This window comes from Pseudonocardia sp. ZF1 (genome assembly GCF_056835605.1).
Genome location: NZ_JAJNBY010000001.1, coordinates 5,448,609 through 5,505,055 on the forward strand (window position 1 = coordinate 5,448,609; position 56,447 = coordinate 5,505,055).

Here is a 56,447-nt window from a genome sequence, read left to right on the forward strand (position 1 = left end):
ACGACATGGGCGCAGCCCGCGAGCACGGGATCATCGACGCCCTGGCCGAGCATGAGATCCCCGCCGCGGCCGACACCGCCTACCAAGGCGCCGGTCCTACGGTCGCCGTGCCGCAGCGGCGTCGACGTAAGGACCCCGACACCGGCCGATTCCGGAAGCTGTCACGACACCAGAAGGACGTGAACACCGCCCACGCCCACCGTCGCGGACCGGGCGAGCGGGTCAACGCCGAGCTGAAGAACTGGCGAGTCCTGCGCAAGATCCGGTCCAGCCCGAACACCGCCGACAGGCTCATCGCCGCAGTTCAGACCCTCATGATCGCCAGCGCGTGATCAGGTTGGCAAAGGCTCAGTGGGTGACGCGGCCCGCACCGCGACGGCGACGCCCGCGTGAGACCCGGCGGTGCGCGCCGGTGCACGGCCGTCCGGGCGCCGCGGCCCCGCTCCGGCCGAGGCTCGGTCCCGTCAGCACGACCGGCGAGAACGGAGACGACCATGGAATTCGACGGCAGGACGGTCCTCATCACCGGAGCCGCGGGCGGGATCGGCGCGGCGGCCGCCGCGGCGTTCGCGGCGGAGGGCGCCTCCCTCGCGCTCGTCGACCTCGACCGCTCCGCGCTGGAGAAGGTCGCGGCCGGGCTCGGCGTCGACGACGCCCGGGTGCTGCTGCACGTCGCGGACGTCCGTGACGAGCAGCAGGTCGAGGGCTACGTCGCCGCCACCCGCGACCGTTTCGGCGCGATCGACGTGTTCTTCAACAACGCCGGCGTCGAGGGCGCCACCGGCCCGCTGGTGGACACCGACCTGGAGACGGTCGACACCATCCTGTCGGTCAACGTGCGCGGCTCCTTCCTCGGGCTCAAGCACGTGCTGCGGGTGATGACCGCACAGGGCCACGGGTCGGTGGTGAACACCTCCTCGATGGCCGGGGTCATCGCGTTCGCCGGGCTGGGCGGCATGTACACGGCGTCCAAGCACGCCGTCGTGGGCCTCACCCGCGTCGCCGCCGTCGAGGCGGCGCCGGCCGGCGTCCGGGTCAACGCGGTGTGCCCCGGGCCGGTCGACACCAGGATGATGCGCTCGATCGAGAACGGGATGTCCCCCGACGACATCCCGGGCGTCCAGGAGCAGTTCGCCGGGCTCACCGCGCTCAAGCGCTACGCGGACCCGGCCGAGATCGCCTCGGTCGTGCTGTTCCTGGCCTCGGACCGGGCCAGCTACGTCAGCGGCAGCATCTACACCGTCGACGCCGGGATGACCGGGATCTGATCCGGGGCCGCCGGCCGGTGTCGGCGTCGGGCCGCCCGGTGGCGACGAGCGCACCGAGCACCAGCCGCGGCCGCACCGGACGCTGCTCCCCCGACCCGCTCCTCGGGCCTCGTCCGGGACCGGCCGGCGCGCCCGGGGTCCGCCGGCCGCGCCCGGCGTCCGACGGCACCCGGCATCATCCGGGCCGCAGCAGTGCCACGAGCTCGTCCGGCCGGTCGAGGGACACGATGTGCCCGCAGTCGTCGAACAGATGCCCGTCGAGGACGTCGGCGACCCCGCGCAGCTGGTTCTCCAGCGCGCGGCCGACCGGCGCGGCTCCGACCGCGGTCGTGGGCACCGTCAACCGGGCACCGGCCACCGCCGTGGAGATCTGGCGTCCGGTCTCGGGCAGCGACCGGTAGAGGGCGAACGCACAGCGGAGGGCGTCCGGGCGCGCGAACGTCCCGGCCATCGCGGATCGCAGATCCGGACGGATTCCGCGCCCGCGAGTGCCCTGGTCGAGGAACCACCCGGCGTACGCCGCCTCGTTCCCGCGCAGCACGCCGGCTTCGCCGACAAGGTCACCACAGAACTGTCACTCGGTGGGTGGGGCTGGCACCACGAGGCAGGCATCCACGCGCTGCGCCTCATCCTCGCCGGGATCTTCGACGAGCTACCCGATCTGCAGATCATCAGCGGGCACTGGGGCGAGATGGTCCCGTTCTACCTCCCACGCCTCGAAAGCGTGTGAGGGGCAAGCCTCCGTGGGTTCAAATCCCACCGCCACCGCCAGCCTGACCAGGCAGAACGCCGGACCTCCCAACAGGGAGCGTCCGGCGTTCTTGGTCGTAGTCTCAGTTCTAGTCTCATTCCCCGCCGGTGGTCCGGTCAGCAGAACCGCGGGAACGAGTGGCACAACCGGTTCTGCACCCGGCTGGCGACCCGCTCAGCGAACGCGCGTCTCGGCCCCGCGGGGATCTGGGTGATGCGCTCGTTCACCTGAGCGAACGCTCGACCGATCGGGCTGTTCGGGTTGGTCGGCGGGGGCGGGGGTGCGTTCGGATCTTGCGGAATGCAGCCGACGCCACATGTCGGCGGTGGTGGCTCGCTGTTGCCGTCGTCCTGAGCGAGAGCGACCGACGAACCCAACAGCAGGAACGCGACGACCAGCGATAGCACGGCCGGCAGCGAGCGACGCACGATCTCCCCCTCATCACACCCGTCCGCCCGGATCATCCGGACAGTCCTCATCGTTTGATTCGTCCGCCGTGTCATCAGCGTTAGCCCCGCCCGACATCCCGCCTTCACCGGAAGGCTTGACGCTGAACTGCCAGATCAGCCCGTCGACGCGGCTCGCGATGTCGCGCTGGATGGCCGAGGTGACGTGCTGGTGGCGCGCGGCCATCGCGGTGTGCGACCAGCCCATGATGCCCATGACGGCGCGCTCCGGGACGCCGAGCAGGAGCAACACTGTCGCGGCGGTGTGGCGGGCGTCGTGCAGCCGGCCGTCTCGCACGCCGGCCCGGGCGAGGAGCTTCTTCCAGTCGTCCCAGTCCGTGCGCGGGTTGAGCGGACCCCCCGTCGGGGTGGCGAACAACCAGTCACCGTCGGTCCAGAGCTGCGCCGCCAGGTCGCGTTCCCGATCCTGCTCGACGCGATGCGCGCGCAGCAGCTCGACGAGCTCCGCCGGGAGCCCGATACCCCGACGGCCGGCCCGGGACTTGGTCTCGGCGGTCTCGGGCCGAAGGGGTACACGGTCCGGGCAGTGGCCGGCGTACTTCCGGCCGCAGGTGTCGCCGCACCCGTGCTGCCACCGTGGACGCAGCCGGCCCCGGCGCACGAACATCGAACCGGCGTCGAGGTCGACGTCAGCCCACTTCAGGCCGAGCGCTTCCCCTTGGCGCAGCCCGAGCGCGAGTGCGACGGCCCAGCGGGCACCGTTCCGGCCGTCGAGCGCCGACTTCAGCAGCATCCGGATCTCGTCGACGGAGTACGGCTCGATCTCCGTCTCGATGAGGCGGGGCGCCTTGGCCAGGGTCGCGGGGTTGCGCCCGATATGCCCGCGTCGCACGGCCTCGTTGAGCGCTGTCCGGACGGTGCGGTGCGCCTGGTGTGCCGTGGCGGCCGCCTTGCCCTCGCGCATCATCCGCACGTAGAGCTTCTCCAGGTGCTCCGGCTCCAACCGGTCGAGCCGGTGCTTGCCGATCCCCGGGATGAGGTGCACGTTCACCGCGACCCGGTACCCGGAGATCGTGTTGTCCTTCACGAACGGCGCCGCGATGTTCTCGACCCAGTGCGTGAGCCACTTCTCGACCGTCCACGAGCGGCCGGGCTTGCGCACCGTCCCGCCGTCCCGCTGCCGTTCCAGAGCCCGCACCTTGCGCGTCACGTCGGCTTGGGTGCCCATCACGTGCCGCCGGTCGGGCCGGCCGTCATCCTTGACGCCCACGGTCACACGGCCGTGCCAGTAGCCGTCCTTCCCGAGGTAGATGCTCGACGCCCCGTTCGGTGTCCGAGCCATCACGCCGCCCCCAGCGTGCGCAGCCGTCTGACGACGCAGCGGCTGTGACCGTCCGCCCCCACGGTGGGACGACACCTGCTCGATCGCTACGGAAGGTGCGGAGAACCAGCTGATACGGCCCGGCGTGTCGACCGAGGAGCGGGCCTACGCGTCCGGCTCGTGCCGCGGACGATGGCTCCGACTGCGCACACCGCGAATGGGCTGGACACCGCGTCCCTGTGGTCGGCCGTGGTCGACCTGCCGGCCGGCGCCGGACCGCCACATGGCGGGCAACAGGTCGAGATTCTCGTCGCGCCGTCGGTTACCAACCGATGTGGCGCCGACCACACTCGCGACCGTCGTCGGAAGACGTCCCGCAGGCCTGTGGGCGTCGCGACCAGATCTGAGCCAACGGAGGTTCCGTGTCGAGGAACATTGAAGGATCCCGCATCGACCAGGTGCTGCAGGGGGCAGTGGACGCCGGTGCCGTACCGCACGTGGCCGCGATCGCCGCGGACGCCGACGGCGTGTTCTACGAGGGGGCCGCCGGAGTTCGGCTCGACGACGCCGGTGCGAAGCCTGTGTCGACGTCGACCCATTTCCGCATCATGTCGATGACCAAGATGGTCGCCACCGTGGCCGCGCTGCAGCAGGTGGAGCGCGGTGAACTCGATCTCTCGGCCCCGGTCGAGCGCTACGTTCCCGACTTCGCCGAGCTGCAGGTCCTCGACGGCTTCGACGGTGACACCCCGCGCCTACGCGCACCGAGGTCGAAGGCCACCGTCAAGCAGCTGATCACCCACACCTCGGGACTGACGTACTGGTTCTGGAACGAGGACCTGGTCAAGTACGAGCAGGTCACCGGCATCCCCAACGTGGTGCCAGGAGACATGGCCGCGTTCAAGGCGCCACTGGTCGCCGACCCCGGCACGAAGTTCGAGTACGGCATCAACACCGACTGGCTCGGCCGCGTCGTCGAAGCCGTCGCCGGCTCGACCCTCGACGTGGTGATCAAGGAGAACATCACCGGTCCGCTCGGCATGGACGACACGATGTTCGCCCTCGACGAGGCACGTCAGGCGAACAAGACGCCCGTGCACGTCAAGGGCGAGGACGGCAAGTGGATCTCGGCGGGCAACGTCCTGCCCGACGACCCGCAGTGGTGGGCGGGTGGCCACGGTCTGCACTCGACCCCGCGTGACTACATCCGCTTCGAGCGGGCGTTGCTGCGCGGCGGTGAGCTGGACGGTGTACGGATCCTGAGCCGGGAGACCGTGGACGCGGCGTTCACCGACCAGCTCGACGGCGCTCCGATGCCGACGGAGATCAGGACGGCAGACGCTCCGATCACCGACACGCTGAAGCTCGGTGAAGGGTGGACGTGGGGCTACGGGCTGCTGATCAACACCCAGGACGTCCCCGGCGCCCGGCGGGCCGGGACGGGCGCGTGGGCCGGGCTGTTCAACACCCACTTCTTCATCGACCGCACCACCGGCATCTGTGCGTCGATCTACACGAACTCGCTGCCGTTCATCACCGAGCACGAGGCGTGGAAGCTCTACGGGGACTTCGAGGCCGCCCTCTACGCTTCGCTGTGATCGTCGACCCGCCGCGACGCTGCACCCGCCGGCAGCGTCGCGGCGGTCGTCGTCTCCCTGCCGCCGCACCCTGTCGGAGGAGCCTGTGTCGTCCAGAGCCCGGCCGGAGTTCGACCCGGAGCTGAAGGCCGGCCTCGCCGTGGTCGGTGGTGTGTTCCCGCCGACCATCACCCCGAACCTGATCGCGTTCATGCGGCGGTCTTATGCCTCCCCGCCGATCGACGACACGCTGCGGGGACGCGCGATCACACGCAGCGAGCACACGATCGCCGGCCATCGAGGCGAGCCGATCCAGGTGTCGGTGCTGCGCCCCACCCGAGCCGGCTCCCCCCGGCCCGGCATCGTCTTCGTCCACTCCGGTGGGCTGATGTTCGGCGACCGCTTCAGTGGAGCCGACCTGGTGCTCGACTGGGTCGACAACCTCGGCGCAGTCCTGGTCGCCGTCGAGTACCGGCTCGCGCCGGAGTTCCCGGACCCCTTCCCCCGAGAGGACTGCTACGCCGCGCTGGAATGGGCGGCGGCGACGGCCGGGCAGTTGGGCATCCGCCACGACCGGCTCATGGTGGCCGGGGCCAGTTCCGGTGGTGGGCTCGCGGCCGGGATGGCGCTCGCGGCGCGGGATCGCGACGGCCCAGCCCTGTGCGGCCAGGTCCTCGACTACCCGATGCTCGACGACCGCGGCGTCACCGCCTCCACCGGCCAGTTCGACGGCGTCGGGGTCTGGGACCGCGTCAGCAACGAGACCGGCTGGTCCGCGCTGCTCGGCGAGGCGCGCGGTGGGCCGGACGTCTCCCCGTACGCGGCGCCGGCCCGGGCGACGGACCTGTCCGGGCTCCCGCCCGCCTTCATCGACGTCGGCGCCGCCGAGATCTTCCGCGACGAGGCGATCGCCTACGCCGACGGCCTCTGGGCCGCAGGTGGCGACGCCGAGCTGCACGTCTGGTCCGGCGGGTTCCACGCGTTCGACATCTTCGCCCCGCACACCGTCGTCGCCCGAGGCATGGTCCGGACGCGGAACACCTGGGTCGAGAAGATCCTCGCGGACTGATCCGGTGCCCCACGCCACTAGACTGCACCCACCAGTCGTCGGGAGGCGCCCGTGCAAGAACTCCTCGGTCGGATCTCGGCGCTCGACCCGCAGGCGAGCCTCGGTCTGCGGGTCATCGCCTGCTTCGACGAACTGATCATCGGCAACGTCAACACCCGAGCACTGCTGAGTGCGGCCGCCTCCCTCTCCGGGTGCAACGCCGGCTACCAGAGCGATCTCCCCCCGCGGTCGCTCCGGGTCAGCCCGCGCGGCGAGATCGTGGCCCCCGACGACGGGCCGCCGACGCCAGGGAGCTGCTCGGCCATCACGGCCGAGGGGTTGACCGTGTGGATCGAGCGCGACGGCGAGCCGCATGCGAACGACGCGATCGTCCTCGAACGCCTGGCGCTGGCCGTCCGCATCCGCCTCGGAGGAGGCCGACGAGAGATCGACGGCCGCCGCGATCTCGGCCTGCTGCTCGACCCGACCGTCCCGACCGAGACCCGCCGTCTCGCCGCGGCCCGACTCAATCTCGTGTCCACCGCGCGATACCGCGTCATCGCGGCGCCGTTGTTCGCGGTGTGGGACGAGCACCCGTCCGGCGCCGAGGACGTCGTCGCGACCCCCTACGGATCGATCCACGCCCTGGTCGTACCCCACGACCACGCGCCCGTCCCGGCACGGCCGATCGGAACCGGGCCGGCCACCGACGTCGACCACCTGCACAGGTCGTTCCGCACGGCGGTGGTCGCCCTGCGTCTGTGCGATCCCGAGGTCGCACCGTCGGTCCTCGCCGACGACTACGGCGGCCTGGTCGGCCTACTCGCCGACCTCCCCCTGGACAGCGACCTGCCCGACGTCGACTCCCTGGACGCGATCATGTCCCACCCGTGGGGCTCGGCCACCGTCGACGCACTCGTGCGAACCAGCTCCGTACGCCAGGCGGCGCGGAATGCCGGAGTCCACCACAGCACGTTGCAGACCCGGCTCGACACGATCATCGCCGAACTGGGTTACGACCCCCTCGACAACGGCATCGGACGAACCCGATTCGGACTCGCTTCACTGGTCTGGCGACTCCGCAACTCCCGCGTTCTGGACCTCCCCGCCCCGACCACACCGTCGTCGCCCACCCCACTCCGATAACGAAGCGCCCGACGACGGTGTGGGTGGCTCCGCCGTCCCACCGATGTCGGTGATCACCGCCGACGATCGGAAGCAACGATCAATGTCGGACAGCCGCACCCGCTGTGGACAGAGAACCATGAGCAAGGAGGTGCAACCGACCGACGCACACACGGGTGGAGGCCACGTCGCAGGCAGCTGACCGGCAAGAACCCGCCTGAGAGAGGCCACGAGCCACGAAAAAGGGACAGGCAAGATCCATAAGCGCGATCTGACCTGCGCAAACGAGCCGCCTTGGGGAGTCGAACCCCAGACCTACGCATTACGAGGCAACCGATGTGCGTCGCTCACCGCTCTACCAGCACCGATCGCGCGGCTCACGGCACCTACGGCACTGACGTCGCAGGTCAGACTCCGACCTCATGCCACGAGCCATGCCACGCGGTGCCCGGCAACCTCGCCCACGTCGTCGGTGCAATGGTGCACACTGACGCTCGTGGGTGAGAACAGCGCGGAGCTGCTCGACCGCCCGGTCTACGGCATGAGCCAGGCCGCGCGGCTCCTCGGCCTGCGCACCGACGGCCTGCGCCGCTGGATCGACGGCTACGAACGCGGGAACACGACCTACGCCCCCGTGATCCGAGAGCGCTCCACAGGAGTGGACACCGTCACCTGGGGCGAGTTCATCGAAGCCGGCTACCTGCGGGAGTACCGGGCCAAACGGGTCACCCTGCAGTACCTCCGCCCCGTCATCGGGTTCCTCCGCGACCGCCTCCAGGTGCAGTACCCGCTCGCCACGCTGAAGCCTTACACCTCGGGCCGCGAACTCGCCCTCGAAGCACAGGAGTTCGTCGGCCTCGACCCGGCGTTGAGCATCGTGATCCTCGGCCGCGACGGGACCCTGATGCCGTCCGACCCGGCCGTGGCGTTCCTCGACAAGGTCGAGTTCAACGACGCAGGCGACGTCGCCGAGCGACTGTTCCCCCTCGGACGGGGAAAGCCGATCGTCCTCGACCCCACACGCAGCTTCGGCGAGCCGACCATCCCGAACGTCGGCGTGCGCACCGAGATCGTCGCGGAGCTGGTGAGCGCCGGAGAGGAGCCCGACAGAGTTGCGGAAATCTACTCGATCTCCGTCACCGACGTCGAGCAGGTCGTCGAGTTCGAGCGCCGTCACGGCGAGCTCACCCGAGCCGCCTGACACGTGCCCGCTCGTCTCCAGAGTCCGCGCTGGTTCTTCGACGAGAACAGCATCGGCGTCGCCCAGGCCCTCCACTACGTCCGCGGCGATATCACGTGGCCCGGCGGACCTGGTGACCTCGTACCGGCAGGCGCCAAAGACCAGGAGTGGCTCCCCCTCGTCGGCCAGGCCGGTCTCGTCGTCCTCACTCGGGACAAGCGCATCCGCAGCCGCCCGCTCGAGCGCCAGGCGCTACTGGACCACGGCGTCCGAGCGTGCTTCCAGACCACCGCCGGTCAGTTGACCCTGTTCGAGCAGCTCCGCCTCTGGCTGCGCTGGTGGAACGAGATCGAGAAGCTCGTCGCCGAGTACCCCGGGCCCTGGCTGGCGAGCGTGACGCGGGCAGGCGCAGCGATCTTTGACGGAGACTCGTAACCTCACTCAGTGTGAGGCGAGGGTCGAGTCTCGGGGATGGGGGAAGCCGAGGGAGGTGTATCCCGGTGCGCGCTTGGCCAGCGACGAGGCGAGCACAGGGGTCTGTTCGTCGTGGTAGTCGTGCACCTCGGCCGTCGTCTTGCCGGGGTGCGGCCTGAGCACGCGGCCGACGAACTGCACGAGGCGCCCCTTGAAGGCGATCGGCGCCGCGAGGAACAGGGCGTCGAGAGCAGGACAGTCGAAGCCCTCGCCCACGTAGGGCCCGGTCGCCACGACGAGCAGCGGCGCCGCACCCGGCTCGAGACGAGCCAGAGCGGTCTTGCGTTCCCGGGCACCCATGCCCCCTCGCAACACCACAGGATCTCGTCCCTCTTCCCGGAGCCTCGCCGCCAGCGACTCCACGTGGCCCTTCCACTGCGTAAGGACGAGGCAGTTCCTCCCGCGCCCCAATGCCTCGAGCACGTCACCGACGATCTGGTCCCTCCGCGCCTCGTCAGCGGCCAGGTCACGGTAGATCGCCGCCATCCCGCCCGGCTTCGACGGATCCGCGTCCTTGAGGTACTCGTACGAGGTCGGATGCACAATTAGCTGCCGCTCCGGGGCGTCGGCGGCTCCCAGGGTGCCCACAGGCCGGGGCGTCACCGTGTGACGGATCGGACCGAGCTGGTGGTGGATGAGCTCGTCCAGGCCGTCGCGCCGATACGGGGTCGCCGTCAGGCCGACCCATCGCCGCGCCCGGATCTGCCGGGCGGCGTTCTCGAACGCGGCGGCGGGCAGGTGATGGCACTCGTCGACGAGAACGAGCCCGTAGCCCCCGGTCAGCTCCGCGACGTCCTGACGGCGCGCCAGCGTCTGCAGAGTGACAACGTCGACCACACCCCGCAACGAGGACCGTCCGGCGCCCAGCTGACCGGCCCGAACACCCAGCAGGTCCTTGATCCGGCTTCGCCACTGGTCCGCCAACGTCTTACGGTCCACCAGGACCAGGGTGGACACGCCGTGCTCCGCGATCAGCGCGCATCCCATGACGGTCTTTCCGGCACCCGGCTCCGCGACGAGCACTCCAAGGTCGTGGCCGGCGAGATCCGAGACGGCGGCTGCCTGGTCCTCGCGCAGCGTCACCGCCAGGTCGAAGCTGTGGCTGTCGCCGTCGGTGCGATCGTCGCTGACCTCGACGCGGCTTCCCGCCTCGTCCAGCACCGACACGACGCGCTCGCCGAGGCCGCGGGGCAGGACGAGACGGCCGTCCACGGTCTCGTCGTAGCTGAGCAGGAACCTGGGCACGTTCCACGTCGATAGCCGACGGCGCTGTCGCTCGCCGAACAGCGGGTTGCTCATCGACGCCGCGTGCTTGAGCGTCGCCAATGCGGCCGGCGTCAGGTCCGACACCGACACCTCGCATCCGGCCTCCAGCCGAAGCCCGATCACCGCCGCCGGTCTCGGCCTCGTCCGCGTCGACGTCGCGGGAGCCAGGCGCTCGACAGCGCCACCCACCTTGACCGCCCCGACACGGCCGGCCAGGCGGGCGGCCTCGGCGGGGGACAGACGGTGCACCCCGGAGAGATGCGCCCACTGATCCTCGTGCGGCTCCAGGGTCCCCAGGTCCAGGAACACCGTCGCACCGTCCTTGCGCGTCCGGCCGTGCAGCGGAGCAGCGATCAGGTTCCCGATCCCACCCGAGGACGGCAGCACGTCTTGGGACGGGAAGAGCCTGTCGTAGCTGCATAGATCCATCCGGCCGCGGACGGCTATCGCCTCCCGGAGCAGGCCCATGCCCAGCGCTCTCGCCGTCGCCGCAGGAACCGCGCCGGCGAAGAAGATCCACGCATGGGCGCCGACTCCCGAGCGAGACACCTCCAGAGCCGCGGGAACACCGGCCGCCCTGGCCGCCTTCAGGTAGGCCAATGCGTCCAGCATCGCAGCAGGTCCGTCGAAGTCCGCCGCGAGCCACCGGCACGTGTCGCCCGGCATCAACGGGTAGAGCCCGATGTGGTGGCGGCCCGACAGGTGCGCCGCGACCACGTCGTCACGAAGCCGCAGGTACGGGCGGGTCGTGCCCTTCCGCCACCCGCCGGCCACCGCTGGCACCCAGCCCGACTTCCCCGATCCCTCGTTCTCCCAGCGGATCGCGTAGACGTCCTCGCGGGCCGCGAACAACGCCCGGAAGAAGGCCACCTTCGCCTCCGGCGTCGACGACGCGGTCACCATGCCGGGACGCTCCAAGAACAGCCCCGATTGGGACGCATCCGGAGCGCGGGCCTGCTCCGCCGTCATCCCCAACAGGCGCAGCAGACGGTCGTTCTCTGCTCGCAACCGAGCGAGTTCACGCTCGAGGTCCCCGGTCGCCACGAACCTCACGATGCCACGGCCTAGCCAAAGCCGGCGATCAGCGGGGAGCGACGACGAGCCCGGCCTGGTCGATCCGCTCGACCAGACTCACCTTGCGCTGATGGCGAGCACGCAGCTCAGTGAGCCGAACACCGAACCCGCTCGACTGGTCCGCCCGCTCTGCGACGACCCGCAGGTCCTCCAGCAGCGCGACCGCAGCGTCGTACTCGGCAGGCTTCTTGGTGGCGATCATCGCCTCGACCCGCGCCCAGCCACCCTCCACGTCCGCCGACAGCGCCGCGAGACGCCGCTCCCGAGCCGCCTCGCGCTTGTGTCGCCGCTCCGCTTCCTCAGCGGCATGGGCTGCCTCGGCCCGCCGGTGCTTGTCCTGCCGGACGAGGTGGGTGGCATCCAGAAGCTCAGCGACCGTCCGACGCGGACGCTCGTCGCCTACCGCTGGGTCCGAGGCACTCAACTGCCGACGCAACTCAGACTGTGCGACAAGGCTCTCGCCACGAGCGACCAGGACAAGCAGGCGGTCCTTCTCGCTGCTCGGGAGCCGTGCCACCCAGGAGGCCAGCCGCCTCCCCGTGAGTCGCGCATCCGACGACGGTGCGCTCGCCTTCGCCGCCACCGTCAGCAGGTCCGGATCCAGCCGCAGGAAGTCCGCCAGTGCCCGCTGCGACGCCGTCAGTGTCGACAACCCCGCAGGCACCGCCGGCTCCAGGACCTCCTCGTTGTCGACGTCGAACGCGCCCTCATCGCGGTCCCAGGTCCCCTGTGCCGCCAGCCAGCCCAGATACAGCGGGCGCAGGTCGCCGGACGCCAGCTCGGCCCGCACCCCGACGAGTCCCGCCAACGTGTACAGGTCGTCCGGGCCGAAGAAGTCGGCGTTCTCGTCATCGCTGTGCAAGCCCAGGATCAGGTGCTCAGCGGTGTCCCACACAGACACCAGAGAATCGACCAGGAACGGCTCGACCGCCTCGACGTCGAGCACCCCCAGCGGGAGGCGCAGCATCAGCGTTCGACTGCCCCAGTTCGCGAAGTACAGATGGGCGTCGTAGTAGCGCTCCATCAACCGGAGCGGATCACCACGGAAGTCGCCCCAGTGGTACTCGTTGGTGAAGCTCGTCGCGCTGATCTGCGCCCGCGTCGACAACGCGCGTACCTCGGCCTGCTCCCGCTCGTCGAGCGGCCGGTCCATCGCGAGGAACTCGTAGTACTGGTACTCGCTCACGTCAGCCCACCGGCCGCCCACCGGAGGTAGGCGTAGATCCACTCCACGCCCTCCGGCGGCGGCGTCGGCAACGGCAGCTCACGAAGGTCGATCGACTGCGACTCACGACCCCGTCGACAGACCGCCACCAGACCGCCACTCACGGGCCAGTCGATCTCGACCACCGCCACCTCGACACCCAGCAGCGTCGTCGTGAACGGCACAGCGACGTGCTCCTCCAGCTTCGCGTGGAACCCACCGAGCTGCTCGTCCACGCCGTAGGCGTCAGCCGTCGCCTCTTCGATCAACGCAGCCAACTCGACATCCCCTCCGCCCACGCCGCCGAGCCTACGGCCAGGCCCGCTCACCACAGGTGCAACCCGAGAGCTGAGGATCGCTCCCGCAAGACCAAGCCGCCCAGGGACACCAGCCCCGTGCACACCTCAGTTCGGCCGAGCTACGCACTCACCTGTGGCATGAGTCCCGTCATGCCACGGGCTCGCAGTCGAAGACGATCACCACGACCCCGTTGAGCAGGGCCGGAACAGGTCGACAGCCTGCTGAAACAGTGTTTCTGTGAGTGCGCCGGGTCAACACGACTGAACGCACTGATCGAACATCCGCAGGTCTCTGACCTGCGAAAACAGTGGAGCCGCCTTGGGGAGTCGAACCCCAGACCTACGCATTACGAGTGCGTCGCTCTAACCGACTGAGCTAAGGCGGCGTGGTGCGAGGCAAGTATAGCCACCGCGCTCCCGCCCCCTCACAAGCCCCCACCGGTCATCCGGAGAAGGGGAAACGCGGCCCCGGCTCCCACGGCCCGCCGTCGTAGCGCCAGAGCGCGAGGCCGGGGACGCCGGCGTCCCACGGGGCGAACCCGGCGGCCAGGTCATCGTGCAGCGCCCGGGCCGCGGCCGGGGTGACCTTGTTCTGGACGGTCACGTGCAGGTCGGCCTTCCCCGCGTCCTGCCGGGTGAGGCGCGGCCGCCACCGCTCGGCGACGCCGCGGCGCAGCGCGGTCAGCTCGGGGCAGTCGAGGGTGAACGCGACCCCGCGGCCGAGGAGCCGCAGGCCGGTGACGAGGGCGGTCATCGGGGCCCGGTCGGTCGCGGCGGTCAGGTCGGTGGCGAGCTCGGCGGCGGCGTCGCCGGGCAGGGCGTGGAACAGGGTCAGGTGCGCGGCGAGGTGGTTGCGCCCGGCCGGGAAGTGCCGTTCGCGCAGGTCGTCGAACCGGGCCTGCGTGGCGTCGTCGAGCAGGGCCGTGAGGATCAGCGGCCGGTCATCCACGGTGCAGGGCCGTCATCATGGCCTCGACGGCGATCCGCGGCTTCACGTTCTGCTCCAGCGCGTCGCGGCAGGCGAGCACCGCCTCCAGGCGACGCAGGCTCGACTCCGGGCCCCACTCGGCGGCGGCCACCCGGATCTCGCGGTCGCGGTCCGGGTTGGTCAGCGGCACCGTGGCGCCGGTCGCGGCGACGATCGCGTCGCGGTAGAAGCCGGCGAGGTCGACCAGGGCGCGGTCGAGCGCGTCCCGCTGGGTCCGGGTGGCGCGGCTCTTCTGGCGCTTCTCCAGGTCCCGCTCGGCCGCCTTCGCCGAGCGGGCCGCCGACGCGGCACCCTTGCCCGTGCCGCCGGCACCCATCGCGACGGCCAGCTCCTCGCGCTCGGACTCGTCGCGGGAGGACCGCAGCTCGTCGGCCTCGGCCTCGGCCGCGCGGATCAGCACGTCGGCGTGGAAGAACGCGTCGCCGAGGCGGCGGAGCTTCGTCGGCACGCCGAGGATCTCCTCGCGCCGGGCACGGGCCTGCGGGTCGCGGGCGAGGCGCCGCGCGCGACCGACGTGGCCGCCGCACACCGACGCGGCCCACTGCGCCTGGTCGGGGTCGATCCCGTCGCGGTCGCGCAGCACCCCGGCGACGGCGTCGGGCGCCGGGCTGCGCAGGTGCACCATCCGGCAGCGCGACCGGATCGTGACGGGCACGTCGTCCGGGTGATCCGACGGCGCGCACAGCAGGAACACCGTCTCCGGCGCCGGCTCCTCGACCGCCTTGAGCAGCGCGTTCGACGCGCCCTCGGTGAGCCGGTCGGCGTCGGCGATGATCACGATCTGCCAGGTCCCGGTGGCGGGCTTCCGGGCGGCGAGCTGGACGAGCGAGCGCATCTCGGCGACCGAGATGGACAGTCCTTCCGGGACGATCTCGCGGACGTCGGAGTGGGTGCCCGCCATGACGGTCCGGCAGGCCGCGCACTCGCCGCAGCCGTGGTAGCGGCACTGCAGGGCGGCCGCGAAGGCGCGTGCGGCGTTCGACCGGCCGGATCCGGGCGGGCCGGTGAACAGCCAGGCGTGGGTCATCGCCGTCGGGTCCGACGCCGCCCCGTCCAGCTCGGCGACGGCGGCGGGCTGGCCCACCACGTCGTCCCACACGCTCACGACGCCCCCTCCTCCGTCATCTGCCGGCGTGCGACGACGCCGACCACCGCCGCCAGGATGCCGCCCCCGGCGAGGACGAACCGCGTGCCGTCGACCAGCAGCGCGGTGTCGCCGACGGTCACCGTCCGCGTCGCCACGACACCGACGACGATCGGCACCACCGACATCGCCCCCAGCAGCACCAGCCGCACCAGGGACTGGACGAACGCGTTGACCCGACCACGGATCCCGTCGGCGACCTCGGTGCCGATGACCGTGAGCCCGGTCAGGAACGCGACCCCGGCGAACGCACCCACGCACAGCACCGCGGCGATCGCCATGAACAGGTGCACCGCCACCGCCACGACGACCAACGACCCCCCGGCCCCGATGATCGCGCTGCCGAACAGCCGCCGGTGCGGCACCCGCCGGGCCAGCACCGGACCGACGGCCATCCCCGCGGCGAGACCGGCGAACACCGACGCGAACAGGATCGAGTACGCCGCATCCCCGCCGCCGAGGCTCGACGCGTAGAGCTTGGCCGTCGCGATCACGGCGCCGCCCGCGGTGAACGCGCCGATGATCCCGACGACCAGCCCGCGCACGAGGGGGGTGCGGACGACGAAGGTGTAGCCGTCGCGCAGCAGGAACAGCATCGACGGCGGGGCGTGCCGCCGCTCGGCCTCGGTGGCCCGGCCGGAGATCTCCGGGATCGCGAAGTACACGACCAGCGCCGAGACCAGGAACGCGAACCCGTTGACGCACAGCGCCGCGTAGACGGTGGTCGCCTGGTCCGCGCCGAACAGCGGGCCGACCTTGCTGACCAGCGCGAAGAGCCCCGCACCCCCGACGACGGCGACGCCGTAGGTCACCAGCAGGCTCAGCTGCGCCGCACTCTCCATCTGGGCCGGGCTGCGCAGCAGGTTCGGGACCGCCGCGTCCTTCGCCGGGATCCAGAACATGGTGCACAGCTCGAGGAGCAGGGTCACGACCAGCAGCCACCACAGCTGCCCGACGAACGGGATCGACAGCAGCAGCACGAACTTCGTGAGGTCACAGGTCACCATGACCTTGCGCCGGTCGAAGCGGTCGGCGAGCACCCCGGCGAGCGGCCCGAACAGCAGCGACGGCACCAGTTTGGTGGCGACGACGCCCCCGAGCGCGAAGCTCTGCGCGGTGAACCCGGCGCCCGCGGTGAGGTGGGTGGCCAGCGACGTGAGCGCCAGCAGCGCCAGCCACTCGCCGGTCGCGGTGACCGCGGTGACCGACCAGAGCCTGCGGAAGGCGGGGATCGCGAGGACCGACGTCAGGCGGTGCGACGTCGACGACGGGGTCGTGATCGCGGCTCACCTCCTCCTCACCCGGCACGGCGTGCGGATCTTCAGGCTAGACCGGGCGACCGACAGCGGACGCGCTGCCTCAGACGATGGTGGACAGCGTCTGGACGAGGATCACCAGGTAGATCAGGACGAAGACGATCGTGAACACCCGGGCCCCGACCCGGCCGCGGGTCAGCCGCGAGAAGCCGAGTAGGCCGTTGTCGAGGTCGACCGGGGGCCGGGCGGACACCGCGGGCGGCCGGTAGACCGTGCCGACGGGCTCGTCGCCGTTCGCGCGGGGGCGACGCGGGGCGGGCAGCCGGGGCGCCGGGCCGGTCGGCGACCGCCGGGGCGCGGGCGGGACCGGCGACGACGGGGTGGGCGTCACCGGGCGGCGGGGGCCGGGGACCGGGTCGCCCGCGTCGTCGTCCGGGGTGGGGATGGCGGCGGGGCCGGGCCTGCGGCGCCGGACCGCGGTCAGGGTCCGCTGGGTGGGGCCGTCGATGTCGGGCTCGCGCGCGGTGGGCCGCTCCTCCTCCGCCGACGGGTCGGGGTCGGGGCCCTCCACGGGGGCGACCCGCTCGGGGACGCCGGTGCCGTCCACAGCGGCCGGTCGGGCAGCCGGAGCACCGGGCCCCCGCTCCACGCCGGACACGGGCCGGATCCCGTCGGACGCGGGTCGTGACACGGCGGGACCCGCGGGGCGGTCACCCCGCTCCCGGGCGAGCCGGTCCGCCTCGCGCTCGGCGACCAGCCGCGCCACGCCCCAGCGCCCGTCGTCGGCGGGCGCCGGCGCGGGACGCCTGCTCCTCCACCGCACGGCCATGACGGCATGCTAGGCCGCGACCAGCGGTGATGCCTCGTTCCGACGGGGTATGGCGCGCGGTGCCGCCCGGCCGGGTGACCCGGCCGGACGGAGTGTCACCCGCCGTCGGGCGGCCGGTTCCCGTCGGGACGGTCCGCCGGCGGGCCGCCGTCCTGCCCCGGGGCCGGGCCGGGCGTCGGGGTGCCCGGGGGCGGCGGCGGGGCCGGCACCGACCCACTGCTGACCTGCAAGGTCACCTGCTCACCCGGGAGCGCGGCGCCGCGGGGCTCCTGCCCGACGACCGTCCCCTCCGGAGCGTTGTTGTCGACGGTGCGGGTGGTGACCTGCCAGCCGGCGCCCTCCAGCTCACCGCGGGCGGCGCCGACCGACCGGCCGACGACGTCCGGGATGCGGGACTCGGCGCCGCCGTCGAGGTAGCGGGGGTCGGTCGCGGGCAGCGGCGTCGGCGGGGTGTTCGCCACCAGCGGGGTCACCGCGCCGTACCACGTCCGGGCCGGGGTCTTGCCGCCGAAGATGTTGCCGTTCCCGCAGGCGAAGGGGGCGCCGCCGCCGTCGCAGAGGGGTTGCGGGCGGTTGGAGTTGTCGAACGTGATGACCGCTCCGGCCATCTCCGGGATCGCGCCCATGAACGCGGCCGACTTGTGCTGCTGGGTCGTCCCGGTCTTGCCCGCCATCGGCCGGGTCCAGCCGGCGGCCTTCGCGGCGGCGGCGGAGGTGCCGGCGATGTCGTCCTTGCTCAGGCCGGTGACGAGGGTGTTCGCCAGAGCGGGCTCGACGGCCTGCTGGCAGGGCTCCTCGGTGATCGGGACGGGCTCGCCCTCGGCATCGGTGATCGAGTCGATCGGCGTCGGCGGGCACCACTTGCCCTCGGAGAACAGGGTGGCGCCGACGTTGGCCAGCTCCAGCACCGAGGTCGGGGTGACGCCGAGCGTGAACGACGCGAGCCGCTGGTCCTTGATCACCTCGGCGATCGAGCGGTCGGTGCGCTTGCCGGTGCCCGGGTCGACGAACGGCGTCGTGGCCAGGGACTTCATGCCGAGGCGGACGGCCATGTCGACCACGTCCGGCACCCCGGTGAACTCCTCGAGCTTGATGAACGCGGTGTTCGGCGACTGCGCGAGCGCGTCGGTCAGGCTCATCCGGCCGGGGTAGCTGCCGGCGTTCGCGACCGGGACGGGGCGACCGCTGCCGTCGACGTAGATCGGGGAGGCGTAGCCCGAGGGCGGCACCTGCATCGAGTAGTTGATGCCGAGGCCCTTCTCCAGCGCGGTGGCCGCGGTGAAGATCTTGTACGTGGACCCGGCCCCGAGGTTGACCGGCTGGTACGGCAGGCCGTAGCTGGTCTCCTCGGCGTCGGCGTTCAGGCCGAACGTGCGGCTCGACCCCATCGCGAGCACGCGGTGCTTGTCCTGGCCGGGCTGGACCAGCGACATCACGTTCGCGACGTTGGGGGTGTCCGGCGGCACCTCCTTGTCCAGGGAGCGCTTGACCTCGGTCATCGCGCGGCGGTCCAGGGTGGTGCGGATGGTGTAGCCGCCGCGCTGGATCTGCTCCTCGGTGAAACCGGCCTCGGTGAGGTACTGCGTCACGTACTTGCAGAAGAAGCCCATGTCGCCGGCGCCGATACACCCGTTCGGCACGCGGACCAGCGGGTTCGCGACGCCGAGCGGAGCGGCCATCGCCTGCTTCGCCTGGGCGTCGTCGATCATCTGCTGCTGGCGCATCTGGTCGATGACGACGTTGCGCCGCTGCAGCGCGGTCTGCGGGTTCTGCACCGGGTCGAACTGGGTGGTCGAGCGGACCATCCCGGCCAGCATCGCGGCCTGCGGGACGGTCAGCTTGTCCGGCGTGGTGTTGAAGTAGGTGCGCGCCCCCGCGGCGACGCCGTAGGACCCGTTGCCCAGGAAGACGATGTTGAGGTAGCGGTTGAGGATCTCGTCCTTGGACAGCTGGCGCTCCAGCTGCAGGGCGATCCGCGCCTCCTTGAGCTTGCGGGCCGGGGTCTGCTCGGTGGCCTTGAGCCGCTCGGCCTCGCTCGTCGCGTCGACGTAGAGCATGTAGTTCTTGACGTACTGCTGGGTGATCGTCGAGGCACCCTGGACGACGTCGCCGGACGCCGAGTTCGCGACGACCGCGCGCAGCGTGCCCTGCCAGTCGACGCCGTCGTGCTCGTAGAACCGGCGGTCCTCGATCGCCAGCATCGCGCCCTTCATCGCGGTCGAGATCTGGTCGTTCGTGACCTCGGTGCGGTTCTGGTCGAACAGGTAGGCGATCGGGCGGCCGTCGGAGTCGGTGAGCGTCGTCGTCAGCGGCGGGCGGGTGCCGACCAGGTCCGCCGAGCTCGACGTGACGCTGTCACCCGCCTCGTTGGACAGCACGCCGAGGCCGCCGACCAGCGGGAAGGCCATGCCCGCCGTGACCACACCGAGCAGGATGCACAGGCCGGCGAGGACGCCGAGCGGGCGGAGCAGACGCCGGGGGAACCTCACAGGGACAAGCCTACGGGCCGGGAGGTCAGGACACGGTCAGGCTCGTGTCCCCGGTTGCGTAGTTTTGCGCGCTGACCCGGGCACCCTCCGCGTCCCAGGATCGAGGCATCACGTCGCGGGCCACCGGGCCCGCCCCGGCCCGAGAGGCGACCCGATGCTCGACACCCTGCGTCCCGTCACCGGCAGGCCCCGCCTGCGCCCCGCCGTCGTCGTCCGCGCCTGCACCGCGGTCTGGAACTGGCGTTCGGCCGCACGCTGCCGCACCTCCGACGCCGAGAACCTGTTCGTCACCGGTGCCGACCAGCGCGAGGCCCGCGAATTCTGCCTGTCCTGCCCGGTCCGCACCGAGTGCCTGGCACACGCCCTGGACCACCGGGTCGAGTTCGGCGTGTGGGGCGGGATGACCGAGCGGGAGCGCCGCGCGCTCCTGCGCCGGCGCCCGGACGTGCGCGACTGGGCCGCACTGCTCGGACGTGCGCGCTCCGACCACTACTCCGGACGCAGCAGGACCGCCTGACCCGATAGCGTCAGCCGCGTGCTCGACTTCCTGGCCGGCCTCTACCGGACGCACGCCGACGACCTCGCCACGGTGATCGACGGGCAGCGGGAGCTCCTCGCCGACGGCACGATCACCCCGCAGCTCGACGACGTCGAGGCCGAGCTGACCTACCTGCTGCTGCGTCATCACCGGCCGTCGCAGGTCGTGGAGGTCGGCACCTACTACGGCTGGTCCACCACCTGGATCCTGTCCGCGCTGCGCGACAACGGGTCCGGTCACCTGCAGTCGTTCGACCTGGTCGACCACGTGTGCGGCACCGTGCCCGAGGAGCTGTCGGCCGGGCGCTGGACGTTCCACCGCGGGGACCTGCGCGAGACCGTCGAGAAGGTCCCGGCCGACACGGGCTACCTCTTCGTGGACGCCGACCACGGGCGCCGCTTCGCCCGCTGGTACCTGGAGCACCTGTTCGGGCGGATCGCGACGGGCACCCCGACCAGCGTGCACGACGTGTTCCACCTGCCCCGGGCGCGCCCGTTCACCGAGGGGTCCGAGGTGCTGCGGCACCTGGAACGCAGCGGCACCGGCTGGTTCACCTCCTCGCGCGCGGCGGCGCCGCGGAACCTGCGCGCGCTCGACGCCGTCCGGGCCGAGCTGGGGATCACCGGCGTCCGCGGGACCTCACGCAACCCCATGATCTTCTTCTCGATGCCCTGAGATCAGCGCCCGGATCGCGCAGGCCCTCGACGAGACCGGCGAGGACGGTGGCGCCACGCTCGACCCGGCTGCGGGCGGCGCTCGGCGTGTCCTGAGCCTCAGCCCGCCGTCGCCGCGGCGCCGGTCTCGGTCTCGCCGGCCAGCAGCGCGCCGACCCGGCGCAGCCCGTCGAGGTCGGCGATGTCGCCGGCCAGCGCGGGGACCCGCGTCACCGACACGCCGGGGTGCGCGGCGGAGAACCGGGTGAGCAGGTGCTCCTCCCGTTCGTGCAGGTCGACGCGGTCGGCGTGCAGCCGCAGCACCGCGGCCGCGATCTGCGACCCCGGTCCGCCGACCTGCTCGGCCGCGGCCCGCGCACGCGCCGCGGAGACCGGCGCGAGCACCGGGTGGGTCCGGTTCAGCACGAGCCCGGCCAGCGGCATGTGCTCCGACGACAGCCGCTCGGTGAAGTACGCCGCCTCGCGCAGCGCGTCCGGCTCCGGTGCGGCGACGACGAGGAACGCCGTCCCCTCCGAGCGCAGCAGCGCGTAGGTCTTCTCGGCCCGCTCGGCGAACCCGCCGAACAGGGTGTCGAAGGCCTGCACGAACGCCGACGCGTCCTGCAGCATCTGCCCGCCGATGATCGACCCGACGGCCTTGGCGAACAGCCCGAACCCGGCCTCGACGATCCGGCGCAGCCCGCGGCCACCGGCCCGGGCGGGCGCGGCGAGCAGCCGGATCATGCGGCCGTCGAGGAAGCGGGACATGCGCTGCGGGGCGTCGAGGAAGTCCAGCGCCGAGCGCGACGGCGGCGTGTCGACGACGACGAGGTCCCACGTCCCGGCACCGGCCAGCTGGCCCAGCTTCTCCATAGCCATGTACTCCTGCGTCCCGGAGAACGAGGAGGAGATCGTCTGGTAGAAGGGGTTCTCGATGATCTTCTGCGCCCGCTCGGGCGGGGCGTGCGACTCCACCATCTCGTCGAAGGTGCGACGCATGTCCAGCATCATCGCGGCGAGCTCGCCGTCGACCGTCCCGACCGGGGCGGGGTCGTTGGACAGCTCGCTCACCCCGAGGGCCTGGGCCAGGCGGCGCGCCGGGTCGATGGTGAGCACGACGACCTGACGCCCGCGCTCGGCGGCGCGCACCGCGAGCGCGGCGGAGGTGGTCGTCTTGCCGACGCCGCCCGAGCCGCAGCACACGATCACCCGGGTGCCCGGGTCGTCGATCAGGGCGTCCACGTCCAGCGGGGCGGTCATCGGCGGGCCTCCAGGTGCACACCCTGCGCGGTCATCGACTCGGCCAGCTCGTACAGCGAGCCGAGGTCCACCCCGCCGAGCAGCGCGGGCAGCGTGAGCCGCGGCAGCGGCGGGGTCGGCTCGGTCTCCAGGCGGCGCAGCGCGGCGGTCTCCCCCTCGACGGCGACGGCGTGTTCCACGGTCTCGGCGACCAGCCCGTCGATCTCGGTGGGGGCCAGCTCGATCCCGGCGCTCTGCAGGCCGTTGCGGATCCGGGTCGCGTCGACCCGCCCGCCCGCGGCGGCGGTGACCGAGCGGTCGGGCAGCCACTGCTCGCGCATCCGGTTCACCACGACCGAGCCCAGCGGGATCCCGGCGGCGTCGAGCTCGGCGGCCGCGTCGAGCGTCTCGGTGACCGGCAGGTCCGACAGCAGCGTGACCAGGTGCACCGCGGTGAGCGGGGAGTGGATGAGCGCCTCGACGCCCTTGGCCTGCCCGTGGATGGGCCCGACCTTGGCCAGGTCGGCCATCGCCCTGGTGACGTCGAGGAACGACACGAGACGGCCGGTGGGCGGAGCGTCGAGGACCACCGCGTCGTAGGCGGGGAGACCGTCGGACTCCGTGCGGGTGACGCACTCCTTGGCCTTGCCGGTGAGCAGCACGTCGCGCAGGCCGGGGGCGAGCGTCGTCGCGAACTCGATCGCGCCCATCCGGCGCAGCGTCCGCCCGGCCACGCCCAGCCGGTAGAACATCTCGAAGTACTCCAGCAGGGCGGCCTCGGCGTCGACGGCCAGCGCCCGCACCTCGCCCCCGCCGGGCGCGACCGCGATCCGGCGCTCCTCGTACGGCAGCGGGGCGGTGTCGAAGACCTGGGCGATGCCCTGGCGGCCCTCCACCTCGACGAGCAGCACCCGCTTCCCGCCGCCGGCGAGGGCCAGCGCGAGGGCGGCGGCCACGGTGGTCTTGCCGGTGCCCCCCTTGCCGGACACCACGTGGAACCGCGCGCGGGAGAGCGCGTCGGGCCACGGGTCGGGGCGGGTTCCGGGCTCGGGCCGGACGGTCGTGGTCACGGATCCAGCGTACGAGCGCCCACCGACAGCGGCCCGTCGGCGAGGTGCGTCCCACAACGGACGGGGCCCGTCCCGTGCTCCGGCGGTGGGCGTCCGTCGCAGGGGGACGGCCATCCGTCGCGCCACGGCGGTTCGGTGTCGGGTGCCCGGGTTACAGTCCCGCCCATGAGCTCCCCGGTCGTGAAGTGGGAATACCTGACCGCCCCCCTGCTGATCCACAACACCAAGGCGATCCTGGACAACTTCGGCCAGGACGGCTGGGAACTGGTCACGGTGACGAGCGGCGCGAACGCCGAGCAGCTGGTGGCGTTCTTCAAGCGGCCGGTGCAGCAGTGAGCGCACTCGCCCGGCTGAAGGAGCTGGGGCTGACCCTGCCCGCGGTGGCCGCACCGGCCGGCGCCTACATCCCGGCCCGGCGCAGCGGGAACCTCGTGTTCACGGCCGGGCAGGTCCCGTTCGTGGACGGGAAGGTCGCCGCGACCGGCAAGGTCGGGGCCACGGTCACCGCCGAGCAGGCGTACGACCTGGCCCGGATCTGCACGCTGAACGCGCTCGCCGCGATCGACGGGCTGGTCGGCCTCGACAGCGTCACCGGCGTCGTGAAGGTCGTCGGGTTCGTCGCGTCGGACCCGTCGTTCTCCGGCCAGCCCGGCGTGGTCAACGGCGCGTCGGACCTGCTCGGCGAGGTGTTCGGCGAGGCAGGGGCACACGCCCGGTCGGCCGTCGGCGTCGCGGTGCTGCCGCTGGACGTGCCGGTCGAGGTGGAGCTGACGGTCGAGGTCGGCAGCTGACATGGATCGGCTCGCCGGGGTCCCGGCCGGTCACGAGCTGCTGCTGCGGCTCGCCGGCCGGTTCCCCGACGAGCTGCTCTGGCGGCTGCGCGACTGGCTGGCCGCCGGGGACACCGCTGCGCTGGGCGCGGTCCTGCCGCGCACGCTGCTGCGGCACCGGATCGGGCTGACCGGGCACGAGCGCACGCTGCTCGCCGAGGTCGTCGGGCCGGACGCGCCGTCGCGGCGCCTGGTCGAGGCGGTGCTGCCCGGCACGCCGCCCGCTCCGCCCGCGTTCACGGCGGGCGAGCCGGACCTGGCCGCGTGGTCGGCGCTGTCGGTCGTGCGCGACGAGGCGTCCGCGCTGCTGCTGGCCGTGCGCGACGACGGCGCCCGCGTGCTGCTCGTGCGTGACGCGCAGCGGCCGCACCTGCTCGCCGCCGCGGTCGCGCGGCTGCTGCGCGTCCACGGTGACCGTGTCCCGCGCGTCGAGGCCCTCACCGGCGACGCCCCGACCGAGTACCACGAGGCCGCGTGCACCGCGGCGGCGTCGCTGTGGAGCCGCGAGCCGGTCCCCACCGGCTGACGCGGGACCGCGAAGGAGGCCCCCATGTCCGACCCCACGTACCGCCTGCTGCGGGAACTGGCCGGCCTGGTGGACGACGACCTGCTCGCCACCGGACGCGAGCTCGTCGCCGTCGGCGAGGAGGGGCACGCGCTGGAGCTGCTGGTCGCCGAGCTCGTCGCGGGACGGGCGGTGCTGCCGCACGCGGTGCGCTCCGAGCTGGTCGCCGAGGCCGCAGCCCGCCGGGTGCAGCCCGACGCCGACGCCTGGCTGCCGCCCGCCGCGGACGTCGCCGCCGGTCCGCACCGGTTCGACGGCGAGGGCCCGCCCGGTGCCGCGGAGGCGGTCGCGGCCGCGCTCGCCGGCGTCCCGGTCCCGGAATCGGGCTGGACGCTGGCCTGGCGCACGACGCCCGCCGGTGCCGCCCCCGGCCCGCTGCCGCAGCCGGTGCTGCTGGCCCGCACCGGGTCGCACGGCACACCCGAGGTCCTGACCTACCAGGCCCAGTCGGCGCTGGCCCGGGCCGGACTGGTCGTGTCGGTCGAGGTCGGCGACGACGGTCCGGACCCCGGCTACCACCGCGCCGCCCGGGAGGTCGCGCGTCCGCTCCCCGCCACTCCGGTTTCCGACGCCGCCGCTCCGTCCCGGGAGGACGTGTCGGCGTCCCTCACCGGCGACGCACCGTGGCCCGCCCCCGACACGTCCCGGTCCCCCCTGGTGGAGCCCGGGGACAGGGGCGGGGTTGCGGACGGCGACACGTCCGGCTCGCCGGCCCACCGGGTTCCCGACGACCGGCCCTCCGACCGGGGCGGGCTCCTGTCCTCGGCGACGCCCCCGGCCCCGCGGCCCGACCGGGACGGGTTCCCGGCCGCCCCCGGACCCGACGCCGTCGAGGACGCACCGGGCGGACACCGCACCGACAGCTCCCCCGGCGACTTCTCCGGCGACTTCTCCGTCGGCTCCTCCGTCGACTCCTCCGTCGACACGGACATCCCCGCCTCCGACCCACCGCCCGCGCCGGTGCGCATCGACCGTCCCAAGCCACTCCCCGGGAGCCCCGCCACCGAGACCCCGGACCCGGAGGGCGGGCCCGGCCGGGCCGCCCCGGAGCCGACGACGGAGGGGTTCGCCGCGGCAGCCCCGTCGCCGGGAGCAGCCGGCGGACCCGACGCCGGGCCGGACCGGACCCCGGGCGCAGCCACGTCCGGCGCCGGGCCGGGCCCGGTTCCGGCCGCGGAGGCCTCCGCCACCGGAACCGGCCACGCCCCGGGCGAGGACGCCACCGGGTCCGGCTCCCCGGCGAGCGCGCCCGACGCGACCGGGTCGTACCCCGAGACCGGCATGTCCGACGACGCCGCTCCCGGCCCGGGGACCGGCACCTCCGATCCGACGACTCGCGGTCCGGGGACGGCCGCCTCCGGCCCGGCCACGTCCGGTCCGGGCACCGACACGTCCGACAGGGCCGCTCCGGTCCCGGGGACCGGCACTCCCGACGGGGCCGGTCCCGGCCCCGCCGGGCCACGCGGCTCCGCGGCCCGACGCGTCGCGGCACCCGCCGAAGGGGACGACGCGGCGCATCCGGCGCCGCGGCCGTCGCCGCCGATCCGGGCGCTGCGGCCGTCGCCGCCGATCCGGGCGCTGCGGGAGGCCTCCGCGGGCGACTGGTTCGACTCTCCCCCGGAGGGCGACAGCCCGGACCCGACCCCGCCGAGCGGGGTCGGCGAGGTCCCCCGGCACCGGTTCGTCGCCGGCACCGGCCCCGGCGGCAACGGCCACCTCCCCGACGCGAACGGCGCGCACCCCACGACCGCGGGCCGCGGGCCGGTGGCGGGGCCGCCGGAGCGGCGTCCGGTCGGGCCCGCCGCGACGCCGGCCGGGCGGCCCCGGCCCCTCCGACGAACCGCCCCCACCACCGGTCGCCCCCGCACCTCCCGGGATCCCGGCACATCCGGCCGTCTCGTCACCGCCCGCGGCCGCGGTGGCCCCGGCCGCATCCGTCCCGCCGGTCGTCCCCGCGGACCCGGCTCCGACCGGCCCCCGGGCGGCCCCGCGCGACCTCGGCGTGCCGCTCCGCAGGCGGGCCGGGGAGGGCCGCGCGCCCGCGGGCGGCGGGCCCGGTCCGGTCGTCGGGCGTCCGCCCGTCGGGCCGCCCGCGGCACCGGGACCCGACGAGGCGTCCTGGCTCGCCGACTGGGCCTCCGGTGCCTGGGCCGGGGAGATCCCGCCTCCGGAGACCGCGGCGCGGACCGACCGGAGCGGCAGCGAGGAGACCGTCCCGGGCACGCCGCACGTCGTCCCCGCCGCGACCGCCACCGTGACCGTCGACGACGACCGCCGCGACGGACCGGCGCATCCCGCCCACCGTGTGACCACCGGCGACGACCCGGCCCGCCCCACCCCCCGGGCCGGCACACCCGGGGCCCGGATCCGACCGGACCCACGTCGGCACGTCCCCGCCGTGGCCGAGGCGAACGGAGCGGCACCGGCCACGGAGGACGCCCCGGCGGACCCGGCCCACGCCGGACCGGCTCCGGACGACCGGGCCGGACTCGACCGTCCCGCAGGCACCGGACCGGCCGGAACCGGGACGCCCGGCCCCCGCCCCCGGCCGACGAGGCCGACCCCGTCGACGAGGCCCCCACCCCACCTCCGGGCGTCCCCATCCTGCGCGCCCCGACACCCCCGGCCCCGGCCGACGGGGAGCGTCGCCCCCGGCACCTCCTGCTCACCGACGACGAGCCGGACGAGTGGGACGCCACGGAGCGGGACACCACCGGGCGGGACGGCACCGTGGAGGCCCCCACGGAACCGGCCGACGTCGTCGCCCCCGCGACGGAGCCCCCCGCACGGGCGGCGGAGCACCCCGCACCGGGACCGGCGGCGAAACCCACGACGGGGCCCGCGGACGAGCCCGCGCCGAGGCCGCGGCCGCGACCCCGTCCCGCCGGGGGCCTGGCCGACCGGCTCACCCCGACCGAACAGGACCTGCTGCAGCGCCTCCACGAGGAGCTCGCGGCCCGCGAGAACGGCGGCGAGCCGACCCCGCGCAACGGCACCGCCCGCACCGACCGGGGCTGAGCCCGGCCGGGCCGGCGGCCGGTGCGGGGGATCAGCCGACCGCGCGCACGATCCGGTCGATCACCCGCTGCAGGTGCAGCGCCCGTGCGGCGTCCACCGGGAGGTCGGCGCCGGAGCCGATCGCGGCGGCGAGGTCGTCGAGCAGCGCGCCGAAGCAGGCGACCGCGTCGGCCGGGCGACGGTCGAGCACGTGCCGGCCGCGGCCGTCCTCCCCGAGCCCGCCGACCAGCGCCACCTCGAACTCGGTCGGGTCCACCGGGACACGCAGCGACAGCACCACCGAGCTGCGGGCGCCACCGTCGTGGACGAGGCCGATCCGCCACAGGTCGGGCTCGTCGCGATGGGCGTGGTCGACGTCGACGACCGGTCCCAGCGCCGCGTCGAGCAGGTCCACGACGTGCGGGCCGACGTCGAGCAGCGCCCCGTGCTCGGCCCGCCACGACGACGCAGCGAACGGCCCGCCGAGCAGCGCCCCGGACAGCCAGCGGGCGGTCGCGGTCGTCCCGGGACCGCCGGCGCCGGCCGGGACCGCGTCGAGCCAGGCCCGGATCGCCGGGTCGAACCGCAGGGTCAGCATCGTCACCGACCGGACGCCCGAGGCCGCGACCGCGGCGGCGGCCCGTTCCGCGGCGAGCAGGTCCGCGGCCAGCGGCTTCTCCAGCACGACATGCTTCCCGGCGGCCACCACCCGCTCCAGCAGCTCGGCCTGCACGGCAGGCGGGACGGCGAACGCGACGGCGTCGCACGCGTCGAGCAGGTCCTCGACCGAGGCGTGCACCGGACCCCCGGAGACCGCCGCGATCCCGGCGGCCGCCTCCGGCCGTCGCGCCCACACCCCGGCCGCCGACCAGCGGGGATGCGCCGCGATGGCGGGGGCGTGCACCTGGCGCGCCCACGGTCCGGCGCCGAGCAGTCCGATACGCATGCGGGCATTCTCACCACCGACCGGCCCCGATCATGACCTAGGGTCGGCGGCCATGAGCGATGATCCGGCAGCGCAGCCGGTCGAGCCGAGGGCCGCCGCGACCGTCCTGCTGGTCCGCGACGAGCCGGGCACCGGTGACCTGCAGGTCTTCCTGCAGCGGCGGGTGGCCGGGATGGCGTTCGCCGGCGGCATGACCGTGTTCCCCGGCGGTGGGGTCTCCGCCGGTGACGAGCCGGACCCCGCCCGATGGCGCGGACCGGAGCCGGAACGGTTCGGCGCCCGGCTGGCCCAGCCCGCGGACCTGGCCGCCGCGCTGGTGACGGCCGCCGCCCGCGAGACGTTCGAGGAGTGCGGCGTGCTGCTGGCCGCCCCCGCCGGCACCGAGCCCGGCCCGCTGGACGCCGCCGCGGCCTGGCGGGACGACCTCGTCGCCCGCCGGATCACGCTGCCGGAGCTGCTCGCGGCGCACGACCTGGAGCTGCGCGCGGACCTGCTGGTCCCGTGGTCCCGCTGGATCACCCCGCCGCGCAACCCGAAGCGCTACGACACCGCGTTCCTCGTCGCCCGCGTGCCGGACGGCCAGGTCGCCGACGACGCCACCACCGAGGCCGTCGAGGCGCGCTGGTGGAGCCCGGCCGAGGCCCTGTCCGGCCACGACGACGGCGACCTCCAGCTGATGCCGCCCACCCTGCGGACCCTGCAGGAGCTGCACCGGCACGACAGCGCGGACGAGGTGCTGGCCGCCGCCGCGGCGCGCGACATCGAGCCGATCACCCCCGAGGTGCGGCGCGAGGGAAGGGTCGTCACGATCACCCTGCCCGGCGACCCCGACTGGATCTACGAGGAGACGACCCGGTGAGCCACCCGCTCTACGGCACCCTGCGCGCCGCGCACCCGCTGGCGTCGGTGCTGCTGCAGGACAACCCCGGCCCGATGACCCTGGAGGGCACCAACACCTGGGTCCTCGCGGCGTCGGACGCGCACGACCGGATCGTCGTCGACCCGGGTGAGGACGACGGCACGCACCTGGAGGCGCTGGCCGACGGCCCGCCGGTGACCGCGGTCGTCCTGACGCACCGCCACCACGACCACGCCGGCGGGATCGGCCGGTTCGTCGAGCTGACCGGGGCACCCGTGTTCGCCGCGGACCCGTCGCTGGCGTCGGGGACCACCCCGCTGGTCGACGGCGCCGTCGTCGCCGGTGGCGGGGTCGAGCTGGAGGTGCTGACCACCCCCGGCCACACCTCGGACTCGGTGTCGCTGCTGCTGCGCGGCCCCGGCTCCGACGGCGTCGCGCTGCTCTCCGGCGACACCGTGCTCGGCCGCGGCACCACCGTCATCGCCCACCCCGACGGCACCCTCGGGCCCTACCTGGACTCGCTGCGCCGGATCGCGGAGCTGCCCGCGGGCACCCCGGTCCTCCCCGGGCACGGTCCGGAGCTCGCGGACGCCGCCGAGACCGCGCGACACTATCTCGCCCACCGCGAGCAGCGGCTGGAGCAGGTGCGGGCCGCGCTGGAGCGGCTCGGTCCCGACGCCTCGGCACGCGAGGTCGTCGAGGTCGTCTACGCCGACGTCGACACCTCGCTGTGGGACGCCGCCGAGCTGTCCGTGCGCGCACAGCTGGATCACCTGCGTGGATGAACGGGACCGCACGGAGCGTTGAATCGACACGACCGACCGGCCTAGGGTCCCCGCATCTCGACGGGGCATCGCCATCCGTCGGCCCCGTTCCGCTCGAAGGAGACCCCGTGCGTCGCACGATCCTGGCCCTGGGCCGCCGCGCTGCTGGCCCTCACCACCCTCGTCGGCTGCAGCAGCGGCGGGTCCGACACGCTGCGCATCGGCACCGAGGGGACCTACAGCCCCTTCAGCTTCCAGGGCCCCGACGGGCAGCTGACCGGCTACGACGTCGAGGTCGCCCGTGCGGTCGGCGCCAAGCTGGGCAAGGAGGTCGAGTTCGTCCAGACCCCGTGGGACTCGATCTTCGCCGCGCTCGAGTCGAAGCGGATCGACCTGGTCGCCAACCAGGTCACGGTCAACGACGAGCGGAAGGCCAGGTACGACCTCTCCACGCCCTACACCGTGTCCGAGGGCGTGATCGTCACCCGCGCCGACGACACCGCGATCCGGAGCCTGGCCGACCTGCGGGGCCGCACCACCGCCCAGTCCGCGACCAGCAACTGGGCCGAGGTCGCCCGCGGCGCCGGCGCGAACGTCGAGGCCGTCGAGGGCTTCGTCCAGGCCGTCCAGCTGCTCAAGGACGGCCGGATCGACGCGACCGTCAACGACACCCTCGCCGTCGGCGAGTACGAGAAGTCGACCGGGGACAGGGGCGTCAAGGTCGCCGGCACCACCGGGGACACCAGCGAGCAGGCCTTCGCCGCCCGCAAGGACAGCGGCCTGATGCCCGACGTGGACCGGGCGCTGGCCGAGCTGCGGGCCGACGGCACGCTGAAGCAGCTGTCCGAGAAGTACTTCGGCAGCGACGTCAGCGGGAAGTAGATGGATCCCGCCACCTGGGAGCTGATCGGCCGCAACCTGTGGCCGATGCTGCGGGCGACGGTCACGACGACCATCCCGCTGACGGCGATCAGCTTCGTCATCGGGCTGGTCCTGGCCCTGCTGCTGGCCCTGGCCCGGATCTCCTCGATCAGGCCGCTGTCCTGGCTGGCCCGCGCCTACATCTCGGTGGTGCGCGGCACCCCGCTGCTGGTCCAGCTGTTCATCGTGTTCTACGCGCTCCCGCAGCTCGGGCTGGTGATCGACCCGTTCCCGTCCGCGGTGATCGCGTTCAGCCTCAACGTCGGCGGCTACGCGGCCGAGGTCATCCGGGCGGCGATCCTGTCCATCCCGAAGGGGCAGTGGGAGGCCGCGCAGACCATCGGCATGGGGTACCCGACGACGCTGCGACGCGTGATCCTCCCCCAGGCCGCGCGCACCGCCGTCCCCCCGCTGTCGAACACGCTGATCTCGCTGGTCAAGGACACCTCGCTGGCCTCGACCATCCTGGTGACCGAGCTGCTGCGGGTCGCCCAGCTGGCCGCGGCGCCGACGTTCGACTTCTTCGCCCTCTACGGCGTGGCCGCGGTGTACTACTGGATCGTCTGCCTGATCCTCTCGTCCGTGCAGGTACGGGTGGAGACGCGGCTGGAGAGGTACGTGGCGCGATGAGCGACCTGCTGACCGTCCGGGGCCTGCGGAAGTCCTTCGGGACGCTGGAGGTCCTGCGCGACATCGGGTTCGACGTCCCGGCCGGGACCGTCACCGCGGTGATCGGGCCGTCCGGTTCGGGCAAGACGACGGTGCTGCGTGCCCTGAACGCACTGGACCGGGCCGACGCCGGGGTGATCACCATCGGCGACCTGGCCGTCGACTTCGGCGCCCCCGTCGACCGGTCCACGCTGGCCCGGTTCCGGTCCCGGACCGCGATGGTGTTCCAGTCGCACAACCTGTTCCCGCACCGCACCGTCCTGGAGAACGTCATCGAGGGCCCGGTGATCGTGCAGCGGCGCCCCCGGGCCGACGCGACCGCCGACGCCCGGCGGCTGCTGGACCAGGTGGGGCTGGCCGAGAAGGCCGACCAGTACCCGTACCAGCTCTCCGGCGGCCAGCAGCAGCGTGTCGGGATCGCCCGCGCGCTGGCCCTCGACCCGCAGCTGATGCTGTTCGACGAGCCCACCTCGGCGCTGGACCCCGAGCTCGTCGGCGACGTCCTGCGGGTCATCAAGGACCTGGCGACGGCGGGCCGGACCATGGTCATCGTCACCCACGAGATCCGCTTCGCCCAGCAGGTCGCCGACCAGGTCCTCTTCGTCGACGGCGGGGTGGTGGCCGAGTCCGGTCCGCCGTCGCGGGTGCTGGTCGAGCCGGAACAGCCCCGCACCCGGCAGTTCCTGAAGCGGATCCTCGACCCGATCTAGACCCCGGGCGGGGCGCCGTCGGAGTCGCCGTGGGCGTCGACCCACTCCTCGCGGAACCGGCGCAGGAACTCCTCCAGGGCCGCGTGCCGCCGCTCGCCCATCTCGCGGCCGGCGGCGGTGCGCAGCTCGCCGCGCAGCCGCAGCAGCTTCTCGTGGAAGTGGGCGACGACCGAGCCGGTCGGCCCGGACCGGTAGCCGCCGGTCGCGACGCCCGTGGCCGGGTCCCACAGGGGCTCGCCGATCGCGCCGCCGTAGGCGAACGCGCGGGCGATGCCGGTGGCGCCCATCGCGTCGAGCATGTCGGCGTCGTGCAGGCAGGCCGCGATCCGGTCCGCCGTCGGCGCCGACGCCGCCTCCGAGAACGAGTAGCGGCCGGTGGCCTCGACGGCGTCGAGCACCGGGTCCCACAGCTGCTCGGCGACCCCGCCGCGACGCAGTGCGTCCCGGGCGTCGTCGCGGACCTCCGCGGGGGCGACGACGCGGCCGAGCCGGGCCTCGGCGGCCCGGTGGTGGTCGTGCACATAGGCGGCGACGGCGGCGACGAACCCGTCCAGACCCTCCCGCACCGCGAGCCGGGCCGACAGCCCGGCGACCCGGTCGAGGTGCCCGAGGTCGTGCGCGACGTCCGCGCCGGCCATGTCACCGGCGACGACGTCGCGCAGCCGCCGCAGCTCCCCGGCGCCGCTCACCCCGGGCTCCCGGCCGCGACGACGCGGGGCTCGGTGTCGGCGACCGAGCCGCGGCGCAGCCACAGCATCCCCGCGACCAGCAGCCCCAGGGCGCCGCCCGCCGCGTACCCGCCCGGCCCGACGAGGTCGATCATGACGCCGGACAGGGCCTGCCCGACCGAGACCCCGAGCACCGCGGCCATCACCATCCAGTTGAACGCCTCGGTCGCCGACCCCGCCGGAGCGGTCTGCTCGACGCCGAGGGAGTGCGCGGTGACCTGCGGGGTGATCAGCGCGCCGGCGGCCATCATCACCACGGCCAGCAGCACCAGCGAGCCGAGCGGGGAGACGAGCCCCATCGCCGTCACCAGGACGGCGAAGCCGGCGAGCAGGACCGGCAGCCGCAGATGCAACGGCCGCGGCCAGGGCCGCATCCCGTAGAGCACCCCGGTCAGCACCGAGACCACCGACCACAGCGAGAGCAGGACCCCGCCGGCGGCGGGCGAGCCGGCGAACGCGGTCGCGGCGATCACACCGACCTCGGCGGTCCCCGCCACCAGCCCGAACCCGAGCGACGCCAGCGCCACCGTCCGCAGCCCGGGGCGCCGGAACACCCCGAGCAGCCCGGCCTCGACCGGCAGCGACCCGTCGGCGCGCTCGGCGCGGATGCGGGCCGAGCGGCGTCGTACGGCGGCGGTCAGCGCGAACCAGGTGGTGCCGACGATCTCCGCGGTCGCCGCGACGACGAGCGCGGTGCCCGGCCACGGCGTCGCCACCACCAGCACCGCGGCCAGCGCGGGACCCATGATGAAGAAGATCTCGAGGCTGATCGCCTCGTAGGTGTAGGCGGCCTCGCGGCGCGGCCCGGGCGGGGTCAGGTCCGACCACAGCGCCCGCGACGACCCCTCGAACGCCGGCGTCGCGAGCCCGGTGACGACCGCGACCGCGACGGTGAGCGGCAGCGCCGCCCGGTACTCGATGCCCAGCACCAGCCCGATGACGCACAGCAGGTAGACCGCGACGAGCACCAGCATCGGCCGGGTCGGGCCCAGCCGGTCCAGCACCCGCCCCTGCACGACCGTGCCGACCGCGGTCCCGATCAGCAGCGCCGCCGAGACCGCTCCGGCGACGGCGTAGGAGCCGTGGACCTCACGGACGTAGAGCAGCGTGGCGAGACTGTGCATCGCGATCGGGAACCGACCGAGGACGGAGGCACAGACCGGCGCGGCCGCCCCGGGGGTGCCCAGGGCGGCGCGGTAGTCGGAGAGAGCGGCGGGCACGCCCCAGCATCACATGATCTGGGACGCCCGTACCAGAGAATTCAGCGTGCGCGTCGCGCGAGGCGCTCCGGCTCCAGGATCAGCACGCTCTTGCCCTCCAGCCGCAGCCAGCCACGGTGCGCGAAGTCGGCGAGCGCCTTGTTCACGGTCTCGCGGGAGGCGCCGACGAGCTGGGCGATCTCCTCCTGCGTGAGGTCGTGGGTGACCCGCAGCAGACCCGACTCCTGGGAGCCGAACTGGCGCGCGAGCTGCAGCAGCGACTTCGCCACACGGCCCGGCACGTCGGTGAAGATCAGGTCGGCGAGCATGTTGTTGGTGCGGCGCAGGCGACGGGCCAGCACGCGCAGCAGCTGCTCGGCGATCTCCGGACGCTTGCCGATCCACTCCCGCAGCGCGCTGCGGTCCATGGTGTAGCAGCGCACCTCGGTGACCGCGGTCGCCGAGGAGGTGCGCGGGCCCGGGTCGAAGATCGACAGCTCACCGAACATGTCCGACGGGCCGGCCACCATCAGGAGGTTCTCCCGGCCGTCGGGGGACTTCCGGCCGAGCTTCACCTTCCCGCCCGACACGATGTACAGGCGGTCACCGGGCTCACCTTCGGAGAAGATGAGCTGCCCGCGGGAGAACTCGGCAGTCTCCAGAGCTTCGGCCAGCGCCTCGGCGGCCTGGGGCTCCACACCTTGGAAGATCCCTGCCCGGATCAGAACCTCGTCCACTGCAATGCTCCTCGTTCACCGGCCGTGTCGTCACGGCGGGTCGTCGGCGCGTCAGTGTAGAGGTCTTCGCCACACACGTGCGCACCACTGGCCCGATCGGATTGACATCCGATCGGGTCCGATTCGTCGCGGGGCGCTGTCACGCACCCGTACGCGATCTTGTCAGGCCGACGGGACCTGGCTCCGACGAGCCCCCCGACGGCGCCGGTTGCGGAGCCGGAACAGCTCCAGCGCGCGGCCCGTGCCGGACCGGAACAGGGCACGGACCTCGTCCGGACGCGGCTGTTCGAGCATCTCGTCCAGCTCGTCCTGGCGCACGGTGGACTCACGCATGCGGGACTCGACGCGCTCCATACCGAGCGCGAAGAACATCACGAGCAGCGGGACGAGAACGCTCAACCAGGCAGTCATGGCAACTCCGATCCTCCCGTACGGGTTCGCAGCCCGGCCGGTTGGGGGTGGCCGCGTCGACGTCTTCGTGACGCGACCGTGACCTCCTAGCCCGTTCGGCGCACACCCGGCCGGGTGCGTGCACCGCTCGTCGGACGCGTCGCCACGCCGGCCGGTCGAACACCCCCCGGCGTGGACCGGATCGCGCCCGGCGACGAGCGGTGCACGGCGCGACACCGTGACACGACTGTCGGTGCCCACCCGTACGCTCGGTCACGTGAGCACCTCCGCCGGACGGCCGTCGCGGGCGTCGCGGCCCACCCCCCGCGCCGCCGCCGGTCTGACTGCACGCGTCGCGGCCGGGGAGAGCCCGATCGGGCGAGCGCGCCGGGTCAACCGCATCCTCCGGTCGCTGGCGGAGGCCTATCCGCACGCGCACTGCGAGCTGGACTTCACCACCCCGCTGGACCTCGCCGTCGCGACGATCCTGTCCGCGCAGTGCACCGACGAGCGGGTCAACCAGGTCACCCCCGCGCTGTTCGCCCGGTACCCCACCGCCGCGGACTACGCGGGCGCCGACCGGACCGAGCTCGAGGAGCTGATCCGCTCCACCGGCTTCTACCGGAACAAGGCGACGTCGCTGACCGGGCTGGGCGCCGCCGTCGTCGAGCGGCACGGCGGGGAGCTGCCGTCGACGCTGGACGAGCTGGTGAAGCTGCCCGGCATCGGGCGCAAGACCGCGAACGTCATCCTCGGCAACGCGTTCGGCGTCCCCGGGATCACCGTCGACACCCACTTCGGACGCCTGGTGCGCCGCTGGGGCTGGACGACCGAGGAGGACCCGGTCAAGGTCGAGCACGCGATCGGCGAGCTCGTCCCGCGGCGGGACTGGACGATCGTGTCCCACCACGTGATCTTCCACGGGCGCCGGGTCTGTCACTCGCGCAAGCCGGCCTGCGGCGCCTGCACGCTCGCGGCGGACTGCCCCGCCTTCGGGCTCGGCCCCACCGACCCGGGCGAGGCCGCGGCGCTGGTCAAGGGCCCGGAGCGGGACCACCTGCTCGCACTCGCGGGGATCGCGGGGCCGCCCGGGGACGGCCGGTGACCCGGACAGGCGCCTCCCGCTCCGAGATCGTCTCGACCGTGGTCGTCGTCGTCCTGGTCGCGATCGCGGTCTGGGCGCTGTGGCCCTCGGGCACCGTCTCCGGCGGGAGCAGCGGCGCCGGACCCGCGGCGAGCGCCGCCCCTGCGGACCGGCCCGAGACCGACCTCGCCGCCGCGGACCCGCGGGCGCTGGCCGCCGCGCGGGCCTCGGCCCGGCTGGCACCCTGCCCCGCCCCGTCCGGCAGCACCCCGACCGGCCCGCTCGCCGGGATCACCGTCCCGTGCCTGGGCGCCGACGGCCGTACCGACCTGGGCGCGGCCCTGACCGGGCGTCCGACGCTGGTCAACTTCTGGGCGTCGTGGTGCGTGCCGTGCCGCGACGAGCTGCCCGCGCTGCAGGCCTACGCGCAGCGCCCCGGTGCACTGCCGGTGCTCACCGTCGACGTGCAGGACGACCCGGTGTCCGCGCTGACCCTGTCCGCGCAGCTGGGGGTCACCCTGCCCGCCGTGACCGACCCGCAGCGGGCCGTGCGCCGCGCGCTGGACACCCCGCCGCTGCTCCCGGTCAGCTACGTGACCCGCGCGGACGGCGGCGTCGCGATGGTGGACCCGCCGGTCCCGTTCCGCACCGCCGACGACGTCGCGGCCGCCGTGGAGCGGTTCCGGTGACCGCGCAGGCGGGCGTGCCGCAGGTGCCCGACCCCGACCCCGCGGCGGCGCCGGCGTCGCTGCGCCCGCTCGTCGACGGGGCGCTGGGCCTGGACCCGGCCTGGTTCGGCTGGCGACGGCTGCAGCCCGACACCGGCGAGCCGCGCCGGGCCTCGGTGCTGATGCTGTTCACCGACGGGGAGTCCGGCGGGCCGGACGTGCTGCTCACCGAGCGCGCGGCGACGCTGCGCTCGCACGCCGGGCAGGTCGCCTTCCCCGGTGGGCGGCTCGACCCGACCGACACCGGCCCGGTGCACGCCGCACTGCGGGAGGCCCGGGAGGAGACCGGGCTGGACCCGTCCGGGGTGGTACCGCTGGCCCTCCTGCCGGACCTGTTCATCCCGCCCACCGGGTTCCTGGTGACCCCGGTGCTGGCGCACTGGGCGTCGCCGTCGCCGGTACGGGTGGTCGACACCGCCGAGGTCGCCCGGGTCGTCCGGGTCCCGGTGGAGGTCCTGACCGACCCGGCGAACCGGTTCACCGTGCGCGGCCCCAGTGGCCACACCGGCCCCGCCTTCGACGCCGCGGGCCTGATGGTCTGGGGTTTCACCGCGGGCCTGCTGTCCGCACTGCTGCAGCGTTCCGGCTGGGAGCGTCCCTGGGACGCCGGCCGGGTCCTCGATCTCGACGACGCCTGGGCCCGCGCCCGGCGGAACGAACCGGAAGGAGGCCGGGTGGACGACCACGGCGTGGTGGACCGGTGAGCATCAGCTGGGTCGACGTCGTCGTCGTGATCCTCGCCCTGCTGGCCGCGGCGTCCGGCTGGCGGCACGGGGTCGCGGTGGCGCTGCTGTCGTTCGCCGGCGTACTGACCGGCGCGGTGCTCGGGCTGCGGCTCGCCCCGTTGCTGGCCGGGCAGGTGGAGTCCCAGCAGGGGAAGGTGCTGCTCGGGATCGGCGTGGTGGTGCTGCTCGTCGCGCTCGGTGAGGCGACGGGCGTCTACCTCGGACGGTTCATCCGCGACCGGATCCGCGGCGAGGGCACCCTCAGGGTCGACTCGACGCTGGGTGCCGGCGTGCAGGCGGTCGCGGTGGTGGTGGCGGCCTGGCTGATCGCGCTGCCGCTGTCCTCGACGAGCTTCTCCACCCTGACCAGCGGCCTGCGCGACTCGCGGGTGCTCGCCGGCGTGGACGACGTGATGCCGGACGCCGCGCGCAAGCTCCCGGCCGAGCTGCGCCAGCTCCTCGACGACTCCGGCTTTCCCGACGTCGTCAGCCCGTTCTCGCGGACGCCGGTCGCCGCGGTCGGCCCGCCGGACTCCGCGCTCGCGCAGTCCCCGGTGGTCACCGAGGTCCGCGACCGGGTGCTGAAGGTCCGCGGGCGTGCCCCGTCCTGCCGTCGCGCCCTGGAGGGGACCGGGTTCGTCGTCGCCCCGCAGCGGGTGATGACCAACGCCCACGTCGTCGCCGGGACGTCGAGCACCACCGTCGAGGTGACGACGTCCAGCGGCCGGGCCCGCCAGCTCGACGCCCAGGTCGTCCACTACGACCCCGAGGTCGACGTGGCCGTGCTCGACGTGCCCGACCTCGAGGAGCAGCCGCTGCAGTTCAGCCCGGACCCGGCCCGCGTCGGCGACGACGTGATCATCCTGGGCTACCCGCTGGACGGCCCGTACACGGTCACCCCGGGCAAGATCCGCGAGCGGATCCGGCTGCGCGGCCCGGACATCTACGAGCAGGGCAGCGTGCTGCGCGACGTCTACACCGTCCGCGCGGTGGTGCGCTCTGGCAACTCTGGCGGCCCGATGATCACCCCCGACGGGCGAGTGGTCGGCGTCGTGTTCGGCGCCGCGCTGGACGACACCGAGACCGGTTTCGTGCTGACGGCCGAGCAGGTCGGGCAGGCGCTGAACGTGGCCGCGAGCGGCGCGGCGTCCCCCGCCGACACCGGGAACTGCGCCTCCTGACCCACCGCACTCCGTCCCACGATCCGGGAACGAATGGCCGGATCGTGGGACAGATGCTTAGCGTGGGTACATGACCTCCGTCGACGTGACCCGTACCCGCCGTCGCTGGCTGGTGCTGGCCGTCGGGGTGTTCGCCCAGACCGCGGCCTGCTCGTTCGTCTACGGGCTGCCGTTCGTGGTGCCGCTGCTACGCGACACGGAGGGACTGTCGCTGGCCCAGGTCGGCGCCTACGTCGGCGCACCGACGGTCGGTCTGCTGTGCACGCTGGTGCTGTGGGGCGCCGCCGCCGACCGGTCCGGCGAACGCGGGGTGATGACGGTCGGGCTCGCGCTGTGCGCGACGGCCGTCGCGGGTGCGGCGCTGCTGCCGATCGGGCCCGGACCGCTGCTGCTGGTGCTTCTCGGCCTGGGCGGCGCGGGCGCGGCGTCGGTGTTCGCCGCCAGCGGCCGGATGGTGATGGGCTGGTTCGCCGCGCACGAGCGCGGCACCGCGATGGGGATCCGGCAGACGTCCCAGCCGCTGGGCGTCGCCGTGGCCGGGCTGACGCTGCCGACCCTGGCCGCAGCCGTCGGGCCGTTCCGGGCGCTGGTGCTGCCCGCGGTGCTGTGCGTCGTCGCGTCGGTGCTGGTCGCGACGCTGGCGCCGGACCCGCCCCGGGCGCCGCGGCCCGCGGGGGCCGAGCCGGAGCGCTCCCCCTACGGGACGTCGGTCCTGTGGCGGGTGCACGGCGCGAGTGCACTGCTGGTGGTCTCGCAGTTCGCGGTGGCGTCGTTCGCGACCGAGTACCTGGTCCGCGAGCAGAAGTGGCACGTGGCGGCGGCGGGCGCGTTCGTCGCCGGTGGTCAGATCGCCGGGGCGGTCGGCCGGATCGCGACCGGGGTCTGGTCTGACCGGGTCGGGTCCCGGCTGCGCCCGATGCGCCAGGTCGCGGCCGCCGCGGCCGCGGTGCTGCTGCTGTTCGCGCTCGGCGACGCCGTCGCCGGATGGCTGGCGGTCACGATGCTCGCCGTCGGGGCGGTGGTGACGGTCGCCCCGAACGGGCTGGCGTTCACCAGCACCGCCGAGATCGCCGGACCCGCCTGGTCGGGGCGCGCGCTGGGAGTGCAGAACACCGGCCAGAACGCCGTCGCATCAGTGGTCCCGGCCGCGCTCGGCGCCCTGGTCGGCGCGACCGGCTACGCGGCGGCGTTCGCGATCGCCGCCGCGGCACCGTTGGCCGCGATCCTGGTGACACCGGTCCGCGACGAGCGCCGACGGTCGTCGTGACGCCGCCGGCGCAGCCGGTCAGCGGGTGATCGTCTGGTCCCGCCCGGGGCCGACGCCGATCGCGGACACCGGCGCGCCGGTGAGCTCCTCGATCCGCTGCACGTAGGCCTGCGCGGCGGGGGGCAGGTCCTCCCAGGTGCGGGCACCGGAGAGGTCCTCGACCCAGCCGGGCATCTTCTCGTAGACCGGGACGGCGTGGTGGAAGCCGGTCTGGGTCATCGGCATCTCGTCGACGCGGTGGCCGTCGACCTCGTAGCCGACACAGATCGGCACCGACTCCAGCCCGGACAGCACGTCCAGCTTGGTCAGGAAGACGTCGGTGATGCCGTTGACGCGGACCGCGTACCGGCCGATGACGGCGTCGAACCAGCCGCAGCGCCGCGCACGGCCGGTGTTGACGCCGACCTCACCGCCGGTCTTGCGCAGCCATTCGCCCATCTCGTCGAGGAGCTCGGTCGGGAACGGGCCGGACCCGACGCGGGTCGTGTAGGCCTTCAGGATCCCGATCACGCGGGTGATCTTGTTCGGGCCGATGCCGGAACCGACCGACGCGCCGCCCGCGGTCGGGTTCGAGCTGGTCACGAAGGGGTAGGTGCCGTGGTCGACGTCGAGCAGGGTGCCCTGCGAGCCCTCCAGCAGCAGCGTCTCACCGCGCTCCAGGGCCTGGTTCAGCAGCAGCCGGGTGTCGACGATCTTGTCGGCGAACTCCTTCGACTGCTCCAGGACGGTGTCCACGACCTCGTTGAAGTCCAGCGCGCGCCGGTTGTAGACCTTGACCAGGATCTGGTTCTTCAGCTCGAGGGCAGCCTCCACCTTCTGGTGCAGGATCTTCTCGTCGAGCAGGTCCGCGGCGCGGACGCCGACCCGGGCCACCTTGTCCTGGTAGGCGGGACCGATGCCGCGGCCGGTCGTGCCGATCTTGGCCTTGCCCAGGTAGCGCTCGGTGACCCGGTCGATCGCCACGTGGTACGGCATGATCAGGTGCGAGTCGGCCGAGATCAGCAGGCCGGAGGTGTCGACGCCGCGCCGCTCCAGCCCGGCCTTCTCCTCGATCAGCGCCTCGGGGTTCACGACGACCCCGTTGCCGATGACGTTCTTCACGCCCGGGGACAGGATCCCGGACGGGATGAGCTTCAGCGCGAAGTCGCGGCCGTCCGGCGTGACGACGGTGTGCCCGGCGTTGTTGCCGCCCTGGTAGCGGACGACCCAGCCGAACTGCCCGCCCAGCAGGTCGGTCGCCTTGCCCTTGCCCTCGTCGCCCCACTGGGCGCCGATCAACACGATTGCGGGCATGTAAGAGACTCCAGTTCACACACGCTCGTCACGGTCGCGGGACCGGGCGTGATTTCCGGTTTCCGCGGCGAGGAGGGTACTCGATCAGTGGTTCCGACCGATCCCGAAGCGGTTCTCCTCGACTGCCTGCCGCAGCGTCGTCACCGGCTTCCCTTCCACGGTATCCGGCCCGGCGCGCGACGTGAACGCCCACCGTCGTCGCTGGTGTCCGATCCCGCGGTGCGTTCGGTCACCGTGGGCCCGCGCCCCGGGAAGGCGGAGGTCGACGTCCTGCTCCCGGTGCCGCGGCTGATCGTCCACGGTGACGACGCGGACCTCGCCGCCGTGCTCCTCCGGCTGCTCCGGCGCGACGCGCTCGCGACCGAGGTCGCCTACCTGCCGGTGTCCCGGCGGTCGCGGGCCGCCGCGAACTGGGGCCTCCCGCCCCGGTTCGACGACGCCGTCGCCCTCGCCCGGTCCGGCACCGCACGCGAGATGCCGCTGGTGCGCGACGACAACGGCGGCGTCCTCGCCGGCCGCGGGGAGATCCCCGACCTCTACGGCGAGGCCTACTGCGACGCGACGCGCGTGCTGCACGGCCGCGTGAAGCTGCTCGTCGTCGACGCGGGGCCCGAGGGCGTGCACGTGCGGGCGGGCCGCGGGGGGACCGGCACGACCGGGCGGGCGATCCAGATCGGGACGACGGGTGCGACGCCCGTCCGCGACGGCGTCGCGCACCCGCGGGAGATCAAGCGGTGGGCCTGGTACCGGCACACCGAGCCGTGGCGGCCGGTGCTGCCGGGCTGATCAACGCCCGGGGTCCTCGGGGGCGAGCACCGCGTCGGTCGCGGTGATCCCGACGTCGAACACCTCGTCCGTGGGGACGACGTAGCGGTTGCGGTGGTCCCGGGTCTCGCCGCGACCGCCCGGGACGCCGCCGGCCATCGGGCCGTAGCCGGCCCCGCCGCGAGCCTCCGCCGCCTTGGCGCCGGTCCACGGCTCGGGCGCGCCGGCGCTCCGCGACCCGGGGGTGCGGGGCTCGGTGCCCCACGCCGTCCCGGCCCCGCCACGACCGCCGGGTCCGTGCGGTTCGGTCGCCGCGCCCGGCAGCCGCGCGGTGCCGCGGGACTCGCCGAACGGGGAGCCGACGGCGCCGCGGCCCGCTCCGGAACCGGCTCCGTACGACCCGGTCCCGCTGCCGGGGCGGGTCTGCGGGGGCGGGGCCGGTCTCGGTGCGGGGCGGACGAGCTGCTGCCGACGTGCCTGATCGCCGAAGCGGCGCGCGAGGTCCTCGCGGGTACGGGCGGCGTCCGGCGCCGGGGTCGGGGTCGGGGTCGGGGTCGGGGTCGGGGTCGGGATCCGAACGCGGTCCGGAACGGGCGGGATGCGGGAGCCCGGCACCCCGGCACCGCCTCCACCGGCGCCCGAGGACGCCGGTCCGCTCGGCAGCGGGACGACGGGCGAGGGCCCGCCACCGCCTCCGGCACCGGCGCCACCACCGGGGCCGCCGCCCGCACCGACGCCGCCCGACGGGCTGGGAGGCGCCGACACCGGCTGCGATGCCGACCCGACCGGGGGAAGCCCGACGCCGGCCGGGCCCGGTGTAGGGCCGGGAAGTCCGCCCCCACCCGGAGCGACGGAGACGCCGGGCTGCGGTCCCGGCGGACCGCCGGGACCCGGCGTCACGCCCGGAGACGTCGCGGACGGGGGCGCGGCGGCCGCCTCGGTGGTGAAGCGGTCGTCGATCGCGGAGGTCTCGGACTCGTACCTCTGGAGCGCGCGGTTCGCGACCTCGTCGTTGATCTGGTTGTGCTCGGCGATGGTGACGTGGTCGGCGCCCCTGCCCCGGAGGGACTGCCAGGCCTCGCTGATGTTGTCGCCCGCGCGCTGGATCCAGGAGAACTCGGCCGGGTCCATGAAGCGGACCTGACCGCGCATGCGCTCGAACGCGCTGCCGTGGTCGAGCATGCGGTCGGCGCCGTTCCGGGCGACGTTCGCGGTGCCGTCGACGCCGGTGGCGGTGCGGTCCAGGGACTCCTGGGCGGCCCGGGCGGCGGGGCCCTGCCACGAGATGCCGAGATCGGCCATGCCGCGGTCGAGGGTCTGCTTGGTGGTCGCCATGTCGTCGACGAGCTTGCGGAGACCGTCGGAGGTCTGCCGGGTGGCCTCGGCGCCGGGTTTGCCGAGGATCCAAGCAGCCTTGGTCGCGATGTCGAACGCTTCGTAGTTGTAGCAGCGGGGGAGGGGCATGCTCGGATCCCTAACGTTCGAGCAGCGGGCCGTTGTACGGCGGAGTCGTGGGTTTGAGGGTTACCGCGTTCTCGTCTTCGATGAGCCCGTACTCCTGCGCCGCCTCTTTCAATCGGTCTCGCGCGGCTCGCACCTCGTTCAAATAGTGCACATGCGTATCGACTAGACTGTTGATCTTTGGCTGAAAGACGACCACGGCGTCACGAGATACTGGGTCGTCGGCGCATGGGGGGAGGTTCCGAAGATGTGTCGTAACTCCACGGCCGGCCTGCAACTGCCGAACATGGTCATCCATCTTCTGGTAAAGAACCATGATGTTGTCGACGTTGACCTGGAGCATGAGGGAGTCGCTGACAGACCCTCGAGGTGTGTGCGCCGACGTCGACATGCGGTGGAGACTAGCCGGGGATCTTCGCGAACGGCTCAGATCAGTAGTACTCGTTCACATTCGCAAATCTGCTAATTCTGGCGAGCGGTCGTCAAGAACGCACGCGCAAGCGTCTCGGCCCGGCCGCAGACGGCTTCCGCAGAGCTGCCGGGTCGCGTCGTCTCACCGATGTCATCAACCTGCACACGGACACTCGCGGAGTCAGCAACGTCCAAGTAGAGCTCGCATAAGGCGGAGCCACTCCCCAGCTCGACCATGCGCACGGCACCGAATCCGTCGACAGCGGTGATGACGGCGCCGCTCGCTGTCGCGATCTTCGCCGCCGGCGTCTGGATCGTCTGCACCGAGTAGTTGTCGACGGTCTCGTAGTTCCCCCATCCACACACTCGGCTCGGACCGTCAGCGAGCGTGACGACCGAGGGCTCGTCCCCTTCGACCTCCCATTGCTGGCGCAGCTCAGGGGTCATCGCCACACACGGGTCGACATTCGCCACGTCGATCTCCGCCGGCCGCGGCGGAAACGGCCCCTCCGGCTCCGCAGCCCCACACCCCACGACCACCCCGCACACGAACAGCAGGACGACAACGAGTCGGACCACCGGCGACGCTCCCCCGGACAGGAACAGGACCGCAGCAGGCTAGCCCGCCACCGTCGCCACCGGACCCGTTCCGGTCAGGCCGCGGCGGCGGAGTCGTCCGGGCGCCGGTGGTAACTGTCCACATAGATCTGCCCGGACAGGTCCGCGATGGCGTCCATGATCTCGTCGGTGACCGCGCGCCGGATCGCCGGAGCGCCCTCCAGCCCCTCGTAGCGGCTGAACTCCAGCGGCCGCCCGAAGCGGATCTCGACCCGGGCCAGGCGCGGGATCAGCCGTCCGACCGGCTGGACGCGCTCGGTCCCGATCAGGCCGACGGGCACGACGACCGCGCCCGTCGACAATGCCAGCGACGCGACGCCGGTGTGCCCGCGGTGCAGCTTGCCGTCGAGGGAGCGCGTGCCCTCCGGGTAGATGCCGAACGCACCGCCGCGCTCCAGGACCTTGCGCCCCGCGGCGAGCGCGGCGAGGCCGGCGCGGGCGTTGGACCGGTCGACCGGGATGTAGCCGAGCGCCCCCAGGAACGCGGCCATCAGGCGTCCGCGCAGACCACGGCCGGTGAAGTACTCGGCCTTGCCGAGGAAGGCGACCGTGCGCGGGGCGACGAGCGGGATGAACGCCGTGTCGACGGCCGCGCGGTGGTTCGCCGCGAGGATCACCGGTCCGGTGGCCGGGATGCGGTCCGCGCCGCGCACGCGGGGCCGCCACACAAGCCGGACGAGTGGCGCGAGGACGTAGCGGATGAACAGCTGCACCGTGAACCCCGATCAGTGAGCGACGTCCACAACTCCGTGCAGGGGGGACCGACGTCCCGGCGCCGAACGAGGCCCGATTCTGCTCCGTGACCGGCCCGTGACGGAAGCCCTTCCGCCCGTTCAGTCCCCGTGAGGATCGGTGAGCTGCCCGCGCAACGCACGCAGCGCCTCGCTGCGGGTCATCCCGGTCGCCTGCAACAGGTCGACGGCGATCGAGCGGACCTGGGCGACCAGCACGGGCGCCGAGACCGCGGGCGCCGCGGCCGGCTGCCGTTCCGCCGGCCGGGCGACGACCGCACCGGGGTCGGCGAGGACCGGTGCGTGCTGCACGGCCTCCAGGATCGGGCCGCGCGCCTTCTCGCGGTCGCCGTCCTGCCCGAGCTCCCCGATCAGCGCTTCGACGGAGGCGGCGAGCTCGGTGATCGCGTCCGGCAGACCGGGCGGGACCGGTTCGCCGTCCTCGATCGCGGTCATCGCGCGCCGGGCGAGCACCCGGGCGTTGCGGTGGGCGTAGTCGGCCCGCTCGGCGAGCGTCCGGTAGCGGCGCAGCATGGCCCGGCGCGGCCGGTGCATCGGTGAGACCGTCACGACCTCGCCCGCGGAGCTGACCGCCGTGCGCAGCTCGTCGATGACGGCCTGGGTGTCGCGGGCCCGGGCCAGCGCCCGCGACGCGCTCTCCCGGTCGCCCTCGCGCAGCGCCGTCGCGGTCTCGGTGAGCACGGTGACGAGGTCGTCGAGCACCCGGCGGGCGACCCGGCGCACGATCCGGACCGGATGCGCGGGGATGACGGCGGCGACCAGGATCCCGGCGAGGCCGCCGATCAGGGCGTCGATGCAGCGGTCGATCCCACCGGTCTCGGTGGGCGGGAGCAGCGTCGTCACCAGCACCGCGGACACCGCGGCCTGGTTGACGAACAGGGTCCCGCCGTCGGTGAACACCGCGATGACCAGCGCGAGCGCGACGACGAGCACCAGCTGCCAGAGTCCGCTGCCGATCTGCGCGATCAGCAGGTCGCCGACCAGGACACCGATGCTCACCCCGACGACGAGCTCGGCCGTGCGGCGCAGCCGCGAGTTCAGCGACATGCCCAGGCTGAGCACCGCCGCGATCGGTGCGAAGAACGGCCGCGTGTGACCGACCAGGTCACCGGCCACCCAGAGGGCAAGGCCGGCGGCCATGGAGCACTGCAGGATCGGCAGCCACGACGCGCGGACTCGACGGGCACCGGCCCGGCCGCGTGAGCGGACCCGGTCCCACGCGGCCACCGGCGTCAGGACACGCCGAGGGCGGCGAGCGCCTCCGGGTCCGAGTCGTTGATCAGGGTGCGCAGGCGCTCGACCTCGGGGGCCTCCCCGATCGCCGTGGCGGCGCGCAGCAGCGCGCCGCACGACCGCAGGAAGCCCTGGTTCGGCTCGTGCGACCACGGCACCGGACCGAAGCCCTTCCAGCCGTTGCGGCGCAGCTGGTCCAGACCGCGGTGGTAGCCGGTGCGGGCGTAGGCGTAGGCGGCGACGGTCTCCCCGGCGTCGAGGGCGCGCTCGGCGAGCACCGCCCAGGCGATCGACGACGACGGCGACCCCGCCGCCACCTCCGACGGGTCCTTGCCCGCGGTCAGGTCCGCCGCGGCGGGGTCGACCGGGAGGCGCGTGTCGTCGGGCTCGAGCAGGTTGCCGTGCAGACTCATGCCGCCATCCTGGCGCGCGCCCACCGGTCGTCGCCAACCGGTGGGCACACGACGAGGATCCGGAGGAGGACTCAGAGGGCCTTGCCGGCGGACTTCAGCGACTCGCACGCCTCGATGACGCGCTCGCTCATCCCGACCTCGGCCTTCTTCAGGTACGAGCGCGGGTCGTAGACCTTCTTGTTGCCGACCTCGCCGTCGATCTTGAGCACGCCGTCGTAGTTGGCGAACATGTGCGACACGATCGGCCGGGTGAAGGCGTACTGGGTGTCGGTGTCGACGTTCATCTTCACGACGCCGTAGCCCAGAGCCTCGTGGATCTCCTCGAGCAGCGAGCCGGACCCGCCGTGGAAGACCAGGTCGAACGGCTTGGCGCCGGCGTCGAGCCCCAGCTTCTGCACGGCCACCTCCTGGCCCTGCTTGAGGATCTCGGGGCGGAGCTTGACGTTGCCCGGCTTGTAGACGCCGTGCACGTTGCCGAAGGTCGCGGCCAGCAGGTAACGGCCCTTGTCGCCGGAGCCGAGGACCTCGACGGTGCGCTCGTAGTCGCCGGGGGCGGTGTAGAGCTTGTCGTTGATGTCGTTCGCGACACCGTCCTCCTCGCCGCCGACGACGCCGATCTCGACCTCGAGGATGATCTTCGCCTTGGCCGCCTGCTCCAGCAGCTCGGCCGCGATCTTCAGGTTCTCCTCGAGCTCGACCGCGGAGCCGTCCCACATGTGCGACTGGAACAGCGGGTTCTGCCCCTTGTCCACGCGCTCCTGGCTGATCGCGATCAGCGGACGCACGAACGAGTCCAGCTTGTCCTTGGGGCAGTGGTCGGTGTGCAGCGCGATGTTGACCGGGTACTTGTCCGCGACGACGTGCGCGAACTCGGCGAGGCCGACCGAGCCGGTGACCATGTCCTTCACCCGGGTGCCGGACAGGAACTCCGCGCCACCGGTCGAGACCTGCACGATGCCGTCGGAGCCTGCCTCCGCGAACCCGCGCAGCGCCGCGTTGAGGGTCTCGGTGCTGGTCACGTTGATCGCCGGGTAGGCGAACTCGCCGCTCTTGGCGTTGTCCAGCATCTGGTTGTAGATCTCGGGCGTGGCGATGGGCACGGGGCCTGCCTCCTCGTCGTCGGCGGTCGCTGCTCCGCGCAGCGCTCCTTGTCTCCGGGTGAGTATCACGTACCCGCGGGGAAGGGGGAGCCATCGTCTGCCATGGGCCTGGTCTCACCACGGGCGACGCCGTCGACCGCTGCACCGGGTAATGCTGCGGAGCCTGTCGGTGGTGGTCGCTAGTGTGGTGGGCGTGGAGGAGGAGCGCGCCGAGAACGCCGTCGACCGGACGCTGGGCCGGTTGCGCGCCATCGACAGCCGACCGGCGCCCGCGGGCACCGGGCCGCACCCGTTCGCCCCGGGCACGGCGGCGGCCCCGGTCGACGGGCCGGGTGGTTCCGGGGCCCGGCAGGGCCCGGAGACACCCCTGACGCTGGCCGACCTCTACCGCGACCACCGCCTGCGGCTCATGCGCCTCGCGATGCTGCTGGTGGACATCCCGGCCACCGCGGAGGACGTGGTGCAGGAGGCGTTCACCGGCCTGCACCGGCACTGGACCGGTCTGCGGGACGAGACGGCCGCCGTCGCCTACCTGCGTGCGGCCGTGGTGAACGGGTCCCGGTCGGTGCTGCGGCGCCGTCGCACGGCACGCGAGTACGTGCCGCCGCACGCGGCGAACGCCCGCTCCGCGGAGTCGCTGGCCATGCTGTCGGCCGAGCACCAGTCGGTCGTCGACGCGCTGGGCCAGCTCCCGCCGCGCCAGCGCGAGGTCCTCGTCCTGCGCTACTACGGCGGGCTCACCGAGTCCGAGATCTCCGAGGCCGCCGGGATGAGCCGGGGCACGGTGAAGTCGACCGCCAGCCGCGCGCTCGACGCCGTCGCCCGGATCATGGCCGAGCGGGCCGGGACCGAGGCCGTCCGGCGTCCGGGAGAGCTGCGATGACCGGCCCCCAGCCGCCGCAGCCCGGCCGCGACGACGCCGCCCGCCGGATCGGCGAGGCGCTGCAGGCGCAGGCCCGCGGGCGCCCGATGCCGCAGCGCCCCGCGGCGGGCCCGGCCCCCGTGCCGCCGCGCGTCCCCGGCCGGCTCCCGCCGCCGGTCCCGCGTCCCGGGCCGCCCCCGCAGCGCCGGCCGCAGCAGGCCCCGGCGCCGGAGCCAGCTCGTTCGGCGACCGGCCAGATCGTCTGGGCCGCGGTGATCGCGCTGCTCCTCGGTGCCCTGCTCGGCGGGGGTCTCGCGCTGGTGTCGGTGCTCCTGCCGGGTGCGCTGCCCGCCCTCGGCTGAGCCGCTCACAGCACCCCCACAGCGACGGCCACGTCGATCCACATCACCCGGCCGGTACCGTTTCCCGACGTGACGGTTCTCGCCGCGACGCAGACGCTCGCCCTCGGTCCCGACTGGCTCGACCCGGCGGTGATCATCGAGTCCCTGGGTCCGTGGGCCCTGGTGGGCGTCGCTGCGATCATCTTCGCGGAGTGCGGGCTGCTGCTCGGGTTCTTCCTCCCGGGCGACTCGCTGCTGTTCACCGCGGGCCTGTTCGTCGCGCAGGGCGCGATCGGCGTGCCGCTGTGGCTGGTCTGCCTGGTGCTGGTGGTGTCCGCCTTCGCCGGCAACGCCGTCGGCTACGGCATCGGCTACCGCGCCGGCCCGGCGATCTTCGACAAGCCGAAGTCGAAGCTGTTCAACCCCAAGCACGTCGAGAAGACCCACGAGTTCTTCGAGAAGTACGGCAACCGGGCCATCGTCCTCGGCCGCTTCGTGCCGATCGTGCGGACCTTCATCACCGTGAGCGCCGGCGTCGCGCGGATGGACCCGAAGCGCTACCTGACGTACTCGCTGATCGGCGGCGTCGCGTGGGCGGCCGGCGTGACGGTGCTGGGCTACTTCCTCGGCCAGTTCGCGTTCGTCCGCGAGCACATCGACCTGATCCTCATCGCGATCGTGCTGATCTCCGTGCTGCCGATCGTGTTCGAGGTGCTGCGGGCGCGGGCCGCGTCCAGGCGCGGGGGCCCCGCCGGCCCGGTCGACGGCGTCGCGGGCGCCGCGACCGGTGCGGCCGTGGCGACCGTCGGTGGGACCGCACCGGAGCGCGAGGACGACCCGGCCGCCGTCACCATGCGGATGCCCGCCGTCGGTGACGGCCCGGTCCCGCAGGGCCCGCCCTCCGCGCAGCCCGGCCCGCAGCCGGGTCGCGCCCCGCGGTCGCCCTACGCCGGTCCCGGCCCGCAGCCGGGCGGGTACGGCCCCGACGGCGCCGTACCCGGGCGCCCGCAGCCCGGCGCCGTGGAGCCGCCGTACCGCCACACCACCGGCCGCCCCGCCATGCCGCCCCGGCACGGCAACTGATCACCAGGCGTCGGACAGGTCCGCGTGCTCGCGGATCCAGCTGTGCATCACGATGCCGGACGCGACGCCGGCGTTGACCGAGCGCGTCGAGCCGAACTGGGCGATCGACACGACCAGGTCCGCGGCGTCGCACAGCTCCGGTGACAGCCCGGGGCCCTCGGCGCCGAACACGAGTACGCAGTCCCGCGGCAGCGACGTGGCCTCCAGCCGGACCGCGCCCGCGACGTTGTCCACCGCGACCACGGCCAGGCCGTGCTCCCGGGCGAACGCGACGAGACCGTGCGAGTCGGCGTGGTGGTGCAGCCGCAGGTAGCGGTCGGTGACCATCGCGCCGCGGCGGTTCCACCGGCGTCGCCCGACGACGTGCACGCCGGCGACCCCGAAGGCGTTCGCCGTGCGCACCACCGTGCCGATGTTGTGGTCGTGCCCGAGGTTCTCGATCGCCACGTGGAACGGGTGCGCCCGGCCTGCCAGGTCCGCCGCGACGGCTTCGCGGCGCCAGTAGCGGTAGCGGTCGACGACGTTGCGCCGGTCACCGTGCTCCAGCAGCTCCGGGTCCCACTGGTCGCCCTGCGGCCACGGCCCGGCCCACGGGCCGACCCCGACCTGGCCGGGGACCGACCACTCGCTGGGCCCGGGCTCGCTCATCCCAGCTGCAGGTCCGCCAGCCCCAGCAGCGCGCGGTACGGCACGCCCTCGGCCTCGACGGCCTGCCGGGCGCCGGTGTCGCGGTCGACGACGGTGCACACCCCGACCACGTCGGCGCCGGCCCGGAGTACCGACCGGACCGCGGTCAGGACCGAGCCGCCGGTGGTGGAGGTGTCCTCGACGACCAGCACCGGGCGGCCGGTGATGTCCGGGCCCTCGATGAGCCGCTGCATGCCGTGCTTCTTGGTCTCCTTGCGGACGACGAAGGCGTCGACCGGGTCGGTGTCCGGCTCGGCCGCCGCCGCGTGCAGCACCGCCGTCGCGACCGGGTCCGCGCCGAGCGTCAGCCCGCCGACCGATCGGTAGGTCCAGTCCGCGGTGAGCTCGCGCAGCAGCCGTCCGATCAGCGGGGACGCCTCGTGGTGCAGCGTGACGCGGCGCAGGTCGATGTAGTAGTCGGCCTCCGCGCCGGAGGAGAGCGTGACCCGCTCGTGGACGACGGCGATCTCCCGGACCAGCGCGGCGAGGCGGGAGCGGTCGGTGTGTGCGGAGCTCATGTGCGATCCCTGTCGAACGTCGCCGTGATGCGTCGCAGCAGGCCCCGGGGCAGCACCCCGGTCACCCCCACGATCGCCTTGTACTGCCTGGAGGGCACGGAGACGACCCGGCCCCGGTCGAGGTCGGCGAGTGCCTCGTCGACGACCTGGGAGGCCTCCAGCCACAGCGGGCCGCGGCGGGCGCCGACGTCGATGCCGGCCCGCTCGTGGAACTCGGTGCGCACGTAGCCGGGGCACAGCACCATCGCGCGCACCCCGGTGCCCTGCAGCGACGCCGCGACGCCCTCGGTGAAGGAGATGACCCACGCCTTGTCGGCCGGGTAGGTGGAGCCGCGCCCGGCCAGGAAGCCCGCGACGCTCGCGACGTTCAGCACCGCTCCGGTGCCGCGGTCGACCATCCCGGGCAGCGCGGCCCGGGTCAGCTCCAGCACGGCGGCCACGTTCACCTGCAGCTGGCGGGCCAGGTCGGCGGCGTCGTTCTCCAGGAAGGAGGCGCCGAGCGCGAGCCCGGCATTGTTGACGAGCAGGTCGACCGGCGCGACGTCGGGGTCGGCGAGGCGGCGCACGACCCGGGCCCGCTGGTCCGGGTCCGACAGGTCGGCGGGCAGCACCTCGACGGCGACACCGAGGTCGCGGTAGCGCTGCGCGGCGGTCCGGAGGCGGTCGGCGTCGCGCGCCACGAGCACGAGGTCGCGGCCGTCGGCGGCGAGCCGATCGGCGAACGCGGCCCCGATCCCCGACGACGCGCCCGTGATCATGACGGAGGGCACGCGGGGAGCGTAGTGCGTCCGCACCCGACCGGCGCAGGCGCGACGGTTACCGACGGGTCGGGTGTGACCCGTGCGACAGAGGTGTGCGACGACCTCGTGAGACGGGCCGCTCTCGCGTGCCGGTGCACCATGAAGCCTTTACCGTCGAGACCATGACGTCCGAGGCGCTGCCGATCCAGCGGCCGGTCGATCCCGCTTCCCCCGGCACCTCCGACGTGCCGAGCGGCCCGTCGCCCCGTCATTCGAGGGTCGCCGTCGTGGGGGCGGGGTTCACCGGACTCGCCGTGGGCCTGGCCCTGCTACGGCGGGGTGTGCACGACTTCGTCCTGCTGGAGCGGGCGGACGACGTCGGCGGGGTGTGGCGCGACAACACCTACCCCGGGGTCGGCGTCGACACGCCGTCGCCGCTGTACCAGCTGCGCGCCATGACCAACCCGGACTGGAGCGACCTCTACGCGCCCGGCCACGAGGTGCAGGACTACGCCCGGCGCCTGGCCCGCTCGACCGGCCTGCTCGACCACGTCCGCTTCGACGCCGACGTGCTCTCCGCCCGCTGGGACCCCGCGGACGCCCGCTGGCGGATCGCGACGCCGTCCGGGGAGTTCACCGCGAACGTGCTGGTCAGCGCGGCCGGTCTGGTCGCGGACCCGAAGCTGCCCGACGTCGAGGGCCTCGCCGACTTCCCGGGCCCGGTGTTCCACTCGGCCCGCTGGGACCACGGGACCGACCTCACCGGCTCGCGCGTCGCGGTCGTCGGGACGGGGGCGACGGCGATCCAGCTCGTCCCCGAGCTGCAGCCGCGCGTCACCGAGCTGCACGTCCTGCAGCGCACCCCGGCCTGGATCCTGCCCAAGCCCGAGCGGCCCGTCGGCGAGCGCACCCGTCGCGCGCTGGCGGCGAACCCGCTGCTGTGCCGGATGCAGTTCGACGTCATCTACGTCGGCGCCGAGCTGCTCGCCGCGACCCGTCGCTCGCGGCTGCTGCGCGAGACACTCACCCGGGTCGGCCGCAGGCATCTCGCCGCCCAGACGCCCGACCCGCAGCTGCGCGCGCGGCTGACCCCCGACTTCGACTACGCCTGCAAGCGGCCGCTGGTCTCGAACGACTACCTGCCCGCGATGAGCGCGCCGAACACGACGCTGCACACCGGTGGGCTCGCCCGGGTCGAGGGGCGGACCGTCGTCTCCGGCGACGGAAGCCGCGCAGAGGTCGACGCGATCGTGCTGACCACCGGGTTCGAGGTCGGCGCGACGGCCCCGATCGCGCGCCGCATCCACGACGCCCACGGCAGGTCCCTGCACGACCACTGGGGCGCCTACCCGCGCGCCTACCTGGGGATGAGCTACCCCGGCTTCCCGAACCTGTTCCTCATGCAGGGCCCGAACGCGACCAGCGGGGCCAGCTCGACGTTGCTGTTCTCCGAGGCCCAGGCCCGCTACGTCGCCGACGCCGTGTGCCGGATGGCGGCCGAGGGCATCCGTGCGCTCGACGTGAAGCCTGCCGTCGAGGAGCGCTGGACGCGACGGATCCGGCGCCGCTCGGCCCGCACCGTGTACGAGACCGGCGGCTGCGCGAGCTACTACCAGAACGACGAGGGCGTCAACGTCGTCATGTGGCCGGCCAACACCGCGGAGTACCAGCTGCGGACCCGCCGGTTCCGGCTGTCGCCGTTCGACGTCGAGCGGGGCCGGGCCGGTGCCGGGCGCCCGCTGCACCCGTTGCGCCCGGTCCGGCTCGCCGCGACGGCCTGACTCACCCGCGGGCCGCGGCCCCCCAGTCGGCGACCTCGCCGAGCAGGCGCTGCACGGCCTCGTCGTCGAGGAACGACGAGGTGATCGAGTTGGCGGCCAGCGTGCGGAGCTGGTCGTCGGTGAAGCCGAGGCCCTCGCGGACCGCGGCGTAGTTCGCGTCGGCGTAGCCGCCGAAGTAGGCGGGGTCGTCGGAGTGCACCGACACGTTCAGCCCCGCCGCCAGCATCTCCGGCAGCGGGTGCAGCCCGATGCCGGGCACGCAGGCGAGCCGGACGTTGGACAGCGGGCAGACCGTCAGCGGGGTGCGGTCACGGACCAGGCGGGCGACGAGGGCGTCGTCCTCGATCGCACGGATGCCGTGGTCGACGCGCAGCACGCCCAGCTCGTCGAGGGCCTCGGTCACGTAGCCCGCCGGGCCCTCCTCTCCCGCGTGCGCGACCGGCTTGAGACCCAGCCCGCGGGCCCGCTCGAACACCGAGGTGAACTTCGACGGCGGGTGCCCGACCTCGGCCGAGTCGAGCCCGACCCCGACGATCCGGTCCAGGTACGGCTCCGCCGCCCGCAGGGTCTCCTCCGCCTCGGCGGCCGACCGGTCGCGCAGGAAACAGAGGATCAGCCCGGCGGAGACGTCGTCGGCGTGGTGCTCGATCGCGTCGGTGAGCCCGCCGATCACGTCGCCGATCGCGACGCCGCGAGCGGTGTGCGCCTGAGGGTCGAAGAACATCTCGACGTGCCGGACCCCCTGCTCCGGGCAGGTCCGCAGGTACGCCGACGCGAGCGCGGCGAAGTCGTCGCGGGTCCGCAGGACGGCCATGTTGGCGTAGTACACGTCCAGGAAAGACTGCAGGTCGGTGAAGTCGTAGGCCGCCCGCAGCTCCTCCGCCGAGGCGTACGGCAGCGCGACGTCGTGCCGCCGGGCCAGCTCGAACACGGTCTCGGGTTCGAGCGTGCCCTCGATGTGCAGGTGCAGCTCGGCCTTCGGCAGCGGCGGGGTCCCGGTGGTCGTCACCGGGACATCATCCCGTGCCGTCCCGCGCGGTCAGGAGCTGGTGATCGTCGACGTCATGTAGGCCGAGACCTGGTGGCCACGGGAGCGGTCACGGGCCGCGGCGCTCGCGCGGGCGCGCTGCGCCGCGGTGCGCACCGGACCGGCCGCCCAGTGCCGCCCGCAGTCCCCGGCGGCGACGACGGCGCGCCCCGCGCCCGGGCGGGAGGGCAGGTCCGGCAGCCGGGACGGCTCCCGGTGCCCGGCACCGCCGAGCAGCTCCTCGGGCGTGGCGGACGGGGCGGCCGGGATCGCAGCGGCCGGGGTGGCGACGGCCGCCGCGCCGGTGGGCTCCCAGGTCGCGTCGGCGAACAGCTCGACGCCGCGCCGGGCCGCACGGACGCCCGCGGCGACGGCGCGCCGGGCCGGGCCCGGACGGGCCGGGCCGCTCTGCGGGGCGCTCACGACGAGGCCGGCGTCGAGGTCGTCGAGCACCGCGTCGGCGGCGTCGGCGGTCCACTCCGGCCGGTCGTCGCCGCGAACGGCGACGACGTGCACGTCGCCGGTCAGGGTCGGGGCGAGCGAGGTGACGAACGAGACCGCCCACGCGGCCGACCGCTCGTCCCCGCCGATCGCGACGATCCCGCCGGTGCCGCGACGCAGCATGCCGGGCAGCGCGGCGTGGGTGAGGCGCATCGTCGCCGTCATGCCGAGGTCGACGCTCGCCCGCCCGCCGTCCGGTGCGGCGCCGGCCGCGTCGGCGAGCGCGTCGTGCACGAGGACGTCGACGGCCGGGGCGTCCGGTCCGGCGAGGAAGGCCTCGAGCCGGAACAGGCCGTGCCGGGTGCCGAGATCCGCGAGGAGGACGTCGGCGCGGATCCCGTACCGGGCGGCGAGCTCCCGG

Annotated in this window: 59 protein-coding genes and 1 tRNA gene (2 of these 60 cut by a window edge); 28 read left to right on the plus strand and 32 right to left on the minus strand. The window is 73.7% G+C overall.

Going from position 1 to position 56,447, the window contains the following annotated elements:
• Window positions 1-332, plus strand: the 3' portion of a protein-coding gene (locus ZF1_RS26245; RefSeq protein ID WP_482638568.1) for a transposase family protein. The gene continues 385 nt to the left of window position 1, outside the view; only the last 332 of its 717 coding nucleotides appear in the window; the start codon falls outside the window, past its left edge; it ends in the stop codon at window positions 330-332.
• Window positions 333-494: 162 nt separating this feature from the next.
• Window positions 495-1,268, plus strand: coding sequence for an SDR family NAD(P)-dependent oxidoreductase (locus ZF1_RS26250; RefSeq protein WP_357441313.1), 774 nt, complete (start codon window positions 495-497; stop codon window positions 1,266-1,268).
• Window positions 1,269-1,443: 175 nt separating this feature from the next.
• Here ZF1_RS26250 and ZF1_RS26255 read toward each other — a convergent pair whose 3' ends face one another.
• The 3 genes from ZF1_RS26255 to ZF1_RS26265 all read right to left on the minus strand — a co-directional run bounded on the left by ZF1_RS26255 (window position 1,444) and on the right by ZF1_RS26265 (window position 3,768).
• Window positions 1,444-1,809, minus strand: coding sequence for a hypothetical protein (locus tag ZF1_RS26255; protein WP_482638569.1), 366 nt, complete (start codon window positions 1,807-1,809; stop codon window positions 1,444-1,446).
• A 326-nt stretch (window positions 1,810-2,135) separates the two neighbouring features.
• Window positions 2,136-2,483, minus strand: coding sequence for a hypothetical protein (locus ZF1_RS26260; RefSeq protein ID WP_482638570.1), 348 nt, complete (start codon window positions 2,481-2,483; stop codon window positions 2,136-2,138).
• A complete protein-coding gene (locus ZF1_RS26265) occupies window positions 2,461-3,768 on the minus strand; it encodes a tyrosine-type recombinase/integrase (protein ID WP_482638571.1) in 1,308 nt (435 codons plus the stop codon). The genes ZF1_RS26260 and ZF1_RS26265 overlap by 23 nt, the downstream gene beginning before the upstream one ends.
• 401 nt (window positions 3,769-4,169) lie before the next feature.
• Here ZF1_RS26265 and ZF1_RS26270 point away from each other — a divergent pair, with 401 nt between their 5' ends.
• From ZF1_RS26270 to ZF1_RS26290, 5 genes are all read left to right on the plus strand, one after another.
• On the plus strand, window positions 4,170-5,345 hold the full coding sequence (locus ZF1_RS26270; RefSeq protein WP_357438424.1) for a serine hydrolase domain-containing protein: 1,176 nt from the start codon (window positions 4,170-4,172) through the stop codon (window positions 5,343-5,345).
• Window positions 5,346-5,430: 85 nt separating this feature from the next.
• Window positions 5,431-6,393 carry an alpha/beta hydrolase gene (locus ZF1_RS26275; protein ID WP_357438421.1) on the plus strand — a complete coding sequence of 321 codons (963 nt, stop codon included), beginning with the start codon at window positions 5,431-5,433 and terminating at the stop codon, window positions 6,391-6,393.
• A 51-nt stretch (window positions 6,394-6,444) separates the two neighbouring features.
• Complete coding sequence (locus ZF1_RS26280) at window positions 6,445-7,518, plus strand: helix-turn-helix domain-containing protein (RefSeq protein ID WP_251783439.1); 1,074 nt, start codon at window positions 6,445-6,447, stop codon at window positions 7,516-7,518.
• A 475-nt stretch (window positions 7,519-7,993) separates the two neighbouring features.
• Entirely contained in the window at window positions 7,994-8,698 is a 705-nt protein-coding gene (locus ZF1_RS26285; protein WP_331141189.1) for a DUF433 domain-containing protein, read from the plus strand.
• 3 nt (window positions 8,699-8,701) lie between these two features.
• The gene (locus ZF1_RS26290; RefSeq protein WP_331141190.1) at window positions 8,702-9,112 is read left to right on the plus strand and encodes a PIN-like domain-containing protein; all 411 of its coding nucleotides are present in this window, start codon (window positions 8,702-8,704) and stop codon (window positions 9,110-9,112) included.
• 6 nt (window positions 9,113-9,118) lie between these two features.
• Here the strand turns inward: ZF1_RS26290 and ZF1_RS26295 are convergent, their stop codons facing one another.
• From ZF1_RS26295 to ZF1_RS26335, 9 genes are all read right to left on the minus strand, one after another.
• Window positions 9,119-11,461 carry a TOTE conflict system archaeo-eukaryotic primase domain-containing protein gene (locus ZF1_RS26295; protein WP_357438418.1) on the minus strand — a complete coding sequence of 781 codons (2,343 nt, stop codon included), beginning with the start codon at window positions 11,459-11,461 and terminating at the stop codon, window positions 9,119-9,121.
• Window positions 11,462-11,498: 37 nt separating this feature from the next.
• Complete coding sequence (locus ZF1_RS26300; RefSeq protein WP_357438415.1) at window positions 11,499-12,677, minus strand: hypothetical protein; 1,179 nt, start codon at window positions 12,675-12,677, stop codon at window positions 11,499-11,501.
• Window positions 12,674-12,994: a hypothetical protein gene (locus tag ZF1_RS26305; RefSeq protein ID WP_331141193.1), complete on the minus strand. Its 321-nt coding sequence runs from the start codon at window positions 12,992-12,994 to the stop codon at window positions 12,674-12,676. Before ZF1_RS26305 ends, ZF1_RS26300 begins: the two co-directional genes overlap by 4 nt.
• Before the next feature lie 309 nt (window positions 12,995-13,303).
• Window positions 13,304-13,380: transfer RNA gene (locus ZF1_RS26310), tRNA-Thr, on the minus strand.
• A 56-nt stretch (window positions 13,381-13,436) separates the two neighbouring features.
• Window positions 13,437-13,943, minus strand: a complete 507-nt coding sequence (locus ZF1_RS26315) for a 2'-5' RNA ligase family protein (protein WP_405421016.1) — start codon at window positions 13,941-13,943, stop codon at window positions 13,437-13,439.
• Entirely contained in the window at window positions 13,936-15,087 is a 1,152-nt protein-coding gene (locus ZF1_RS26320; RefSeq protein ID WP_208822794.1) for a DNA polymerase III subunit delta', read from the minus strand. The genes ZF1_RS26315 and ZF1_RS26320 overlap by 8 nt, the downstream gene beginning before the upstream one ends.
• Window positions 15,084-16,406 carry an MFS transporter gene (locus ZF1_RS26325; RefSeq protein ID WP_179762987.1) on the minus strand — a complete coding sequence of 441 codons (1,323 nt, stop codon included), beginning with the start codon at window positions 16,404-16,406 and terminating at the stop codon, window positions 15,084-15,086. The genes ZF1_RS26320 and ZF1_RS26325 overlap by 4 nt, the downstream gene beginning before the upstream one ends.
• Window positions 16,407-16,485: 79 nt before the next feature.
• Complete coding sequence (locus ZF1_RS26330; RefSeq protein WP_482638572.1) at window positions 16,486-17,211, minus strand: hypothetical protein; 726 nt, start codon at window positions 17,209-17,211, stop codon at window positions 16,486-16,488.
• Window positions 17,212-17,306: 95 nt separating this feature from the next.
• A complete protein-coding gene (locus ZF1_RS26335) occupies window positions 17,307-19,700 on the minus strand; it encodes a penicillin-binding protein (protein ID WP_482638573.1) in 2,394 nt (797 codons plus the stop codon).
• A gap of 154 nt (window positions 19,701-19,854) precedes the next feature.
• Here ZF1_RS26335 and ZF1_RS26340 point away from each other — a divergent pair, with 154 nt between their 5' ends.
• Both ZF1_RS26340 and ZF1_RS26345 read left to right on the plus strand, forming a co-directional pair.
• The gene (locus ZF1_RS26340) at window positions 19,855-20,217 is read left to right on the plus strand and encodes a WhiB family transcriptional regulator (protein ID WP_346102061.1); all 363 of its coding nucleotides are present in this window, start codon (window positions 19,855-19,857) and stop codon (window positions 20,215-20,217) included.
• 18 nt (window positions 20,218-20,235) lie between these two features.
• On the plus strand, window positions 20,236-20,913 hold the full coding sequence (locus ZF1_RS26345) for a class I SAM-dependent methyltransferase (protein WP_482638574.1): 678 nt from the start codon (window positions 20,236-20,238) through the stop codon (window positions 20,911-20,913).
• 98 nt (window positions 20,914-21,011) lie between these two features.
• On the opposite strand, the gene bagB is transcribed toward ZF1_RS26345, so the two are convergent.
• Together bagB and bagA are read right to left on the minus strand one after the other, a co-directional pair.
• Window positions 21,012-22,151, minus strand: a complete 1,140-nt coding sequence (bagB, locus tag ZF1_RS26350) for an ArsA family ATPase (RefSeq protein ID WP_251783432.1) — start codon at window positions 22,149-22,151, stop codon at window positions 21,012-21,014.
• Window positions 22,148-23,200, minus strand: coding sequence for an ATPase BagA (gene bagA, locus ZF1_RS26355; protein WP_208826818.1), 1,053 nt, complete (start codon window positions 23,198-23,200; stop codon window positions 22,148-22,150). Before bagA ends, bagB begins: the two co-directional genes overlap by 4 nt.
• Before the next feature lie 165 nt (window positions 23,201-23,365).
• On the opposite strand from bagA, the gene sp36 reads away from it, so the two are divergent.
• Genes sp36 through ZF1_RS26375 form a run of 4 tightly spaced genes read left to right on the plus strand, consistent with a single transcriptional unit; the run spans window position 23,366 to window position 27,613 of the window.
• Window positions 23,366-23,536 carry a Sp36 family protein gene (gene sp36, locus ZF1_RS26360; RefSeq protein ID WP_139282840.1) on the plus strand — a complete coding sequence of 57 codons (171 nt, stop codon included), beginning with the start codon at window positions 23,366-23,368 and terminating at the stop codon, window positions 23,534-23,536.
• Window positions 23,533-23,991 (plus strand): RidA family protein, encoded by a 459-nt coding sequence (locus tag ZF1_RS26365; RefSeq protein WP_346102052.1) that lies wholly within the window; start codon window positions 23,533-23,535, stop codon window positions 23,989-23,991. The genes sp36 and ZF1_RS26365 overlap by 4 nt, the downstream gene beginning before the upstream one ends.
• Window position 23,992: 1 nt before the next feature.
• On the plus strand, window positions 23,993-24,556 hold the full coding sequence (locus ZF1_RS26370) for a hypothetical protein (RefSeq protein ID WP_073576023.1): 564 nt from the start codon (window positions 23,993-23,995) through the stop codon (window positions 24,554-24,556).
• 24 nt (window positions 24,557-24,580) lie between these two features.
• Entirely contained in the window at window positions 24,581-27,613 is a 3,033-nt protein-coding gene (locus ZF1_RS26375; RefSeq protein WP_482638575.1) for a hypothetical protein, read from the plus strand.
• Window positions 27,614-27,644: 31 nt separating this feature from the next.
• Here ZF1_RS26375 and ZF1_RS26380 read toward each other — a convergent pair whose 3' ends face one another.
• Window positions 27,645-28,538 (minus strand): Gfo/Idh/MocA family protein, encoded by an 894-nt coding sequence (locus ZF1_RS26380; RefSeq protein ID WP_482638576.1) that lies wholly within the window; start codon window positions 28,536-28,538, stop codon window positions 27,645-27,647.
• 52 nt (window positions 28,539-28,590) lie between these two features.
• Here ZF1_RS26380 and ZF1_RS26385 point away from each other — a divergent pair, with 52 nt between their 5' ends.
• From ZF1_RS26385 to ZF1_RS26405, 5 genes are all read left to right on the plus strand, one after another.
• Entirely contained in the window at window positions 28,591-29,397 is an 807-nt protein-coding gene (locus tag ZF1_RS26385; protein ID WP_482638577.1) for an NUDIX hydrolase, read from the plus strand.
• Window positions 29,394-30,182 carry an MBL fold metallo-hydrolase gene (locus ZF1_RS26390; RefSeq protein WP_482638578.1) on the plus strand — a complete coding sequence of 263 codons (789 nt, stop codon included), beginning with the start codon at window positions 29,394-29,396 and terminating at the stop codon, window positions 30,180-30,182. The genes ZF1_RS26385 and ZF1_RS26390 overlap by 4 nt, the downstream gene beginning before the upstream one ends.
• A gap of 198 nt (window positions 30,183-30,380) precedes the next feature.
• Entirely contained in the window at window positions 30,381-31,043 is a 663-nt protein-coding gene (locus ZF1_RS26395; protein WP_482638757.1) for an amino acid ABC transporter substrate-binding protein, read from the plus strand.
• Complete coding sequence (locus ZF1_RS26400) at window positions 31,044-31,712, plus strand: amino acid ABC transporter permease (protein ID WP_357438386.1); 669 nt, start codon at window positions 31,044-31,046, stop codon at window positions 31,710-31,712.
• Complete coding sequence (locus ZF1_RS26405; protein ID WP_062398752.1) at window positions 31,709-32,461, plus strand: amino acid ABC transporter ATP-binding protein; 753 nt, start codon at window positions 31,709-31,711, stop codon at window positions 32,459-32,461. Before ZF1_RS26400 ends, ZF1_RS26405 begins: the two co-directional genes overlap by 4 nt.
• Here ZF1_RS26405 and ZF1_RS26410 read toward each other — a convergent pair.
• From ZF1_RS26410 to ZF1_RS26425, 4 genes are all read right to left on the minus strand, one after another.
• Window positions 32,458-33,150 carry an HD domain-containing protein gene (locus ZF1_RS26410; RefSeq protein WP_482638579.1) on the minus strand — a complete coding sequence of 231 codons (693 nt, stop codon included), beginning with the start codon at window positions 33,148-33,150 and terminating at the stop codon, window positions 32,458-32,460. The genes ZF1_RS26405 and ZF1_RS26410 overlap by 4 nt on opposite strands.
• Complete coding sequence (locus ZF1_RS26415; protein WP_482638580.1) at window positions 33,147-34,409, minus strand: MFS transporter; 1,263 nt, start codon at window positions 34,407-34,409, stop codon at window positions 33,147-33,149. The genes ZF1_RS26410 and ZF1_RS26415 overlap by 4 nt, the downstream gene beginning before the upstream one ends.
• A gap of 41 nt (window positions 34,410-34,450) precedes the next feature.
• Window positions 34,451-35,125 carry a Crp/Fnr family transcriptional regulator gene (locus ZF1_RS26420; RefSeq protein ID WP_482638581.1) on the minus strand — a complete coding sequence of 225 codons (675 nt, stop codon included), beginning with the start codon at window positions 35,123-35,125 and terminating at the stop codon, window positions 34,451-34,453.
• Window positions 35,126-35,287: 162 nt separating this feature from the next.
• Window positions 35,288-35,536 carry a hypothetical protein gene (locus ZF1_RS26425; protein WP_043282623.1) on the minus strand — a complete coding sequence of 83 codons (249 nt, stop codon included), beginning with the start codon at window positions 35,534-35,536 and terminating at the stop codon, window positions 35,288-35,290.
• Between the two features lie 256 nt (window positions 35,537-35,792).
• Here ZF1_RS26425 and nth point away from each other — a divergent pair, with 256 nt between their 5' ends.
• From nth to ZF1_RS26450, 5 genes are all read left to right on the plus strand, one after another.
• Window positions 35,793-36,620 carry an endonuclease III gene (nth, locus tag ZF1_RS26430; protein WP_482638582.1) on the plus strand — a complete coding sequence of 276 codons (828 nt, stop codon included), beginning with the start codon at window positions 35,793-35,795 and terminating at the stop codon, window positions 36,618-36,620.
• On the plus strand, window positions 36,617-37,288 hold the full coding sequence (locus ZF1_RS26435) for a TlpA family protein disulfide reductase (RefSeq protein WP_482638583.1): 672 nt from the start codon (window positions 36,617-36,619) through the stop codon (window positions 37,286-37,288). Before nth ends, ZF1_RS26435 begins: the two co-directional genes overlap by 4 nt.
• A complete protein-coding gene (locus ZF1_RS26440; RefSeq protein WP_379672936.1) occupies window positions 37,285-38,031 on the plus strand; it encodes an NUDIX hydrolase in 747 nt (248 codons plus the stop codon). The genes ZF1_RS26435 and ZF1_RS26440 overlap by 4 nt, the downstream gene beginning before the upstream one ends.
• A 2-nt stretch (window positions 38,032-38,033) precedes the next feature.
• Window positions 38,034-39,233 (plus strand): MarP family serine protease, encoded by a 1,200-nt coding sequence (locus ZF1_RS26445; protein ID WP_482638758.1) that lies wholly within the window; start codon window positions 38,034-38,036, stop codon window positions 39,231-39,233.
• 70 nt (window positions 39,234-39,303) lie between these two features.
• On the plus strand, window positions 39,304-40,500 hold the full coding sequence (locus tag ZF1_RS26450) for an MFS transporter (protein ID WP_482638584.1): 1,197 nt from the start codon (window positions 39,304-39,306) through the stop codon (window positions 40,498-40,500).
• Between the two features lie 18 nt (window positions 40,501-40,518).
• Here the strand turns inward: ZF1_RS26450 and ZF1_RS26455 are convergent, their stop codons facing one another.
• Window positions 40,519-41,793, minus strand: a complete 1,275-nt coding sequence (locus tag ZF1_RS26455) for an adenylosuccinate synthase (protein ID WP_357438379.1) — start codon at window positions 41,791-41,793, stop codon at window positions 40,519-40,521.
• A 204-nt stretch (window positions 41,794-41,997) separates the two neighbouring features.
• Here ZF1_RS26455 and ZF1_RS26460 point away from each other — a divergent pair, with 204 nt between their 5' ends.
• Entirely contained in the window at window positions 41,998-42,579 is a 582-nt protein-coding gene (locus ZF1_RS26460; RefSeq protein ID WP_482638585.1) for a hypothetical protein, read from the plus strand.
• Here ZF1_RS26460 and ZF1_RS26465 read toward each other — a convergent pair whose 3' ends face one another.
• The 7 genes from ZF1_RS26465 to fbaA all read right to left on the minus strand — a co-directional run bounded on the left by ZF1_RS26465 (window position 42,580) and on the right by fbaA (window position 48,546).
• A complete protein-coding gene (locus ZF1_RS26465; protein ID WP_482638586.1) occupies window positions 42,580-44,022 on the minus strand; it encodes a WXG100 family type VII secretion target in 1,443 nt (480 codons plus the stop codon). It abuts the gene before it with no gap.
• Window positions 44,023-44,032: 10 nt separating this feature from the next.
• Window positions 44,033-44,362, minus strand: coding sequence for a hypothetical protein (locus tag ZF1_RS26470; RefSeq protein WP_482638587.1), 330 nt, complete (start codon window positions 44,360-44,362; stop codon window positions 44,033-44,035).
• Between the two features lie 119 nt (window positions 44,363-44,481).
• The gene (locus tag ZF1_RS26475) at window positions 44,482-45,009 is read right to left on the minus strand and encodes a DUF3558 family protein (protein ID WP_482638588.1); all 528 of its coding nucleotides are present in this window, start codon (window positions 45,007-45,009) and stop codon (window positions 44,482-44,484) included.
• A 74-nt stretch (window positions 45,010-45,083) separates the two neighbouring features.
• Window positions 45,084-45,761, minus strand: coding sequence for a lysophospholipid acyltransferase family protein (locus ZF1_RS26480; RefSeq protein WP_482638589.1), 678 nt, complete (start codon window positions 45,759-45,761; stop codon window positions 45,084-45,086).
• Window positions 45,762-45,881: 120 nt separating this feature from the next.
• Window positions 45,882-46,940 carry an FUSC family protein gene (locus ZF1_RS26485; protein ID WP_482638590.1) on the minus strand — a complete coding sequence of 353 codons (1,059 nt, stop codon included), beginning with the start codon at window positions 46,938-46,940 and terminating at the stop codon, window positions 45,882-45,884.
• Window positions 46,941-47,032: 92 nt separating this feature from the next.
• On the minus strand, window positions 47,033-47,446 hold the full coding sequence (locus ZF1_RS26490) for a DUF3151 domain-containing protein (RefSeq protein WP_251783410.1): 414 nt from the start codon (window positions 47,444-47,446) through the stop codon (window positions 47,033-47,035).
• 71 nt (window positions 47,447-47,517) lie between these two features.
• Complete coding sequence (gene fbaA / locus ZF1_RS26495; protein ID WP_062398779.1) at window positions 47,518-48,546, minus strand: class II fructose-bisphosphate aldolase; 1,029 nt, start codon at window positions 48,544-48,546, stop codon at window positions 47,518-47,520.
• A gap of 169 nt (window positions 48,547-48,715) precedes the next feature.
• Between fbaA and ZF1_RS26500 the strand changes: the two genes are divergently transcribed.
• The 3 genes from ZF1_RS26500 to ZF1_RS26510 all read left to right on the plus strand — a co-directional run bounded on the left by ZF1_RS26500 (window position 48,716) and on the right by ZF1_RS26510 (window position 50,832).
• The gene (locus ZF1_RS26500) at window positions 48,716-49,429 is read left to right on the plus strand and encodes an RNA polymerase sigma factor (protein ID WP_405420960.1); all 714 of its coding nucleotides are present in this window, start codon (window positions 48,716-48,718) and stop codon (window positions 49,427-49,429) included.
• Window positions 49,426-49,770, plus strand: a complete 345-nt coding sequence (locus ZF1_RS26505; protein WP_208822261.1) for a hypothetical protein — start codon at window positions 49,426-49,428, stop codon at window positions 49,768-49,770. Before ZF1_RS26500 ends, ZF1_RS26505 begins: the two co-directional genes overlap by 4 nt.
• A gap of 69 nt (window positions 49,771-49,839) precedes the next feature.
• Window positions 49,840-50,832: a DedA family protein gene (locus ZF1_RS26510; protein ID WP_482638591.1), complete on the plus strand. Its 993-nt coding sequence runs from the start codon at window positions 49,840-49,842 to the stop codon at window positions 50,830-50,832.
• Here the strand turns inward: ZF1_RS26510 and ZF1_RS26515 are convergent, their stop codons facing one another.
• Genes ZF1_RS26515 through ZF1_RS26525 form a run of 3 tightly spaced genes read right to left on the minus strand, consistent with a single transcriptional unit; the run spans window position 50,833 to window position 52,807 of the window.
• Entirely contained in the window at window positions 50,833-51,480 is a 648-nt protein-coding gene (locus ZF1_RS26515; protein ID WP_405420952.1) for a TrmH family RNA methyltransferase, read from the minus strand.
• Window positions 51,477-52,037, minus strand: coding sequence for an orotate phosphoribosyltransferase (gene pyrE / locus ZF1_RS26520; protein ID WP_405420949.1), 561 nt, complete (start codon window positions 52,035-52,037; stop codon window positions 51,477-51,479). Before pyrE ends, ZF1_RS26515 begins: the two co-directional genes overlap by 4 nt.
• On the minus strand, window positions 52,034-52,807 hold the full coding sequence (locus ZF1_RS26525) for an SDR family NAD(P)-dependent oxidoreductase (protein WP_482638592.1): 774 nt from the start codon (window positions 52,805-52,807) through the stop codon (window positions 52,034-52,036). The genes pyrE and ZF1_RS26525 overlap by 4 nt, the downstream gene beginning before the upstream one ends.
• 152 nt (window positions 52,808-52,959) lie before the next feature.
• Here ZF1_RS26525 and ZF1_RS26530 point away from each other — a divergent pair, with 152 nt between their 5' ends.
• Entirely contained in the window at window positions 52,960-54,558 is a 1,599-nt protein-coding gene (locus tag ZF1_RS26530) for a flavin-containing monooxygenase (RefSeq protein ID WP_482638593.1), read from the plus strand.
• Window position 54,559: 1 nt separating this feature from the next.
• Here the strand turns inward: ZF1_RS26530 and ZF1_RS26535 are convergent, their stop codons facing one another.
• Window positions 54,560-55,567, minus strand: coding sequence for an adenosine deaminase (locus tag ZF1_RS26535; protein ID WP_482638594.1), 1,008 nt, complete (start codon window positions 55,565-55,567; stop codon window positions 54,560-54,562).
• A gap of 30 nt (window positions 55,568-55,597) precedes the next feature.
• Window positions 55,598-56,447: the 3' portion of an SDR family NAD(P)-dependent oxidoreductase gene (locus tag ZF1_RS26540; RefSeq protein ID WP_476653105.1), read on the minus strand. 119 nt of this gene lie beyond the right edge of the window; only the last 850 of its 969 coding nucleotides appear in the window; its start codon lies off the right edge, out of view; it ends in the stop codon at window positions 55,598-55,600.

What these genes read in the sequence shown, in the direction of transcription:
- ZF1_RS26330 (WP_482638572.1), bottom strand. Translation starts at nt 17,211, where the DNA reads ATGGCCGTGCGGTGGAGGAGCAGGCGTCCCGCGCCGGCGCCCGCCGAC.
- bagB (WP_251783432.1), bottom strand. Translation starts at nt 22,151, where the DNA reads ATGACCGCCCCGCTGGACGTGGACGCCCTGATCGACGACCCGGGCACC.
- ZF1_RS26370 (WP_073576023.1), top strand. Translation starts at nt 23,993, where the DNA reads ATGGATCGGCTCGCCGGGGTCCCGGCCGGTCACGAGCTGCTGCTGCGG.
- sp36 (WP_139282840.1), top strand. Translation starts at nt 23,366, where the DNA reads ATGAGCTCCCCGGTCGTGAAGTGGGAATACCTGACCGCCCCCCTGCTG.
- ZF1_RS26385 (WP_482638577.1), top strand. Translation starts at nt 28,591, where the DNA reads ATGAGCGATGATCCGGCAGCGCAGCCGGTCGAGCCGAGGGCCGCCGCG.
- ZF1_RS26380 (WP_482638576.1), bottom strand. Translation starts at nt 28,538, where the DNA reads ATGCGTATCGGACTGCTCGGCGCCGGACCGTGGGCGCGCCAGGTGCAC.
- ZF1_RS26515 (WP_405420952.1), bottom strand. Translation starts at nt 51,480, where the DNA reads ATGAGCGAGCCCGGGCCCAGCGAGTGGTCGGTCCCCGGCCAGGTCGGG.
- ZF1_RS26470 (WP_482638587.1), bottom strand. Translation starts at nt 44,362, where the DNA reads ATGCTCCAGGTCAACGTCGACAACATCATGGTTCTTTACCAGAAGATG.
- ZF1_RS26530 (WP_482638593.1), top strand. Translation starts at nt 52,960, where the DNA reads ATGACGTCCGAGGCGCTGCCGATCCAGCGGCCGGTCGATCCCGCTTCC.
- ZF1_RS26375 (WP_482638575.1), top strand. Translation starts at nt 24,581, where the DNA reads ATGTCCGACCCCACGTACCGCCTGCTGCGGGAACTGGCCGGCCTGGTG.
- ZF1_RS26425 (WP_043282623.1), bottom strand. Translation starts at nt 35,536, where the DNA reads ATGACTGCCTGGTTGAGCGTTCTCGTCCCGCTGCTCGTGATGTTCTTC.
- ZF1_RS26260 (WP_482638570.1), bottom strand. Translation starts at nt 2,483, where the DNA reads ATGATCCGGGCGGACGGGTGTGATGAGGGGGAGATCGTGCGTCGCTCG.
- ZF1_RS26455 (WP_357438379.1), bottom strand. Translation starts at nt 41,793, where the DNA reads ATGCCCGCAATCGTGTTGATCGGCGCCCAGTGGGGCGACGAGGGCAAG.
- ZF1_RS26250 (WP_357441313.1), top strand. Translation starts at nt 495, where the DNA reads ATGGAATTCGACGGCAGGACGGTCCTCATCACCGGAGCCGCGGGCGGG.
- pyrE (WP_405420949.1), bottom strand. Translation starts at nt 52,037, where the DNA reads ATGAGCTCCGCACACACCGACCGCTCCCGCCTCGCCGCGCTGGTCCGG.
- ZF1_RS26340 (WP_346102061.1), top strand. Translation starts at nt 19,855, where the DNA reads ATGCTCGACACCCTGCGTCCCGTCACCGGCAGGCCCCGCCTGCGCCCC.
- ZF1_RS26490 (WP_251783410.1), bottom strand. Translation starts at nt 47,446, where the DNA reads ATGAGTCTGCACGGCAACCTGCTCGAGCCCGACGACACGCGCCTCCCG.
- ZF1_RS26485 (WP_482638590.1), bottom strand. Translation starts at nt 46,940, where the DNA reads ATGGCCGCCGGCCTTGCCCTCTGGGTGGCCGGTGACCTGGTCGGTCAC.
- ZF1_RS26505 (WP_208822261.1), top strand. Translation starts at nt 49,426, where the DNA reads ATGACCGGCCCCCAGCCGCCGCAGCCCGGCCGCGACGACGCCGCCCGC.
- ZF1_RS26400 (WP_357438386.1), top strand. Translation starts at nt 31,044, where the DNA reads ATGGATCCCGCCACCTGGGAGCTGATCGGCCGCAACCTGTGGCCGATG.
- ZF1_RS26450 (WP_482638584.1), top strand. Translation starts at nt 39,304, where the DNA reads ATGACCTCCGTCGACGTGACCCGTACCCGCCGTCGCTGGCTGGTGCTG.
- ZF1_RS26465 (WP_482638586.1), bottom strand. Translation starts at nt 44,022, where the DNA reads ATGCCCCTCCCCCGCTGCTACAACTACGAAGCGTTCGACATCGCGACC.
- ZF1_RS26405 (WP_062398752.1), top strand. Translation starts at nt 31,709, where the DNA reads ATGAGCGACCTGCTGACCGTCCGGGGCCTGCGGAAGTCCTTCGGGACG.
- ZF1_RS26265 (WP_482638571.1), bottom strand. Translation starts at nt 3,768, where the DNA reads ATGGCTCGGACACCGAACGGGGCGTCGAGCATCTACCTCGGGAAGGAC.